Consider the following 57,671-nt stretch of genomic DNA (forward strand, 5'->3'; position numbering starts at 1 on the left):
TGATTAACAGACAGGAAGAACTCTACAAGCCAGCTATTCCAGTTCGAAAACAACTCTACCACCGCCATTCACCAGCGATCCTCAATGGCTCTTCCAGCTTGTTTGACTGAAGAAAGACCTTAATCTCCTCTTCTGTTTGCTTTGACACAGGCAATTTAGGCGTATTAGCTAATGCATAAGTTAGCATGACGCTGTATCTTACAGTATTCTTCATGCCTTCTTCGTCAACCAGTTTGAAGACATCTCCATCAGAGTGATAGAACCGTTCGGAATTGTTAGGTAAACGACCACCGGCGCCACTACCTGTAGGGATGCCCTGCAACATAAACGGCTGGTGGTCACTGTGCAAACCAGCACCAGCTGAGAAGATATTTTTGAACCCAGTATCAAGCTTGACAATTTGAGCACCCCAAGCGGTAAATAATTCTTTCATCTCCGCCCTGCTTGCAGAAAAACCTTTCGGGTCGTTGGTCATATCATAGTTGAGCATGAACTTCACATCCTCGAGCGACTTACTTTCTTCTGCATTGTCAACATAGGCTTTAGAGCCTAGCAGGCCTTGCTCCTCCCCCATAAACATCACGAACTCTACGGTTCTTTTAGTGTTCAGCCCAAGCTTCTTAAATGTCCGGGCCATATCTAGTATCGAGAAAGATCCAATGCCATTATCTATGGCTCCAGTTGCCAAGTCCCAGCTATCTAAATGGCCACCTACCACAATTTTTTCATTTGGTAATGAGCTGCCCTTTATAGTTGCGATTACATTTCTTGCCTTGATCATCCCAGAAAAGTTAGTCATGCTCAAACTGGCGAACTGTTTTTTCGCTTTTAGAATTTCCTTTACCGCCATTCCATCTTCCAGTCCAATGCAAACCGCTGGAATTGGAATAAGCTTTCCGGTAACAGACGCGGTGCCGGTGAGCAGCACGCCACCTTTTACTACGTTAATAATAATGATCCCTATTGCTCCATATTTTATGGCAATCGCTGTTTTTTCTGAGCGGTGAAGCGATGTTGTACCTTCAGGAGATCCCAGTAATACACCTAAATAGACCAGGGCGACTTTACCTTTCACTTTCCCTCCGTCTTTCAAATAATCCGTTTCTAAACCATTGCCCATATCAATCAATCCGGCAGTAACACTTGCTTTAACAGGTGAATGCGCAAGTGTCACCGTAGCATATTTAGCCATTTGATCCCCTGAATTTCCGATCTTGGTTTCATTTGTCAATCTGCTCCAGCTTTCTACTTCGAAAGGTTGATATTTTACATCGAGACCATAAGATTTTAGCAGGTCATAAGCATATGTCTCAGCTTTAGCCCCATTTACAGAACCAGTTAAACGGTGACCGATAGTTGTGGTCGCGTCTTTCAGAGTCGAGTATGCCCTCGAGTTGGTTACTACTTCCCTATTGATTTTCGAAAAGACAGCATTAAAGTCGTCTTGCGCGATTGCGTCTAAGCCAATGAGACATATTAAAGTAGAAAATAAGATTTTCATAAAGTAAATTTTGATCAAAATAAGGAATATGATCAGAATCTGGAAAGGAACTTAGCGAAATGTAGATTATAGCCTATTTTTTACGTTCAGTGGTATAGCGAACCAACTGCTCAAGACCCGTTCTAGCCTCGCTCGGCTCAAAAGTATAAAGAATATCAAATGCTTCCTGCTGATATTGAACCATTTGTTCGTTTGCATACTGAACACCTTGTTTTATATTCACAAAATCAATAATTTCCTGAATTTTCAGTGAATCCTCCTGATGATTTTTAACAAGGTTGATGATGCGTTTCTTCTCTGCTTTGTCTGACTTATTCAACGCATAGATCAAAGGAAGTGTAACTTTTTTCTCTTTGATGTCGATGCCCAAAGGTTTGCCAACATCATCCGTTCCAAAGTCGAACGTATCATCCTTGATTTGGAAAGCGATGCCTACTTTTTCGCCAAATAACCTCATTTTCTCCACCGTCTCCTCATCTGCTCCCGCAGAAGCAGCTCCACACGCGCAGCAGGATGCAATAAGTGAGGCTGTTTTCTGACGAATCACATCAAAGTATAATGATTCGCTGATATCCATACGTCGTACTTTCTCGATCTGCAAGAGTTCGCCCTCACTCATTTGCTTCACGGCTTCCGAAACAATCTGGAGTAGCCTGAATTCACCATTATTAATTGACAGAAGCAAGCCCTTAGCCAATAGATAATCTCCGACAAGTACTGCGATCTTATTTTTCCATAAGGCGTTGATAGAAAAGAAACCTCTTCTTTCATAGGCATTGTCTACCACATCATCATGCACCAACGTAGCTGTATGGAGCAGCTCGACGAGAGCGGCGCCGCGGTGCGTAGACTCTATAATCCCCCCACAAAGCTTTGCGGCGAAGAAAACGAACATGGGTCTGATCTGCTTGCCTTTTCGCTTTACAATATAGTGTGTTATCCTATCCAATAATGGGGCGTCACTGTGCATCGATGCTTTGAACTTTTCTTCAAATACATCAATGTCTGCTGCTATCGGTAGTTTTATCTGATTTATTCCTGGCATTCAGGTGAAAATATGTGTGCAAACATAGATTAATTTCCTTTAATATGGGCGATAATTTGCTCCGCATGAACGCGAGAATTTTCTATAAACCATTTGTGGGTATCCATACCTCCACATACCACACCAGCTAGGTAGAGCCCCTTTTCACTGGTCTCCATTGTATGTGGATTGTGAACTGGGCAATTGTTGTCTTCTAACCTTACTCCGAGGTTCTTGAGTAGGTCGAAATCAGGTTTATAACCAGTCATTGCCAGCACAAAATCATTCGCTATTGTTATTAGCCCTTCAGGAGTTTTGATTTGAACTTCCTGTTCAGCAATAGTAGCAATTTCACTGTTGAAATATGCCTTGATGTCTCCCTCTTTAATGCGATTTTCAATATCTGGCCTTACCCAGTATTTCACTTTTGAGCCAATCTCGCTTCCCCTAACCACTAGCGTAACCTGCGCTCCTTTTCTATAGGTCTCCAACGCAACATCAATCGCAGAATTATTTGCGCCAATGACCAGAATCTTGCTGAAAGCATACAAGTGAGGATCCTGGTAGTAGTGTCTAACCTTTGGTAATTCTTCCCCGGGGATATTCATCATCACCGGTACATCATAGAAGCCAGTTGATATGATCACCTTTTTTGATTTATAAGCTGCTTTATCCGTCTTTACTATGAAATTTCCATCTGCCTTTTTGATGACTGATTTAACTGCTTCAAACAAATTGATTTTCAATGCAAACTTTTCTGCAACCCTTCGATAATATTCTAAAGCCTCATTGCGATTGGGCTTATTGCTAATACTTACAAATGGGACACCGCCGATTTCAAGCTTCTGAGAAGTGGAAAAGAACGTCATGAATACGGGGTAATTATAAAGGCTATTAACCAATGCACCCTTTTCTATGATGATGTAGGTTAGCCCTGCATTTAATGCCTCAATGGCACAAGCCATACCAATCGGACCAGCCCCAATTATGAGAACATCGTAGTCGGTGTTGTTTTGTTCCTCTACCTTAATTGCAGAATAGCCGCCCTGAACATCAATAATCCGATCTACGCCTCTGGCTTTGAGGATTGAGGCGGCTATCATGGAACGATATCCTCCTTCACAGTGAATGTAGTAAGTTTTTTTAGGATCAATTTCTGCGGTCCAATCATTAATATAATCCAAGGGCCGGCTTAGGGAGATCTCAAGATGTTCCGACTCATATTCTCCAGGCTTTCTCACATCGAGGACAGTAAAATTTTCTTCTTTCCCAAATGCAGCGGCAAAATCAGCAGCAGAAATGGAATCAATGGTTTCTAAATCCTTACCAACTTTTTTCCAGGCATCGATGCCACCATCAAGATAACCAATTGTACTGTCATAACCTACTCTCAAAAGTCTGGTGATAGCTTCTTTCTCCTTTCCTTGTTCTGCCACCAATAATATGGGTTGCTCAAGATCAGTGATCAATGCTCCTACCCAAGGTGCAAACTGGCCATTCAATCCAATATTAACTGACGATGGAATAAATCCACTAGCGAAAGCCTGCGGATCGCGGGTATCGATTATGATAGCCCCCAATTGATTAACTATTGACTCAAACTCGTTGGCATCAAGCCCTGTGAGGCCTTTGTCATATACCTCATCAAACCGCTCATAGCCATTCCTGTTCATTGCCGCATTCTTGGCAAAATATTGTGGTGGTGGTAGAATTCCGTCCGTCACTTCTTTGATAAACTGCATTTTTGATGTTGCGTTCAAAGCGTAGTTGACTTCCTTTTGATGACCTAAAGTGTCAAAAGTTTCCTTACTCATGTGTTTACCGCAAGCAGAGCCGGCACCGTGTGCTGGGTAAACCAAAACGTCATCCGGAAGCGTCAAAATCTTTTCTTGAAGGGAATCGTAAAGCGTTGCCGCCATATCCTCCATAGTTAAAGTGCCCATTTGCGCTATATCCGGTCTGCCCACGTCTCCTATGAATAGGGTATCTCCAGTAAATATGCAATACGGTTTACCGCTTTCGTCGGCTAACAAGTAGGTTGTCGATTCCGGTGTATGGCCGGGAGTATGTAATGTTGTGATGGTCAATTTCCCTACCTGAAATTTTTCATGATCTTGTGCAATATGTGAAGGGAAAGAAGTTACAGCTGTTGGCCCAAAGACTATTGATGCTTTAGATTTTTCTGCCAGATCAATATGTCCTGAAACGAAATCTGCATGAAAATGAGTCTCAAAGATATATTTGATCACTGCATTGTCTTTAGCTGCACGCTTCAAATATGGAGCAGTTTCTCTTAAAGGATCAATGATTGCTACTTCGCCGTCACTTTCAATATAATAAGCAGCCTCTGCTAGACAACCGGTATAAATCTGCTCAATTTTCATAAGTGTATTATCGTAGATAAATGCCGAAAGCGCAGCAATGCAACAAAATTACCAATATAATGCCAGGAACTTTGAGTGTCGAAAAAGTTTTACCTTAGGAAGTCAATTCGCCGCGTAACGATCGCTCCATTAATTGGATACTGGTTTCTTGATCAAGATTCAACCCCAACACATACATGAGTTTAGTGCATGTAGCTTCAAAGGTCATATCGTGCCCGCTAATAATGCCCATCTGTTGCAGTTTTTTGCTGGTTTCATACATTCCCAACTCCACAGCACCCCGCTGACATTGCGTAATGTCAATGATCAGCTTACCTTTTGCCACTGCTTGTGCCAGGCATTGTAAAAACCATTCTGCAGTTGTTGTATTTCCCGAGCCAAAAGTCTCCATTATGATGGCATCGACATTGGCTTCAGTGATGGCGAGTACCGCTTGTTTAGAAATACCAGGATATAATTTAAGCACGCCAATATTTGGATTTAAATCCAGGTGTACAATAATTTTCTTCTCTGGGTGCGGCAGGATATAATTTCCGAAGAAGGATAGGTTAACTCCAGCTTCTGCTAAAACCGCATAGTTTGGAGAGCGAAAGGCTTCAAACTTTTCCGCATTATATTTTATAGCGCGATTGCCTCTGAATAATTGGTAGTCGAAATAAATACATACCTCAGGAATCATTGCTTTTCCGTTGTTCTTCGTTGCGGCGATCTCTAGCGCCGTAATTAAATTCTCTTTAGCATCTGTACGAATTTCCCCAATAGGAAGTTGTGAGCCCGTTAGGACTACCGGTTTGCTTAAGTTCTGTAACATAAAACTCAACGCTGACGCTGTAAAGGCCATAGTATCTGATCCATGAAGGATCACAAACCCATCAAACTCATCATATTTATCCCTGATCAATAATGCAAGCTCTACCCAAATCTCCGGGGTCATGTTAGAAGAATCTAATATCGGATCAAAGGAATGCACATCCAGCCGATAATTTAAACGAGCCAGTTCGGGCACATTTTGTCGGATCTGTTTAAAATTGAAGGGTATTAGTGTCCCTGTTTTGGGATCATGCACCATTCCAATCGTGCCTCCTGTGTAAATAATCAGTATACTTACCATTTTAAATGTTGAAAATTACTTTGGAGTTTGCGGTTGTAACTGTAGCCACTTCTTCTACGTTTACACCATATATTTCAGCCACTTTTTCTGCGATATATACCAAATAACTACTTTCATTGGTTTTACCTCTGAAAGGTACAGGAGCAAGATAGGGTGAATCGGTTTCGAGAACTAACTTATCCAATGGAATATCCTTCAAAACTACGTCTAGGCCACTATTCTTATAGGTTACGACTCCTCCTATCCCGAGATAAAACCCAAGGTCGATCGCTTGCTTAGCTTGCTCCAGATTACCTGTAAAGCAATGAAAAATGCCATGTAGTAACGGGTCTCTTTCCTCTTCCAATACTTCAAAAACTTCATCAAAAGCTTCTCTACAATGAATCACTATCGGCAGCTCCAAATCTTTAGCCCATTTGATTTGCTCTTTGAATGCGATACGTTGAAATTCAAGGGAAGTTTTGTCCCAATGCAGGTCAATCCCTATCTCACCAATAGCATAGATTTGCCTATCTATCATATTTTCGCAGATTGCATCCAAAACCAACTCATAATCTTCCTTTACATCACACGGATGGAGCCCGGTCATAGCAAAACAATTACCAGGATAACGATTTACGAGTTCATCGATCTGAGGTATAGAGGCCAAATCTACGTTTGGCAGAAACAGGCGGCTTACACCGACATCGAAACATCGTTGCATGAGCGACGCTTGCTTTTCGGTATCTGTCTCATAATATAAGTGGGTGTGGGTGTCTGTTAGAAGCATGGACGAAGTTACTAAAAAAACCCTGTCAGCGAGAGGCCAACAGGGTTTCTAAATATGGTTTAGCCTTTCAAGGCCTTCAAATCAACTTAACGGATAACAACCGGTGGTGCTGTTACCGCGGGAGCTCCAGCAACTGGTTTTTTAATGTTAACTATCTCAATTTCAAAAATTAGTGGGGCATAAGGACTGATTTTCGCTTGTGGCTGACCGCCTTCGCCATAACCCAATTTTGAAGGGATGATTAAAGTGATTTTTCCACCTTTACCGATCAATTGGTAGCCTTCGTCAAATCCCGGGATTGCATTACCAATACTGAACGGTCTTGGCTCATACTTAACCATTGGGTTACCAAGCTTTGCTTCTTTGGCGATTTTCTCATCCGTTGTATCGAAAACATGATATGTACCATCAGATTTCTTGGTTGCTAGTTTCCCAGTGTAATTAAGCATTACTGTGTCACCTAGTATTGGCTTTTGAGCTGATCCAGGGTTATTGATTACATATTGCAAGCCAGAAGCAGTAGTTTGAGTTTTAAGCTTGTTGTCTTCAATGTACGCTTTGATCTTTGCAGCTTCAGCACCTTTTAGTTTCCCCTGAGCAGCTAGGTAATCTTTTTGGAAAAACTCCTGTGCTCTTTTTTGGAAAGCTTGATCTGTCTCACCAGCACTTTTCTTAAATACTTTCTCCACTTTGATGTCGAAAATTAGATAAGTATCTTTTGCGTTTGTAGGTGGTTTTGGCTGACCAGTACGTTTAGCCATTGTGTCAAGGTTTAATTTGAATGAAGCACTGTCACCCTCTCCAAAAAGTGTCAATACATCGTTCATATCACCACCGTACATTTTTTTGGCAACAGGAAATACCTGTGGAGACTCAATATCATAAGTGCTGAAGATCACTGTGTCTCTTTCGTTTTTCTGAACAAAGTTCAACTTCACGATATCACCTTCTTTGATTTTCTCTTTACCCGCATCGGTGAAAATCTTGTACTCCAAGCCTCCTTTAGCTTTTTTGTAGTTGTTACATGCAGCTAACCCTATTGTAGCTGCGAAAAGAATTACTATACTTTTCTTCATTTTGGTTTTAAATTATTTTGTTTGTTTATATTTTGTTAAAGTCGTAATCGTTTGAGCGGCGTTCGTTTTCTGTACTGCTGTACAGACTATTTTACTGCAATAGCTGTGTTTTATATTCTTTAAGTATCTCTTTAAAATCAGCAACTGTTGTCAGCAAGTCCTTACTGGAAACACCCCCTGCCGCATTTCTATGACCACCACCATCAAAATACTTTTTACAGATTTCATTTGCCGGAAAATCACCGGTAGAGCGCAAAGATAATTTAACTTTATCAGTTCTTTCAATTATAAAAGCTGCAAGTTTGATCCCATTGACAGATAATGCGTAATTCACAATACCCTCGGTATCACCTGTTGCTATTTTGTATTCATTCAACTCCTGTTTAGTAACGGAGATAATTGCCGTATTGTACTCCCTCAGTATTTCCAACTTGTTGCTGATGCAGTGACCCAAAAAACGTAAACGGTTTTCTGTAGCATTATCGTATACCAGCTGGTGGATCCTCCAGTGTTCTGCTCCGGCATCGATCAAGTCTGCAGCGATCCTATAAACAGCGGCATTGGCAGACTCAAATCTGAAAGATCCTGAATCCGTCATGATTCCAGTATACAAGCATGTTGCGATGTCTTTATTAATCATCGCTCCATCCTTCAATTCATTTACTATAAAGTTGTAAACCAACTGAGCGGCGGCACAGGCATTAATACTCCAGTGACGATAATCGTCAAAATCTTCCGGCTCCAGGTGGTGATCGATCATCAACTTGTAAGCTTCAGAAGCACGAACCAATTCACCAAGCTCATTAATCCTGCTTAAGGTATTAAAATCTAAACAAAAGATAAGCGCTGCTTCGGATACAAATTTGGCAGCGCGCTCAGTTTCATCAGCATATATAATAACGTCAGAATTATTAGGAAGCCAATGCAAGAATTGAGGATAATCTGTTGGAGTAATCACTTTCACATGATGCCCCAACTGGATCAAATAAGCGTATAAACCTAAAGAGGAGCCCATGGCATCCCCATCCGGCTTATGATGGGTAGTGATCACTATTTTTTGCGGCGTGGCCAGCAATTCTTTTATTTCGGTAATGGACAACATATTTTCGGGGGCAAAGCTAATGATTTAATGATAATTTGGAGCCTAATAAAATTCAAGCTTTAATATTAACACTATAAAATGTAATTTTGTGAAAATTTTAAACAAAAAATGAGTACAAACAGAACATTTACAATGATTAAGCCGGATGCTGTTGCGAACGGACACACCGGTGCAATCATCAATGACATCACTACCGCAGGCTTCAAAATCATCGCATTAAAATACACCCATCTTACTACAGAAACTGCCGGTAAATTTTATGAAGTTCATAAAGACCGTCCTTTCTACAAAGACTTAGTAGCCTTTATGTCATCAGGACCAATCGTTGCTGCAATCTTAGAAAAAGAAAACGCGATTGAAGACTTTAGAAAACTGATTGGTGCTACTAATCCAGCTGATGCTGCTGAAGGAACTATTCGTAAGAAGTACGCAAAATCTATTGATGCAAATGCAGTTCATGGTTCAGATTCAGATGAAAATGCAGCGATCGAAGGAGACTTTTTCTTCACAGCTGATGAGCGCTTTTAATATGAAAAAGTTTCTTTTCACACTGTTGATTACTGCGTTTGCTGCTACCGTATCTGCGCAAACTGCAAAAAAAGCTTTTGCGGTAAAAAAAGCCACGACTGGAAAAACGGCTACCAAAACTGCTGTTCAGCCCTTGGCTATTACTAACACGTTGGATTCTGCCAGCTATGCTTTTGGCTTAGGAACTGCGAGTAACATGAAACAGGGCGGAATAACAGCCCTAAATTACGCACTGTTATTGCAGGGATTTAAAGATGCTTTTGCAGGCAAAACACCACTGATAGACAAAGCAAAAGCAGAAGTTGCTATCAATAATTTGGTAAATAGTTTGACAAGGGCAAAATATTCTATTCAGATAAATGAAGGTAAAAGCTTCCTTGAAAACAACAAAAAGTTGCCGGGTGTTCAAGTAACAACGAGCGGTTTACAGTACCAGGTGTTGATTAAAGGCACTGGTGTGAGTCCGAAAGTTATCGATACCGTTTTGGTTCATTACAAGGGTTCCTTATTAAACGGAGACGAGTTTGATAGTTCTTACAAGAGGAATGCGCCAATTTCCTTTCCCTTAAATGGCGTGATCCCAGGTTGGATAGAGGGAGTTCAATTGATGCAACAAGGTGCTAAATACAAATTTTTCATCCCATACCAATTGGCCTATGGCGAAAGTGGCGCAGGGAATAACATTCCGCCATTCAGCACCTTAATATTTGAAGTGGAACTTTTAAAAGTTACGGCAGGTAAATAATAAAACCATTACTATAAATTTTTGTTAAATAATACAAAACAAAAATTATAATGACTAAAAGATATTTTCCGCTAGCACTTATCGCATTAATTACTACAACACTTACGAGCTGTGCAGCGATTCAAGGGATATTCAAAGCCGGAATGATAACAGGGATAATAGTAGTTGTACTAGTGATATCACTGATCATCTGGATTGTAAGTAAAGTATTTTGATGACAGCAATATAGTTTACAAAAAAACTATGTCTGTAATGACTTCAGTACCGGCTCGTTCATTAATCTTTTGAATGATGCCGGTTCTGACCATCAAAAGTTCGTTCTTTATCACAGATGATTCCAGTCTGATAAACAATTTCTTTTGGGCTATATAAATTTGAGTGGTTCTGTTTGCTACTGCCTTACCCATTAGCTCTGGCCAGTATGCCACGACAGAAGTTTCATCAAATCTCCCTTTAAGCTTATATACGTTAAGCAACTTTCCAATTCCTTCTTTCAAGGTAATATCGTTCGGTTTACGCATGGCTTAAGGTTCCTTTGTTCACTTCAAATATTGTTAATGGTGTCGCTATCTTTTCAAAGATAGCTAATACCCTTTCTTTTCCTGTATCTGTGATGAAAATCTGTCCGAAGTCATGGTGTGAAACCATTTCCATCAACTTACTTACCCGGTTGTCATCTAATTTATCGAAGATGTCGTCAAGCAATAGTAGCGGTTTAAACCCCTTATGTTTTTGGAGGTAGGCGTATTGTGAAAGCTTTAGTGAAATTACGAAAGATTTCTGCTGACCCTGGGAACCAAATTTCTTGAGCGGCATATCAGAGATCGTAAATATTAATTCATCTTTGTGAATCCCGGTAGTCGTTCGCTCTAAAACTTTATCTTTTTCTACAGATTGAACCAATAACTGCTCAAAATTGGTGTCTGTTAGCTGGCTCTGATACTGCAACCCTACCTGCTCGTTGTCTTCCGTTAAAAACTGGTAATATTTGTTGAACAGCGGGATGAAATGAATCATAAACGCTTGTCTTTTTGCAAAGATTTTTAGTCCAGATGCAACAAGCTGATCATTAAATATCTCTAGCAAAGAAGGATCATAACTTTTAGATACAGAGATTTGTTTCAATAATGCATTCCTATTTAACAAATGCTTGTTATAGAGTATTAATTCATCAAGATAGTTGGAATCGGTCTGCGATATCACATTGTCCATAAACCTTCGTCGCTCCTCACTCCCTTCCATAATGATATTTGTATCATAAGGAGAGACCATGACTAATGGAAAAAGACCAATATGGTGAGCTAGCTTATCATACTCCTTCTTATTCCTTTTGAATTGTTTCTTTTGATTTCGTTTAACGCCGCAGGTGATTTTCTCATTCTTTTCCAATCGCTCGAAATCCCCCTGGATCATAAACAGATCTTCATTGGTCTTAATCTGTTGCGTATCGATTGGATTAAAATATCCTTTACAGAGGCATAAATAATGAATAGCATCCAGGAGGTTGGTTTTGCCGGCACCATTATCGCCTACGAACGCATTGACGGTCTTGGAGAAACTGACATTTGCATCAGAATAATTTTTGAAATTTAGAAGCGTAATGTTTTTTAACCACATATAATCTATTTCAAAGTTACCGTTTACCATTGTCAATTAAGATGGCTATTAATATGTTTTATTAAATACTTAAAAAAGAGGTTGATACTTTGATGTAAAAACGTATTTTTGCAATCCTTAATTTTTTTAAAACAAAATGTTGACAACAGAAAAAGAAACTACCCAGCCGGTTAGAAAGGGCTCATTTTTACAAGAAAACACGAAAAGCCTATTATTTATTGCTGGTGCGATTGTGCTGCTTATCGCTATCTATATATGGTATCAAAACTTTTACTTAAAAGGCAGGGCAGAAGAAGCTTCAGCAAAAATGTACAAAGCTGAACGATTTATCGGAGTTGATTCCTTATCGAATAAGGCTTTAAATGGTGAAGGTGGATATCCTGGTTTAGAGAAAATTGCTGATGAGTATGCGAACACTAAATCTGCAAACCTTGCTAACCTTTACTTAGGTGGTATATATTTACGTAAAGGCGAATACAAAAAAGCCGTTGAGTCGTTAGGCAGCTATTCTGAAACAGGAAGCACAGTTATTGACCCCCTTGCTCTTGGTCTTCTGGGTGACGCTTACAGTGAGCTGAAAGATTATAAACAAGCCGCTACTTACTACAAGAAAGCTGCAGATAAAGCTAGTAACAAGTTCACATCACCAATGTTCCTTAAAAAATTAGGATTAGTAAATGAAATGTTGAAAGATTTCAAAGGCGCTCAGGATGCCTACACTAAAATCAAGACTCAATATCCTGATAGCCAGGAAGCAGTATTGATTGATGAATACATCGGTCGCGCAGAAGCTCAGGTAAAGTAGTATTACTTACCCTTAAAAGGTATAACAGTACCCTGTTCGATTAACTTCGACAGGGTATTTTTGATTAAGGCAGGTCATAAATATATTTTTATCTAGCTTTGCAATATGGCAACACATCTTAAAAACCTATCTGATTTTTCGCATACTACGATACCAAGTGGAGAAAACTATAAAATTGCTATAGCAGTGGCAGAATGGAACGCTGAGATAACGGGAGCATTATACAAAGGAGCATTCGATACACTTTTAAAACATGGCGTTCTTGATGAGAATATTATGTCAGTTGTAGTACCAGGAAGTTTTGAACTAACAAGCACGGCAGATATTCTTCTGAACAAATACGCTGACCTTGACGCTGTGATTTGCTTAGGCTGTGTGATACAAGGAGACACCAAGCATTTCGACTTCATTTGTGAAGCGGTAGCGAATGGTATCACGCAAGTCAGCATAAAGCATGGTAAACCGGTAATATTTGGCGTACTCACCACTAATGATCAACAGCAAGCAATTGACCGTGCCGGAGGCAAACATGGAAACAAGGGAGACGAAGCAGCCATCACCGCAATAAAGATGGCAGATCTGTCTGCCAACCTGTAAAAGCTTTGAATGTTTATTCAAATTAGTTAGCTTAGTACAAGATTCTACCGTAAATAAAAACTGATGAAAAAAATTGCAGTACTACTGATTGGCGTATTTTTTGCAATCACTGTTTTGGAAGCATGCTCTAGCAGACTTTGCCCAGCATACAGTTCGTATCCGGAAGGCAAAAGAAGAAGAGGATAATTTAGACAACGAAAAAAATTACAGATGCAGTGGAAATACATTACTGATTTAGATCAGATCAATAACATTAAAAAACAAGAAGGATACAGCCTGATATTTAAACACAGTACCCGCTGCTCAGTCAGCATGATGGCAAAGCGCCGCTTCGAAATGGATTGGGAAGCAATTCCGGAAAATACTTCTTTATATTTTCTAGATCTGATCAAATACAGGCCGATTTCAGTCCAAATAGCAGAGACATTTCAGGTGCAACACGAATCTCCACAGATACTATTAATTAAAGATGGGAACTGCGTCCTTGATGCATCACATAGCGATATATCAGCAGAGGAAGTTGCGGAAGTGATTGGCAAATAAATACAAGGGAGATCCAATCCTGGCTCTCCCCGTACATTTAAACCAGCTATAGTTTTTATCTTTATCTAATAAATATTACATCGTCAAAATAAAATGCCTCATCTTGGGCATCAGGACCTTGAATAAAGAATCCAATTTGCTTGAAAGGACCGCCTTTTTTCCAAAGCTGCAAAGTCTCCATCGGTATTTTGAAGTACGTCCACACATTTGCAGGGATCTGAATTGGCACTGTGGTGTCTGAGTTTCCATAACCACCTTCTCTTTGATCTCCAGTTACATATAATGTGTAAGCTGCTGAAGCTCCCTTCACCCAAAATGACATAAATTTGAATCCAGGAGTATTGGCAATCCCAGTCCAATTGGCGAAGCCATTGGCGCTCCAGTTCCCTTTAATGTAGCCTGCTTTGAAAGAGGTTGCCCCTGTCTTCGCAAATGCAGTCGAAGTGGATGCTGGACCCCATGATGCATTCTCAAACCCGTTATTGTATCCTTCGGTAAAGATTTTATACGCCTTATCAAGGTTAACAAATACTTGGTTTGTAACGATCGGACCAGTGCTATTAGTAATTGTCAGGGCTGCACTGTTAACGTCAGTTGATGGCATTTTAATTACAAGGCTTCTCTTTTTCTGGGAAACGATAGTGGCAGTTGCAGAAGTACCAGTGACACCCACAGACACCACATCATTTAAGTTATTACCGGTGAGGGTGATCTCCGTATTCGTTTCAAAGTTGTAATTTGAAACCTCAGTTACCGTCGGCAATGCAATTACAGTATAAGGGATAGCTATTTGCTTATTTAATGAATTAGTTAGTATGATGTTCTGGTTACCGCCGGAAGCATCATCAGGAACCCTAAATACAACAGCGCTGTTATTGTTAAAAACGGGATTAAAATTCGCGAAAACGCTGTCTTTCTCAAACATAATTGTTTTCATTCCTCCAAGATCGCTTCCTGTTATAGATACTACTGTTCCGGCTGGTCCCTCCGACACTTCCAACGCATTCGCCTTAGGATTGTCTTTTGCTTCAGGCTTTTCAACTTCCTTAGTGCAGGAAGCAATGATGAATGCAACTCCAAAAAATAAAATTGATTTAATGTTGAACCTTTTCATAGTGATATTTTTTAATTGTAATAAGGAATAGCCGGCTTAGCTAGCTCGGGATTTGTTAAAATTTCAGTGGTAGGAATAGGTAGATACAAGTTTTCTGCGGCACGAAGTGTAGCTTTAATGCTTTCAATCACATGTTTTCCCGCAAAACCATAAATACCACGCTCCTGATTGTCTATAATTTGTTTGGCTTTGGCAAATCCTTGTCTCTGGATATCAAACCAATAATCCCCCTCGAAAGCAAATTCTACTCTCCGCTCATGAAGAATTACATCGGGTGTCAATACTGTTTTGTCTGCCGATACGCCAAATCCTGCACGATGTCTAACATCATTAAAGGCTTTCAATGCAGTCGCATCATTTGTTGATCCCGCGGTACCTAAAGTAGCCTCTGCATAGATCAGCAAAATATCAGCGTACCTCAATATATAGGTATTTATATCTGTTGAAGTGCCATTAACAACAACGTCTTTACTACCGGGACCAACTACGTATTTTAGTGAATTAGATCTTGTACCGGTTTTAATTTTTGTTTGCTGATCGGCTGAAGTAACATAAGTCGTATCGTAGACAAAACCAGATGGAAAATTAGTATTTACCCAATCTGTTCTGGTAAAACCTTGTTCCATAACAGACCAGCCCCTCCTTTTGTCGTTAGGCTCATAGCTATTTAACAAATCGATGGATGGTAAAATTGCAGAGTATCCTGCTCCGGTTGTTGGCAGTAATAGTGTCGATGGACCAACATAAGCCTGGATAGGATTTCCAATGGAATATCCACCAGCAGCAAGCCATTGGAAAGCAAATAGTACTTCTTGATTGTTATTCGCTGACGGATCCGTAAACATCCTGTAGTAGTCAGGATAAAGCGAATATTTACCAGAAGCAATAACTTGCCCGGCTTTTAATTTAGCATTATCAAAATCCTTTAAATAGAGATATACTTTAGCCATCATGCCCGTTGCTGATAGTTTTGTGACGCGGCCCTTTTCGTCTGTGGCTTGCAAATTTTCTTCAGCAAACTTCATATCTTCAATTGCAAACTTAAGCACGTCAGATTGGATGTAACGGGGAACATTGAATTTCCCAGTTTCCGCAAGTACAACAGGATCAGTAACGATTGGTACTGCCCCAAATACTCTAGCAAGGTAAAAATAGGCTACGCCACGCATAAATCTCGCCTCAGCAATACCTTGAATCAAAAAAGAAGCATCTGAAACCTTAGATTTTTTTTGCTCAAAAGTGTTTATCAGAACTGTGGCATTTCCAGCTTCTTTATAAAAGGCATACCATGATCTGGTCACCTGTTCATCAGTACCTGAAATTGAGAAGTTTAAAAATGTATTATATTTAGTATCTCCAGTATACATATTTCCACTCAATACCTCCCCGATCGCATGGAAAGCTTTATCCTGATATTCATACCATACACTATTATAAAGTAGTCCAGTAGCTCCCCTTACTTGCGCAGCGTTATCATAATACGTTTCAAGTGTTGGTTCATTTCTGGAAGGCTTCTCCAAAAAGTCTTTTTTACAGGAGAAGGTAATTGTCAACATCGCTATGGCGACTGCTGTATATATTATTCGTATTTTCAGTTTCATGTCAGTAGGTCTTAGAAAGTGATGTTTACACCAAATGTGAATGTGCGTGGATTGGGATAGTTTCCATTATCTATATTGAAGAAGGTAGCTCCACCATTGAATGCCCCAAGTTCTGGGTCATAACCAGTGTAATTAGTGAAAGTATACAGATTCTGACCAGATACAAAAAGCCTTGCGTTTGCCATTTTTGCCTTTTTTATAATATTTACAGGAAGGTTATATCCCAAAGTCACATTCTGAATTCTCAAATACGATCCATTTTCTACAAATCGGTCAGAAACCCTGAAGTTGTTGTTGTGCCATTGGTTATATCTTGGTAATTTTCCATCAGTATTGGTTGCAGAATACCTACCCATTACGGTCTCCAATTGGTTGTTATAAACATTGTTTAATGCTTCAGTGGTTCTCTTAGTATAATTTAGCACATCGTTTCCGTACGACCCTTGTAAGAACACTGATAAATCGAGCGTTTTGTACTTAAAGGTGTTGGTAATTCCGTAAGTAAAAGATGGATTAGGATCACCGATGAAAGTCAAATCATTTTGATCAATTTTACCATCAGCATTTAGGTCTTTATAACGAATATCGCCTAACCATGTACCCTTCGGACTAATACCTAATCCTTGATCAGGACCGCTATTCAATTCATCCATACTTCTGAAAAGACCGTCAGTAACAAAACCATAGAATCCTCCTACTGATCTGCCTGCAAGCGTTCTTGTTAACAATACAGCATTACCATACTCCACATACCTCGAAATGTCAGCAGTCTCGCTGTTTAAGGAGTTTAAAATATTCTTATAACGGGAGAAAATAAGGTTAGTTTTCCATTCAAAATTTGTACGAGTAATATTTGCTGAATTTATAGAGATATCAAATCCCGTGTTGACCATGTTACCGGCATTCACAACTGGTGCTTGTATATCGTTATATTGAATTCCAATTCCCGTAAACACAGGGAGTGAACTGGTTAGAATCATTTCTGATGTTTCCTTTTTATAAATATCCACGGTAAGTTCAAGCTTTCTGTCGAGAAAACCCATATCAATACCACCATTGTAAGTGATCACGGATTCCCATGCAAGTTTAGGATTACCTACATTCTGTGGAATACCACCTTGTCCGAATGGTGCGGTAGATATTAATCTGACCCTGGTAACATAGGCATTTTGCGTTGGGGAGTTTTGATTACCAACTGCTCCTGCTCCAGCTCTAAATTTCAAATAGTTTAGTACCTTAAGATCCTTAGCAAAGGTTTCATTCGTAACTGTCCAGCCTATTGAAGCTGCTGGGAAATAGCCGATTCTATTGTCAGGACCAAAAGCAGAGGAACCATCTCTTCTTAAAGAAACATTTAAAGCATATCTACTGTCATAGGTGTACCCTGCTCTACCAAAATAAGACTCCATAGCAAAATCACCCAGATATGACCCCAAAGACTGACCTGCTTCACCACCTGCACCAATTGCAGGAATATTTTGGGTAAGGTTTTGCCTTGCAGCTTCTAATTGATCGTATTCTCCTTCTTGAATTTCATGACCAAGTAAAGCCGTTACATTATGCTTGCCAAATGTTTGATTATAGTTTAAAAGGTTTCTCAAGCCATAGTAAACATTTGAAGATCTCTGCTCAACCAACCTGCTTGGCGTTAAAATATTATCTATGTATGGTTGAAATGCACTGTTGTCTCCAACCGTATAATCAAAGTTTGCTTCAGTTCTAAATGAAAGGCTTTTAGTAAATGATAGTTCTCCATAAAGGTTACCATATCCTTTGGTCTGAATATTTCTTACCTCACGGGCTAGAGCAAGTGCGATCGGGTTTCTAACATTACCGAAATTATAACCACCAACAGCAACAGTAGTAGCATACCCCCCACCCTCATTGTAAACTGGGGCGGCAGGACTGTTTGCTGTAGCAATGGTAACTATAGCATCAGAACCGTTTGTTAACGAGATTCGTTGGTTACTTCTTGTCAAATTGGTACTTAACCCGACTTTAAACCAGCTTTTTACCTGCTGATCAATATTGAACCTTAATGATAAGCGATTGAAGTCAGACCCTATAATTGTTCCTTCCTGGCTAAAATAATTGAAGGAGGTATAGTAGTTGGTTTTATCCTGTCCTCCAGAAAAACTGACCTGATGATTTTGCATCACACCACTTCTAAATACCTCATCCTGCCAATCAGTTCCTTTACCCAGTATAGATGGATTTTGGAACTCACCAACGGTAGTGAAAGTTGTATTACCATCAACCGCCGCAATCTCCCCTAAAACTTCATTGTTATATTGGGCAAACTGACTAAGATCCATGATTTTCAATTTCTTTTGAACTTCCTGTAAGCCATAATAACCTTCGTAAGTGATCTTTCCTTCTCCGGCCTTCCCTCTTTTTGTAGTTACGATAACCACCCCGTTCGCAGCTAATGATCCATAGATAGCTTGCGCTGAGGCATCTTTCAAAATGTCAACACTTAAAATATCTGATGGGTTAAGTGATGCTAAAGGACTTTGGCTAGTCTGTCCGCCCATACCTCCAAGTTGATCTTGAGAGATACTATTGCGGTTGCTTTGCAATGGAACCCCATCTACAACATAGAGTGGTTCGTTTCCATTTACGGAGGTAACGCCCCTAACCCGAACCGAAACTCCACCACCTGGTTGACCGCCGTTGGTGGTTACGCTTACGCCTGCAACTTTACCTTGCAGGACTTGATCCACACCTGAAACTGGAAGATCTTTAATGTCCTTTTCGCTGATTGATGAAATTGCAGAGGTTACATTAGACCGTTTGGCCGTACCGTAACCGATTACTACAACATCTGACAATATAGATACTGATGATTTCAAAGTGATGTTTAAGACCACTGTTGTTCCAACAATGGCTTCTGTAGATGTTGCACCTACATAGGAGAAAACAAGTACGCTTTCATCTGATGGAACAGAGATTGAATATTTACCATCTACGTTCGTAGAAGTGGAAGTTTTTGTGCCTTTTACTAATACTGCAGCGCCGGGTAAAGTTGTTCCGTCTTCATCGGTAACAATTCCGGTAATAATCCTGGTAGTGGTTTGGGCATAAATGGAATTGGAAATTCCGATTAGCGTAATGATGATGAATAGGCAATAAATCCACCTATTAAAACTTTTTCTTTTACTTTTCATTTTAATCAACATATTTGGTTTAGCTGGGAAACACGGGGAGTGTTTCCAAGGATAAACGTATGAAGAACAGGAATCTCGATTGCTAAAAAAGGGGGACTCAAATGTTAACCCCCTTGAAACGTTATTAAAAGACGGTTACATTTCTGCTTTTGTATATTTGGAAGGCAAAACATCAAATTCATCCTTGAACGACTTCACAAAGTTCTTGGTAGTTTTGAAGCCAACTTTATAGCAAACCTGAGAAACGGTGAGCTTTCCTTGTTCAAGGAGCTGAGTAGCTCTCTTTAAACGGTATGACTTGATAAATTCTAAAGGAGTTTTACCAGTAAGCGCCACGATGCGTTTGTAAAGTGTAACCCTGCTCACAAGCATTAAACCGCTCAGGATATCTACCGAGAAATTGCTGTTTGAAATGTTCCTTTCAATTTCTTGTAGCACTTGCTGAAGAAAGTCGTCATCCGGACTCTCAGATTCGACTTTCGCAGGCCGAACTTCAACCTGTTTTTGATAGACTCTTCTGAATGACTCTTGTTGAGCAAGGATATTTCTAATTTTTGAATGAAGGATCTCAAAGCTGAAAGGCTTTGTCATGTAATCATTCGCCCCGGTTTCAAGACCCGTAAGTTCTTGCTCTTCGCCAATAAGTGCAGTCAAAAGTATCACAGGAATCTGAGTGGTCCTGGAATCTAATCTGATTTTTTTACAAAGTTCAATACCAGTCATTTGAGGCATGGATATGTCGCTGACGATAATGTTGGGATGGTGAAACAGTGCTTTCTGCCAGCCGTCCTTTCCATTGACTGCCTCTATAACGTTGAAGTCTTCTTTCAGGTTATCCTTCAGGTAAAAACGTAGATCTGTATCATCTTCAACCAACAGCACTGTAGTTTTCTTCGACAAAGAAGGTCGAACAAGATCTCTTCGTTCAGGACTCTCATCTGCTATTAAGGCATCAACGAAATTATCGGTTGCAAAGCGCTGTTCTCTCAGCTCGTCAAAGGGAATAAGAATAATAAAACAACTGCCCTCGTCTTCGGCACTTTCCAGGAAAATTTCCCCACCGTGTAGCTTGACGAATTCTTTCGTAATGGCTAATCCTATGCCACTTCCCTGGTTGATAATTGCATCCGGGATTTCATTTTGGAAAAAGCTGTCGAATATTTTTTCCTGTTTTTCTTTAGCTATTCCTATTCCAGAATCCCTTACTCTGATCTCTACCATGTACTGATCCATCATAATGCAGTCCATAGAAACATTGACTTTACCATTACTAAATGTGAATTTGAAGCTGTTAGAAAGCAGATTAAATAGGATTCTTTCAATCTTATCTTGGTCAAAGTTTAGCTTCAATGTTTCATAGGTGGTGTTGAAAGTAAGCTGTATGTTTTTTTGCTCCGCTATGTCCTTGAAGGAATAGGTGATTTCTTTCACAAACAAAATAAGATCACCTGGCTGTTTCTGCAACTTTATTTCCTTAAGCTCCATCTTCCTAAAATCAAGCAATTGGTTTACGAGATTAAGCAGTCTTTTAGCATTCTTCTGAATCATGGAGACTTGTTCTTTGAGTTGATCGTCATCTAAAGCCTTCCTCAACTTATCAATTGGTGCCAGGATAAGCGACAAAGGAGTTCTGAATTCATGACTAACGTTCGTAAGAAATTTAATCTTCATTGCATCCATTTCTCTAATTCTTACAGCCTCCAGGCGTTCGCTATTAATAATCCGCTTTGTTTCTTTTTTATCCTGTTCCGTAGCGAACTGTGCTTTAAGTTTCCGGATGCCTCGGTGGCGCAAGTAATACAGCGCAGCTGCTACCAGCAGCACGGAGAGTATTTTAGCTAAAGTTGAATTATACCATGGATTTAGGATTTTGATCTTAAGAACCACAGGTTCAATATCTGATACCTCATCAGTGCTTATTGTACGAACTTTAAAAGTATAATTCCCTGGATCAAGGTTTGTATAGGTGGCTTTTCTAGATGTATTATCTGTAGCTATCCAGGTCTGATCAAATCCATCCAACATGTATTCCAGTTTTACCTTATGCGGACCTACATAATTTACCGAGGCAAATTCTATGGAGAAGACATTCTGATCATGGCTGAGGGTAATTTCTTTCGTGTTAAAGATAGAACGCTTGAGAATGGTACGACCGTCAACGCCCGTGTTAACAGTGACAGTTTTATTAAACAATTGAAAATCGGTAATAAAAAGTCTGGAAGTCTGATGATAAGGCTTTATGTTTGCTGGTTGAAAGATATTAATCCCATCGGGCCCACCGAATGCCAGTTCGCCAGTTTTGAGCTTAACAGAAGCGATCCTATTAAATTCTTTTCCTTGCAAACCATCATTTTCGTCGAAATTCTCGAACTTAACTTTGAAACCTTTTTTCTCGTCAACAGTAATTTTTGACAGACCGTTGGAAGTGCTCACCCAGAAGTTTCCGCTATCGTCTTGTTGAATGTCCATGACATTATTGTCAGCGAGACCTTCCTCAGTTGTATAATTATAGAAGCGGTTAGCTTTGGGACTATAAATGCTAAGTCCATCTCTGGTGCCTATCCAAAGCTTACCACTTCTATCAATGATAAAACTATTTATGTTGTCATTTACTAAACTATTATCATTGTTTGGGTTGTTGACTATCTTTACAAAGCGATCGCTGCCATTCATCAAAACATTCATTCCATAAGACGTACCTATCCAAATATTTTGCTGAGAATCTTCCAGCACTTTAAACACATAGTCTGAGCTTACCTTACCATTTTGCTGCCTGAATCGCTTAAACTTCCCTGTCTGTCTATTAAAAAGGTTCAATCCTCCGCCCATTGTGGCAATCCAGAATCTGTTTGACGAATCCTCCAGGAAGTCGGACACCTTATTGTCACTTAAACTTTCCAGATCATTGGGGATCCGCTTATAATGTTTAAAAACCCCCTTTTCGAAAATATCAAATCCCCCGGTATAGGTTCCCACCCATATTTTTTCAAACTGGTCGATATAGATCGCAACAATCGCATCATGGGAAAGGCTCTTAGGATTTCTTAAATCATGGCGATAGGAAATAAACTTCCCCGAAGATCTTTTATAATAGACTAGCCCCTTTCCATTGGTGCCAATCCAGATATTACCTGCCTTATCCTCAACCATTCTATTTACATCACTGTAGATCAGGCTGCCTGGATCAGAAGAGTGTTTTATAAGATTAAACTTGATGATCCCGGGATGGTAAAAGTTAATACCCTTTCTGAATGTGCCGATCCATACGATACCCTGGTCATCATAATAAATACTCGAAATACTATTTTGACTAAGACTCTTGCTGTCGTTTTCATTGTTTAGGACATATTTGATCGCAGAAATCCTTTTATTAATAACATTAATGCCGCCATGGTCTGTCCCGATCCATATGTTATCATCTTTGTCCTGCACTACTCCGGTAACGATATCAGAATTTAACTTCAGGTAGGCGGAAGCTTTGCTAATTTTTCTGAGAACTTTTGTGCCAGGATCAAATGAAGTTACTCCGGTAGAGGTTGAAATATCATAAACCCATACCAATCCCTGACGGTCGACGAAGATTTTATAAGTATCACTTTCAGGATTATAAAATTTATTTGCCAGACTGATCCGCTGTTCTACACGCCGGGTTGTCTTAGAAAGCATTTCCAACAGGCCATCAGCATGAATAATCCAAGCATTGCCATTTTTGTCCTCCGCAAGATCGATAACCGGACTTACACCTACTGTATTTTCAACGCGCAGGTGATGAGAAACATGTGCGCTCTTTTGTGTTTTTGAATCATATTTATATAGCCCGGTAACTGTGGATACAAACCAAAAAACCCCATCATGTCCCTTTCTAACCATACGAACATTGCTGTCCGGAATTCCGTACTTTTCCAGCTCAGGCTTAATATTATGGTCGAATTGTTCGGTTTCGGGATCATAGATATCCAGCCCTGCCCTTGTTTCTATCCACAACTTCTGATTTGGGCCTTCATTGATCGTTCGGACATCACTGTCGCTTATTGTCGAGCTATTCTTCCCCCTGTGTTTATATACCTTAAAACTGTAACCGTCAAAGCGGGCGAGCCCAGCCATGGTTCCTAACCAAAGAAATCCTTTGTTATCCTTATAAAAGCAGTTAACATCGTTATGGGGCAACCCGTTATCAATGTTAAGATGAGAAAACTGATATTGATCGTATTGCGCTTTTATATCGTTATTAAAAAAGATGAGCAATGCGATACAAACCGACGATTTTATGCTTTTATACATTAACTCAAGATCTCAACTATTTATAAATGTTCATCAAGTCTTTTTCAAAGAGGGTATAAGGGTCATTATAGAACTTTTTGAAGTCTGCTATGTTAGGGTGCCCGGGATATGGTGCGTAAAAATGAGTAGGACTGCTGGAGTCATTTCTCCAAACCAATACATAGGACATTCTTATTCCTTTACTTTTCATCACTTTTAACAAGACATCGTTCCACCAATTCGGATTGGGTAAAGATTCTAATCCTGTTTCTGTAAACGCTGCTAATTTTGCATTTTTTAAAGCAAACGTAGATACCACTCTGAGTTTTCGAATTGCAAAATCTACGTTGTATTTATCGTATCTACCCATATCTCCGTAATTATCCATTCCCACCATATCTACCCATTCATTCCCTGGATACCTTTCCAGATACTGTTGTTCAGTTGTAAACGTATTATCAGGAGAGAACGCATATATAAAGTTGTGCACGCCGGCGCTGTCTCTTAAGTAGCTTACTGTCGACTTCCATAACGCTTTAAATTCGTCAGGCGTACAATGCGATTTCCCCCACCAAAACCAATCTCCATCAAACTCATGATAGGGTCGGAAAATAACAGGGATGAGCTCACCATTTTTACCTTTTATGTTTTTCGCCACATCTGCAATGCCATCAAGTATCTTCAGGTATTTAGCGTGTGCTTCTCCTCCCGGGATAATATACTTTACTGCTGGCAAAGATACCGAATCTTTCCAGTAGAAGTCGCCGGCAGATACCGGGTTTGAAAAGTGCCATGCTACAGTGGTAACTCCCCCCCTATTGTAAGTATCAGTAATGAGTTTGACCAACCTTTCTTTCGTGGTTTTAATATAAGCGTCTGGTCTGCCGGATAATCCTGAGAAATCTACCCCAATTACAGCAGGGTGGCTACCTACTACAGACTTCACATCTGACCGGTTGTCATCTCCAGACCATCCATGTCCATATTCTGTAGCATGTTGGTGCCCAAATAACGTGTGTTTGTCAGAAAGACGAAATAGGTTTTCAAACAGGGCTTTCGTTTCTTTTGTTGCTTTCTGGTCTATAGGCGCCATCATTTGCGCAAAAACTGAATTGCCACATAATAAGCCTACTACGATATATAAGTGTTTCATTTTCATCTCTAATTTTTTAAAGACGGCATTTCGTCTAGTGTGATTACATAATTACTTGCAAAAGCTTTCTTCCAAATACCAAGTGAATTTTGGGTACTATTTCTGGTAAAGTCTCCATACCAGGGCATAAACCATGACCAGCCCGCAGCATCCTTTACCACATCATCTACATCGGGCATGGAACCACACTCGCTAAGGGTAATCATCTTCTTATTCCCATACAAAGTTGCTAATGTATTAAATTCACTAATTCTAGAACTATGGTCTCCTTGATTATAATGATCTCTACCCACGATATCTACCACATCATCCCCAGGATACCATACATCATCTTTAGGCTCGCGCGTCCAAACCCATATCAGGTTATTTAACTTATGATAGTTAACCATTCGATCATACATGACCTGATAAAGCATTTTACACGCTGCCGGTCCTTTTGAACCCCACCAAAACCATTTACCAGCAGCTTCATGAAGGGGCCTCCAAATAATAGGCACATGATCTGCCTGTAACTTTTTGAGCATGCCGCTCACATAATCAATATCGGATATCATTGCCTTGTATTCAGAAGATGAGGGATCTGTGATCTTAGACACGTCAAAATTCGTTTTATTGGAGTAAAACTCTTCTGTTAATCTGGAAGGATCACGCCAATGCCACACGAAAACAGGTATTCCATTCCTTGACCAATAAACTTTTGCATCCTTTATAGGGGCTTCGTCGTCATACCAGTTGTATCCCCTTCCACTGTGCATGAAATCAAGGCCAATAATAGCAGGTTCTTTACCTGTATTTTCTTTAAGCCAGGAAGTTTCATCGAAACTGTTTAATGTCATAACGCCTGAGAGCATCTTTTTCCCATAGTTATCTCGTAAGAAATTATAAACTTTGTTGGCTTCGACACTTGCATTAGGAGTTACTAGTGTTGCATTGATACTGGACTTTGCAGGAACAACTTCAATGGGCAAGAGTTCTGTAATAGGCCGCTCTTCATTTGAGACTGTATTTTTACAAGCATATAAACCCATTGCTAAAAAAACGAATGCCACGACATTGCCGCCTAGAAAGATCTTCTTCATGTTTCTATCGATTAATAATATTTGTAAAAGTACCTGCAGTGAAAGTCTTTAATGCTAAAATAAGGGGTATCAAATGTTAAACTCGTTTATTTCGCTAAATTTTAAAAAAAGTCAAGATTACACAGCGCTAACATTACGTTATTCTTCCAATTGAAAGCTATTGCTTAACTTTGTATCATGATCGCACTTCCGGTTGTTTCAGAAAACCCAGTACAACGCAAACCAGATTGGCTTAGAGTTAAACTTCCGGTTGGTAAAGAATATGCACAGGTAAGAAGCCTGGTCGATACGCACAAGCTACATACCATTTGTGAAAGTGGCAATTGTCCGAATATGGGCGAATGCTGGGGTGCTGGTACTGCGACCTTCATGATTCTTGGAAACATTTGCACTCGCTCCTGTTCTTTTTGTGCGGTCGCTACCGGTAGACCATTAGCTGTTGATACTGATGAACCAAACCGTGTTGCGAATTCGGTAAAACTGATGCAGGTGAAGCACTGTGTGATCACTTCTGTAGATAGGGATGACCTTAAAGACGGAGGTTCCATCATTTGGGCAAAAACATTGCAGGCAATCAGAAGAGAAAGTCCGGAAACCACATTAGAAACCTTAATTCCTGATTTTAGAGGGATGTGGGACAATCTCTACCGAGTATTAGAAGAACGCCCGGAGGTGATGTCTCACAATGTTGAAACCGTAAGACGCTTGACGAAACAAGTGCGCATTCAAGCTAAATATGAAAGAAGTTTGGAAGCCTTAAAAAGGATTTCGGAGTTTGGACTGAGAACCAAAACTGGGATTATGCTCGGCCTGGGCGAAACTGAAGACGATGTTTTGGAGGCAATAGATGATCTTTTAGCCAATGGCGTTCATATCTTAACATTGGGTCAATACCTGCAGCCAACCCGTAATCACCATCCTGTTGTAGATTGGATTCATCCTGATCAATTTGCTAAATACAAAGAAATAGGTTTAGCCAGGGGTCTAAAATACGTAGAAAGCGGACCATTAGTTCGTTCTTCTTATCACGCCGAAAAGCATTTATTTGACTTCTAAGTTTGATCTAGGTGCACTGTCCTTACAGGTGCATAAAAAACAAATTACATTTTGATCCTGTTGTACTTTCTGTATATTAGCGATTCATTGGAAGCAACTAAAAAAATATCACTCTCCGAGGAAGAACTCGTAAGCAAGCTGAAAAGTCAGGACACATTGGCTATCCAGGCGTTATACGATATGTACTCTGGCGCACTTCTCGGAGTGATCTCAAGGGTAATACAGCATACTGAGGTTGCTGAGGATTTACTACAGGAAACTTTCATTAAAATATGGAACTCGGCAGGAAGCTACGATAACTCAAAAGGTCGTTTATTTACCTGGATGATGAACATTGCGCGTAACTTGTCAATAGATAAAGTCCGTTCGAAAGATTTTAAGAATTCCAATAAAAACCAAGACATTGAAAATAACGTAGATTTTATAGACGCGCAGAAAGAAGTCACTTTCAATGAAGATGTTCTCGGTGTTAGGGATCTTGTCACATCGCTTAAACCAGAATTTAAAATTGTGTTGGATCTAGTATATTTTAAAGGATATACACATGTTGAAGCGGCGGAAGAGTTAAACTTACCATTAGGCACGGTCAAAACCCGGATTAGAATGGGTATTTTGGAATTAAGAAAGAATTTTAATTAGAGTGGAAGAAGGAAAAGCATATATAGAATCCGGCATACTTGAGCTTTTTGTTCTTGGGCAACTAACCGCCCAGGAACAAAAAGAGGTTCAGGCTATGGCTTCTTCATGTCCTGAAATTAGGCAGGAGATAGTGGCTATAGAAATTGCCCTGGAGAAATATGCGATGCAGAACGCTGTGAAACCTACTGTAGGTTTAGAAAACAGAATATTCGAACGCATTGGGCTAATAGCTACGGCTTCTCATCCAGAAGCGAAAGTCATCCCATTAAACGCCGCGGAAGTAAAAATCAATTATCAGTCTAAAATACGCGGTTTACGACTTGCTCTGGTAGCGTGCATCGCATTATTAGTCGTTAGCGTAGCTGCACTGTATTCTGCGCATTCGGATTTAGGAAATGCGAGAGATCAAATTGCTAGTCTAAGTTTGGACAGAGAGAAGTTTACCAGTACAGTGAACTACATGAAGTCAAATAACTCCGATCTTAATAAGCTTGTAGCGATGTCTGATAGTCCCGATTGGAAGAAAATCAAGCTAGCTGGCCAAAAAAATCCAAATGACAACATGGTTGTGTATTGGCATCCTGCAGGTAAACATGTGATGATAAACACTACTAAAATGGTCTTGCCGGCAAATGACAAAACGCACCAATATCAGTTATGGGCACTGGTGGATGGAAAACCAGTTGATTTGGGTGTATTCGATGTGAATCCCGATACTGCTCACATTCTTGTGAACATGAAAGAGATTGGTGAAGCTCAGGCTTTTGCAGTAACTCTTGAACGACGTGGTGGTAGTCCAACCCCAACAATGGAGAAGATGATGGCTATGGGTGGTGTTTAATTGTTTTAGACAATTGTAAAATCACCTCTGAAGCAGTCAATGAATTGTGGTCAGCAGATAAATCATCCCCAGACTTTCCGTGGAAATAAACACCTAGAATTGCTGCAGTTTTTTCATTAAATCCTTGTGCGATAAATGCCGTGATTATTCCTGTTAACGCATCGCCCATTCCCCCCTGAGCCATCGTTGGATTACCTGTTGGATTGATTGATACAGTACCATTCTGACCAATGATGAAAGTCCGTTCATTCTTTAATACAATTACAATTTCATATTCTTTTGCCTTTGAAATGGCAGTTTGCAACCTACCCCACCAAGTTTTGTGCGTTCCGAAAAGAGTGTCGAACTCCTTCATGTGTGGAGTCAAAATAGAATTCTTTGGAAGCTTGTTCAGGAGTTTAGGATCTTCAGCAAGTATATTTAGGGCATCTGCATCTATAACTATTGACATTCCTACACCTAAAATATGATTGAGGAGCTGCTTCTGATCTTTCCCTAATCCCGGACCAATAGCAATAGCCTGATATTTTTTAAAATCATTTCCGGCAATTTTCTGTAGACTTTTACGATCAAGAAACATTACCTCGGGCATTGCGGTATTCAAAGCTGTTAAACCTGAGGAAGGTATACTTAAAGATGTTAGACCGGCGCCTGCATGCAAACATGCTTTTGCCGAAATCAAGGCAGCTCCCATCGTCTCCTCTGCACCTGCGATAATCAAAGCATGACCATAGGTACCCTTGTGACTAAAAGGCTGTCTAGGCTTGAAAAGGCGACTAATATCATCACTTTCAATCAATTGAAAAGGTTGGGGCCTTTTTCCTCCTTTATCTATTCCCCTGGCAACAATTTGTCGCAAACTATCGTCATCCGTATCGGGTAAATAATCGCTTAAATAAATTGCCATATTTTGTGGTTATAAATTCATTTCCTTCTTTAAAAACTTACCAGTTAAACTTATTGGATTCTGAATAAGGCCCTCAGGGGTACCTTCAAAAATAATCCTTCCACCCCCCGCGCCACCTTCTTCACCTAGATCAATAACCCAGTCAGCAACTTTCACCACGTCAAGGTTATGTTCGATCACCAGAACAGTATTTCCTTTTTCTACCAACTCGTTTAGTACACCCAAAAGCACATTAATGTCTTCAAAATGCAAACCAGTAGTGGGCTCATCGAGAATGTAGAATGTCCTCCCGGTATCTTTTTTAGATAGCTCTGTCGCCAATTTCACCCGCTGCGCTTCTCCACCAGATAACGTTGTTGAGGATTGGCCTAGAGTAATGTACCCAAGACCAACGTCCTTCAAGGTTTTTATCTTCCGATATATCGAAGGCATGTTTTCAAAGAAGTAAACGGCTTCCTCGATGCTCATATCGAGCACATCACTAATTGATTTGCTTCGGTATCTTACTTCCAACGTTTCTCTGTTGTATCGCTTTCCGCCACATTCCTCGCAAGGAACCTGAACATCGGGAAGAAAGTTCATCTCAATAACCTTCATTCCACCACCCTGACAAGTTTCACACCGTCCACCTTTTACATTGAACGAGAAACGGCCAGGCTTATAACCTCTTATTTTTGCTTCAGGCAGTTGTACGTAGAGATTTCTGATATCAGAGAACACACCTGTATAAGTTGAAGGATTAGATCTCGGCGTACGGCCTATTGGCGCTTGGTCAATCTCGATTACTTTGTCAATTTCCTTCAACCCATTTACCTTTTCATAAGGCAAAGGATGCTTTTTAGCTCTAAAAAAGTGATGGTTCAAGATAGGATACAAGGTCTCTGTAATTAAGCTGGATTTCCCACTGCCTGAAACCCCCGTTACCGCAATGAATTTACCTAAGGGGAAATCAACAGAAACATCCTTTAAATTATGCCCGCTTGCCTTTATTATAGAAAGCTTATGTCCATTCCCTTTTCTTCTTTTTTTAGGTACAGCTATCTCCTTCTTACCATTTAGATAGGCAGCAGTTAGGGTATTAGATGCAAGGACATCAGCCGGCGTGCCCTGAGCCACAATTTGTCCGCCATGCACACCAGCCGCCGGACCAACGTCTATTACGTAATCTGCTTCCAGAATCATTTCTTTATCATGCTCAACAACCAGGACGGTATTTCCAAGGTCTCTTAAATTCTTTAGCGCACCAATTAAACGTTCATTGTCGCGTTGATGCAAACCGATGCTTGGTTCATCCAAAATGTACATCACATTCATCAATTGCGATCCGATTTGAGTTGCCAAACGGATTCTTTGAGCCTCACCTCCGGATAAGGTTCGTGCTGTTCTATCCAGTGACAAATAATTCAATCCCACATCAGTAAGAAAGTCTAACCGCGTTCTAATCTCCTTTAATACCTCTTTTGCAATCGTATTTTGTCGTTCATTCAAACGATCTTCTATTCCTCCATACCAGTTTTTCAAAGAATTGATATCCATATCTGCAAGCTCAAAGATGTTTTTACCATCTATTTTAAAATGCAAACTTTCCCTTTTCAATCTCGCACCGTTACACACAGGACAGGTTTTCAGCTTTCTGAAAGCCTCCATATCATCCACCGCACCCTCGCCTTTTTTCTCCTGCTGCTCTTCGAGCAATTTGATAATCCCGTCGAAGGAGATTTGATAATTCTGGACATTCCATTTATTGTATTCAACTGCAACACTCAGAAGCTCTGGTGTTCCATTAAGTATCAATTCTAGGTGTTCCTGACTTAGTTTTTCAATCGGAGTAGATAGAGAGAAGCTATATTTCTTTGCCAATGCTTTCAGTACCTGAAACATCCAGATATCCCTATATTCACCTAATGGCGCTAATCCGCCGTTTATAATACTGAGCTTAGGGTTGGGAATCACGGAGTCCTTATCAATCACCAAAATATATCCAAGACCATCACAGTTCTCACACGCACCATACGGTGAATTAAAGGAGAAGCTATTCGGCTGTGGCTCATCATAAGAAATACCGGTGGTAGGGCACATTAAAAATCTACTAAAGTGGGACACATTGTTATCCTTATCGCTAATCTTAATGATTCCCTTACCCAGCTTCATTGCTGATTGCAGCGAGTCTTGTAAACGCCTTACATCTTTGCGGTCTATAATTAATCGGTCTACAACGATCTCAATATCATGGATTTTGTAGCGGTCTACCTGCATTTTAGCGGTAATATCCTGAATAGCTCCGTCTATTCTGACTTTTACATATCCTTGTTTACGAATTTGCTCGAAAAGTTCACGATAGTGTCCTTTTCGACCTTTAACAACAGGAGCCAGAATATTTACGGGAATGTCGCTATACTTTCTAAAAATATTTTCAAGAATCTGGTCTTCGCTCATGCGCTCCATCTTTTCTCCTGTATTGTAAGAGAAAGCATCTGCTGTACGCGCGAACAGCAAGCGCATAAAATCATAGATTTCAGTGATTGTACCGACAGTAGACCGAGGATTCTTGCTTGTCGTTTTTTGTTCAATTGCAATTACAGGACTTAGTCCGGAAACCTTGTCGACATCAGGGCGCTCCATTCCTCCCATAAACTGTCTGGAATAGGCACTAAAAGTCTCCATATATCGCCTTTGGCCTTCTGCGTAAATGGTGTCAAAAGCAAGAGAAGATTTTCCGCTGCCGCTCAATCCGGTAATCACTACAAGCTTGTTACGGGGAAAAGAAACATCTATATTTTTAAGATTATGTACCCGGGCACCGTACACTTCTACATCTTTTTGTTCACCTAGGTCAACGGTGGTGTTTCTCATATTTACAAAGATAATTATTAAAGTCTTCTACCACACAATGGTGGTGTCATTTTCAGTTGGGTGACCTGTGCAAACCAGCACCCTTCCGGCAGCAATCTCATCCTCCACTAACACCTCGTTATAATCCATTCTAACATTTCCGCTAGTACATGTTGCGGTACAGGTACTGCAAATACCGGCACGACAACTATAAGGTATATCAATGTTGTTCAACAACGCTTCCTGAAGAATTGTTCTATTATATGGAACAGCGATTCGATTGACAACTCCCCTATTATTAAGGGTAACAGTGTAGGTATTGGTGTCGCCCGTTTCCTTCTCAGTCATGTCATCATCGTCGGCTTCATCTTCGGGCAACACAAAAGTTTCCCTTTTTATCTGAGTGATTGCGAATCCAAGTTCGAGAAGCTTTATGCGACAGGTAACCATATAGTCTATTGGTCCACAGGTATAGAATAAGGCATCTTTAGAATCGAACTCCATATACTCATTGACCAATTTTTCAATGAGGAAAACATTTAGTCTGGCGTACAAGAGGTTTTTGGAATGACTGGAGACAAAGATAATCTTAAAACGAAAAAAATATTGCTCTTCCAGCTCGTTAAGCTCAGCATAAAACAACGTTTCTGCAATAGACCTGCTGCTGTAAATAAGAACAATTTTACTACTATTTTCCTTTGATAATGCTGTTTTTATGATGGAAAATATGGGTGTAATACCAACACCTGCGGCAAATAGAAATACTGTTCTTTTAAGGCCTCGCTCCGGACTGTATGTGAAAATTCCATTGGGCTCAAGGGCATTTACCACATCTCCTACTGCGATCTTGTGGTGTAAAAACCTAGAAATTTCTCCATTTTCGACCCGCTTGATAGCTATAGAAAGCGGCTCATCTAAAACAGGGGAGCTGCATAAGGAATAAGACCGCCTAAGCTCGCGACTATTGACTTGGAACTGCAGCGTTATAAATTGCCCCGCAAGATAGGCAGGCTTGATTCCATTTATGACTTCAAAAGTAAGGACCAAGGAATCCCCTGGTCCGTATTTCATTTCATCTATTCTTAATTTCAACATTCCCATTGGGGAGTAAAATAAAAACCTGTTGTTACTCTACGTTCGTAGTACTAAATGGCTTGTGGTAAGCCAATAATGACTTGGGCAGATCAAAACCATAACGTTCAGGATCTTCTACAATTTCCTTCATAGAAATCAACTTATAAACATAACCTCCTGTTTCAGAGTTCAATCGCATCTTGAAATAATTGTCTTGATTCTGGCGATCAATCTGTTTTCTCATGTGGTTATCGCCAACATTATAAGCCGCTGCAGCAAGAGTCCAACTGTCGAAGATGCTATAGAGCTCCTTTATATATTTACATGCAGCAATAGTTGATTTGCGTAAGTTTTTACGTTCATCAATTTTTGAGTTTACTTTTAAACCATAGTCCCTAGCGGTTCCAGGCATAAACTGCCAGAAACCAGTTGCTCCTTTAGATGAAACTCCGGCTTTCAAGCCAGATTCGACAAGAGGAACGTATTTGAAGTCTTCAGGAATTCCATAGGCAGCAAGAATAGGCTCAATAATTGGAAACCATTCCGCAGCTTTCGCATGTAAACGATTGGTTTGAATTTTACGGTGATTGAAGGTAGCAAGAACTTTCTTCATTTTCCGTTCCACTTTGGCGTCGCCAAGCGGAAGTGTTTCTTCTGCAAAATTCAATTTAGCCATCTGAGATAATGGCGGTATCACTTTTTGTGGTGGTGTGGTAGTCTTTGTATATTTTGTTGCTTTACCTTCCATTTTTGGAAGACTTTCAGTTGCTTGGGACATGTTGTAAGCAAACACTTTTGCCATAACCAGTAATGCAATTATCACCGTACATAGTATTACGTGTTTCTTTATCATTTTCCTCCTTTTTTTGGTTAACAATATTAAACGGCTGCAAATGTAATATATATTTATCTAATTATCAAGCGATTACAAGTATTGCTTTGAAAATCAAGGTCTAACGCCATTTAAACATCGATTTTTTAGGCTGTATTTTAGCTCGATAGTAACTATATTGAGCTACTGGAAAATTACCGTCATTGGTAATCTATTTTGGGAACTCGAAGAGAAATAAACCCCTGGCAGGTCCGAGGTCCCGAAATAATGCGGGGTCCCGGTTATAGAAGACAAGCTGTCATTAATAATTTATTTCGGGGCTTCTGAATAAACAATGCTTAGGTCTGGGCCCTGAAATAAAACTAGGACGGTCAATACATAACAGGTAAAGCAAGTAAAGAAATAACTACTACTTTCAAACACCCTAAATAACAATATTTTAACTCGAACCTGACAGTCCCAAAAGCACTTAAAATTGTGGAATTGAGCAATTTTGCCTAAGTTTGTGGCCGCATATTTCATGCGGTTAATAGCGTATCATGACAAAAGACAATAGTAGGAACAGTCGGGATGACAAGTCCAAACCGGGAAACCGAAGCACAACTGGCAGAAGACCAAGTGGAACTGAGAGTTCATACAGGGGCAAAAGCAAGTTTGAGGATAAAGACGGAAGAGATAATAAAGAATATAAACCAAGAGAAGGCGACAGAAAAGACTTCAAGCCAAGAGCCGATAAAGATTCAAAAGATAACTTTAGACCCAGAAGTACAGGTGGCGAATTTAAACCAAGAAACAGTAGCGATAGAGATTTCAAACCAAGAAGTGGTGAACGTAAAGAGTTTAACCAAAGGGATGGCGAGAAAAGAGAGTTCAAACCACGTGATGGCGAGAGAAGAGAGTTCAAGCCGCGTGATGGCGAGAAAAGAGATTTCAAGCCGAGAGAAGGAGAAAGAAAAGACTTCAAGCCAAGAGCATTTAAAGAAGGTAGTTCAAGAGAAACTTCTCTGGGAGAAAAACGCAGTTACATAAAGAAAGATAACTTTAGAACAGCTGATAAGCCGTTCAGGAAGCTTGACGATACTAGAGAATCAACTTCCAGAAGTACGGACAGCAGACCATTCAGAAAAAGAGATATCGAAGGTGGAAAACCTTCATTTAAGGATCGCGGAGAAAGAGTAGAAAGTACTCCATCTATGCGCAATAGAAAAGATACTCCTGCAAAAGACGATGGTCTAATCCGTTTAAATAGATACATTGCCAATTCAGGAATCTGTTCCAGACGTAAAGCGGATGAACTTATCGCTGCAGGAGTTGTATCTGTTAATGGTGAGGTAGTTTCTGAACTAGGACAGAAAGTAGATCCTTACAAAGATGAGATTCGTTATAATGGGGAGTTGTTAAAACGTGAAAAGCGTGTTTACGTAATATTAAACAAACCGAAAGATTACATCACTACCACGGATGATCCTCAGGAGCGTAGAACAGTAATGCAGTTGGTTGAAAAAGCCAGTAAAGAGCGTATCTATCCTGTTGGAAGATTAGATAGAAATACAACAGGTCTCCTTCTGATGACCAATGACGGTGATCTTGCTGATAAACTATCTCATCCAAAAAATGGAATAACTAAAATTTATCATGTTGAATTGAGCAAAAGCTTAAGTCAGGGTGATTTTAACAAAATCCAGTTTGGTTTAGAGCTAGAAGACGGATTGATCAAGCCAGACAATATTTCCTATGTTGCTGGCGCTACCAAAAAAGAAATTGGCATCCAAATTCACAGCGGTAAAAACAGGATTGTTAGAAGAATATTTGAACACCTGGGTTATGAAGTTGTAAAACTGGACCGCGTTGTATACGGCAACCTGACCAAAAAAGACCTTCCACGTGGAAAATGGCGCTTTTTGGAAGAGCATGAGCTCATTCAAATCAAACACCTAATAAAGTAATATGAAACGATTCACTTTCCTTGCCACTATGCTTTTGGGAACTCAACTGCATGCTCAGACTTATAACTTGTTAATTGGAACCTACACGAATAGCGGCAAGAGCGAGGGAATCTATGTATATAATTTCAATTACCTTAACGGGGAATTTAAAGCTAAGTCGATCGCGAAAGGAATTGAAAATCCTAGTTATATTAATCTTTCCCCAGACCAAAAAGTCCTCTACGCAGTTAATGAATCGGGAGCGGCAAGCACTGTCAGTGCCTTAAGCTTCGACTCAGCCTCTGGCCAACTTTTATTCCTGAATAAAAAGAGTAGTGAAGGTAAAGATCCTTGCTATGTCACATCAGATGCCACCAATGTTATTATCGCAAACTACAGTAGCGGGAGCATTGCAGTATATGGAAAAAAATTAGATGGTTCATTAACGAACCCCAAACAGGTAATACAGCATACCGGTAAAAGTATTGACCCTGGCAGGCAAGCAAGCGCCCACGCACACATGGTGCAATTTACACCGGATAAAAAGTATCTGGTGTGCACAGATTTGGGAGAAGATCTTATTTACATTTATAATTATAACGCATCGGGAAAAGAGAATATTTTGAATGTCAAAACAGTCTTAAGATCAACGCCTGGGACTGGGCCAAGGCATCTAACCTTTAGTTCTGATGGTAAGTTCGCTTATCTGGCTCACGAATTCAATGGCAGTATTACTGCTTATTCTTATAAAAATGGAAACTTTCAAAAGATTCAGGAAATTTCTTCGGTAGAAGAGGATTTTAAAGGCAGAATTGATGCCGCAGATATACATGTCTCTGCAGATGGGAAATTTTTATATGAAAGCAACCGTGGCGATGCAAACACCATTAACGTATTTACAATCCTGCCAACAGGCAGGTTAGCTTTTGCGTCAAGAAACAGTAGTTTGGGAAAAGGACCTAGGAACTTCGCAATAGCCCCCAGTGGGAGATACCTGCTCGTAGCAAATCAAAATAGTAATGAAATAGTTATCTTCAAACGAGATAGAATTACTGGTGCACTAACGGATTTAGAGAAAAGAATCAGCGTTGGCAGCCCAGTAAGTTTAATATTTGCACCGATTCAACAGCCTAAGAAAAAGTAACGGAGGTTGATATCAACATGTCAAGAGGCCAAAATTGTGTTCCGGCCTCTTTTGATATTCATTATTTTACTGTAACTGCATCATTACAAGCTTGTTATTTGCCATTAAGTTTTTCATCATCTTTGAATTTTAAGACAATTTTTGTCTCAACTAGCTAATTGCATTCTTGATATAGACAACGTTTTTTAAAGCTTTTAGTCCTTTCATTACACTGGCACTTTCAATCTCTTCAGGTAAGGTAACAAGGTCTTTGGATGACCTTTGATAATCATATCGCTCCAGTATGTTTTTCTATAGACTACACTTTCGCTAGCTTACCTTGCTTTTCAATAACTTGGTTGTAAAAATCAGTGTATTGAGGGAGGATTTTCTTCAGATCAAAATCCTTAGCCCTACTAAATGCATTTTCCTTGAACCTGTTCAAAACTTCGTCATCCTGAAGGATTAGAATCGCTTTTTCAGCCATGTCGTCTACATCACCTACGTTGCTCATAAACCCACAAAATCCATCCACGTTAAGTTCAGGTAGCCCACCTGCATTTGAGGTAATTGCAGGCACTTTACAGGCCATTGCTTCCAAAGCTGCAAGCCCAAAACTTTCTGATTCAGAAGGCATTAGGAACAGGTCAGAAACCGAAAGAATCTCTTCAATAGCATCTTGTTTGCCTAAAAAACGCACGTGTTCCCCAATGCCAAGGCTACGGCATAGCTGCTCATCATAGGCGCGCTCTGGTCCGTCACCCACCATCAATAACTTGGAAGGGATTTTATGCTGTATCTTCTCAAACATCCTGATAACGTCGGCAGTTCGCTTAACCGACCTGAAGTTAGAAGTATGAATGAGTATGCGTTCGTTGTTTGGTGCGATAGCTTTTTTAAAGTGATCCTTAGGTTTTAGACTGAATCTGCTGAAATCAATAAAATTAGGAATCACTTTGATCTCATTTGTGATCTCAAAATGGTTCTCAGTGTCATTTTTAAGGCTTTCTGAAACTGTAGTTACCCCGTCAGATTTGTTTATTGAAAATGTAACGACTGGTTTATAGGTGGGGTCTTTACCTACCAAAGTGATATCTGTACCATGCAAAGTGGTAACGAAAGGAATGTGTATACCGTAAGTCTCCAGTATTTGTTTTGCCATGAAAGCGGCGGATGCATGAGGTATTGCATAATGGACATGCAATATATCCAATTGCTCAAATCTAACAACGTCGACCAGCTTGCTGGCTAATGCTGATTCATAAGGCGCATAATCAAAAAGAGGATAATCCCTTACTGAAACTTCATGATAGAAGAGATTTTCTGAAAAAAAGTCGAGACGGGCGGGCTGACTATAAGTGATAAAATGAACCTGATGGCCTTCATCAGCAAGTGCTTTTCCGAGCTCAGTTGCAACAACTCCGCTACCACCAAAAGTGGGGTAACAAACAATACCTATCTTCATTATTATGATTTACCCTACAAAGTACAGTACTTAAAATGAGCTTTGTGTTAAAGTATTGCAATTATTACGTAGCTTTCATCTCAGAACGTATCACTAGGTACATTTCATTTGGTCGTTGCGTGCCAATGTAATATTCAAAACCATCTGTGTCTGTTAGGACAACCGCATCTTTCCCTGAGGAATAAAATCTAATGCTGCCTTTCCTATGCAGATTGTAGACAGGATTATTGAACAGATAGTTACTATAAGTATCTTTACGTACTTTAACTATAGAATTCAGGTCAATCACTACCTTCTTCGCCGACCAAAGTCCGTCAATTATGATCTTTTTGCTGTCTATTACCGTTTTATATTGAATTAAGAATAACAAGGCGATTGAAACTCCTATGATTCCAAAGCCAACTACTAAAAATAGATCTTGAGTATTGTCACGGTCACGCTCATAGACATAGGCACCGAAACAAAATGCCGCCATTACCAGCCTTATACAAATCCTGATGTAATCACGACCGATGTACTGTTTCTCCAGATATGCGTGACGGTTTCCCATTGTATTTATTTGTTAGATGTAAATAGTAATCCTAGGTTACACTGACAGCGTAACTTCAGGTGAGAACGAAAAAATAAAGTTAGTGGTTTTTTATGGCGAAAAGTGTTACTTTTTTTAAGCTGATGTTAACCTTTCATTAATTCGAACACAGCTACACCCGTAGTACTTCCCGTTACTTTAAACCTATCATCCTGGCGATAACCGCCTATCCATATAATTTCACCATTACCATTTACTAAAATTGGTGCAAGCTCCTTTTCGTTTAAAGGAACCTTCTTATCGACAAAGAAATTGCTCAATTTCTTGTAGGTAGTCATGCCCAAAGGAATGAATTTGTCCCCTTCTTGCCTAGACCTAAAAATCAATGGGTAGATCAACTTTCTTACATCGATAAAAGCCCTATTCGGTTCGTTATCGAAGTGAGCGACATGGCTGTAAGAGACTGATATTTTTTGATCCAGAAAGGTCACATGGTCATCATGAGGATGGATGAAACAAATTTCCTCTTCTTGTTTGCCTGAAATTTTGACGATGATAACATCCTTTCTGTCAACAATTAGCTGATGCGTGGTGCTATAAAATACGGCACCACTTTGTCCATCAACACTTAAAATTAAATTATCCAATACCGTCTCGGTAAATCCATATGGCTTAAGTAGCTCGAATAGCAATAACTTCTGAGGATGAAGGCGTTTTATAATTTTTATAGAAAGATGTATTGCCGTGTTTTTCTCTACAAGCAAGTCCTTAGTCAGAGATGCTACAACCTGTTGCAAAACTATCTCTGTTTCTCTAAAACGACATATATTTTGCATAAAGGTGTGCTCCAGATTTGGGTTAAGCTCCTTAAGCAATGGCAGCACCTGACGTCTAATTTTATTACGGGCATAGCTTGAGGTTAAGTTCGAACTATCCTCAACGTAATCAATCGCATTTTCCTTTATAACCAAATCTATTTGTGCTCTGGACAAAAATAGCAAAGGCCGTATTAGGTGATCTCTTTTAGGCAATATGCCATGCAAACCTGCAATCCCTGTTCCTCTGGTAAGGTTTAGTATCACAGTCTCAATAGCATCATCCTGATGTTGTGCCAGTGAAATCAGGTCAAATTCATGCTGGATTCTCAACTCTTCGAACCATTCGTAGCGTAGGTCTCTGGCAGCCATCTGTGTAGAAATTTTCTCCTTATTCGCGTAGGATATAGTGTCAAATTGCTTGACATAAAAGGGAACCTCAACAATGCTTGTCAGCATGCGAACAAAATTCTCATCTCTTTGAGATTCATCTCCTCTCAAATTGAAGTTACAATGCGCGACAGAAAAAGTATAACCAGCTTCTTTAAAAAGATGCACCATTAAAACAGAATCTTTACCGCCGCTAACTGCGAGCAAAATATTGCCTTCTTTAGAAAAAAGGTTGTTTTGTAAAATGAAATCGTTAAAGTTTTGAAGCGGCAGCATGAGTTCAAATATAATTTAATTTAAGTTATTACAATTATTCTGCAAATGACTTTCCATAGACAATCTGATAACACATTAACCACGTTAATACCGATAATAAAAAAAATTGCTTTCAAAAACTTAACTTTGTAATGTGCAAAGAATTCAGCTCTTAATCCTGGCCTTAATCCTTCCGTTATCCTTGCTTGCGCAACAGAAAACGAAGATAAAATTGGAAGACAATAAAACCGGTAAATTGCAGGGGGAAATAACTTATTTGAAATTTCCCGTTTTCAGACATGAAAATGCAACCTTAACGGCTGATAGTGCAGTTTTTTACGAGAATAGGAACGTTTTTGAGGCCTTTAGAAATGTACATATCAACCAGGGAGACACCATTAATATTTATTCAGATTTTCTTACTTACGACGGAAATACAAAAGTAGCACACCTTACTAGTAACGTTCGGATGGTTGACAAAGAGAACGTACTAACAACCAACACACTTGACTACAACATGGGCAGTAAAGTAGGTACATATGTTGAGGGCGGAAAGATTGTCAACAAGGATGTGACCCTAACCAGTAAAAACGGATATTACTTTTCGAATAGTCGTGATGCCTATTTTAGATATAATGTTCTGGTAGTTTCGCCACAGAGCAGAATTACCTCTGACACACTGCGGTACAACACCTTATCAAACTGGGCATATTTTTATGGGCCGACCAATATAAAGGGCAAGGACGACAATCTTTACACCGAGAACGGTGCTTACAATACCAAGACTGAATACGCTTATTTTGGAAAGAAAAATCTTTACACCAATGCCAGCAAATCTTTAAAAGGAGACAGCCTTTATTACGATGGCAAGGCAGGGTACGGCAAGGCGGTTAAAAATATTGTTTTTAAAGATACTTCTGATAAAACTGTGCTTTACGGACAACTTGGGTATTACTATAAGCTTGGTGAGAAGGCCGTCGTCACTAAGAATGCATATGTGGGAATGGGCACAAAGGATTCTATTAAAGTAAAAAACAACCTGCAGCCAGATAGCCTTTGGATGGGTGCAGACACATTAGAAACACAAATGGTGCTCCGAAAAACACTAAGACTCATATCTTCTCCTACGCTTCAGAAAGACAACGAACTTGGTGAAGCGGAAGAAAACTCCCAAAGTAGAAAATCTGCAACGCGGCCAAAATCAATAACTGGAAAAGCACCCAATATTCCTCCTGCAATTAAAAAACCTTTAAAAGCGGAACAAAAGGCAGCAAAAGAAGTGGTTCCTGATACTTCTAAAAATGAGATCCCAAAGGATAGCTTACTGAAAGACAGCATTCCCATCAAGACTGTAGCAGTAGTAGCTGCAAAAGACTCGCTCAAAACCAAAACCGCACCAAGCTTGAAAATTACGAAGCCCATAGATACTACGTTAGCAAAACCCAGTATTAAAGGAGCTGCCGTTGCTAAAGCGACAGCCAACCTCAAACGAAATGATACCATCTCAACAAATCCTTTAGATACAGTAAAGACTCGTGTTATCAAGGCCTATCACAATGTGAGAGTGTATAAAACCAATATGCAGGCCGTTGCAGACTCACTTTTCTACACTGCTGCAGATTCCACTCTGAGGTGGTACGGAAAGCCAATACTATGGTCCCAGGGTTCTCAACAAACCGGCGATACTATTTTCTTAAGGCTAAAAAACAACAAGCTCAAAACGCTACAAGTTATTCAAAATGCATTCGTGGTAAATGTGAATTCCGATTCTGCTAAGTTGTTTAATCAGGTTAAAGGGAAAGTGATCACCGGATTCTTTACAAATGGTGAATTGAGTAATTTATTTGTTGATGGAAATGCCGAGAGTGTATACTATAACCGGAATAAGGATAGTGTCTATATTGAAATGAACCAGACGGTCAGCAGCAGGATCAAGGTTTTATTCAAAAATAAAGAGGTTAGTAGAATTTTGGCAATTAGAGATCCTGAAGGTGTTAGAACCCCAATTGCTGAATTAAAAGAAGATGTGAAACTTACGGGATTTACGTGGCAGCCTAAATTGAGAATTCTTTCTAAAAAAGAGGCCATTAATGGAAAATTAACATCCAAAACATCACCCAAAACCAGCAAACTGACGACAGCTACTAAGGTAGCCCCCGCGAAAAAGCCGATCATTACCAAAAAGAATGTGACCTCAACGATTAAGTCTGTCATTGGTAAAAACCCTATTCCGATCCCTGCTGCCAAAGACCTCAGGCAAGTAGATAGCTTGATTAAGAAAACGGATACTTTACTTAGGAAGAAGGTTGACCCTTTAAAAAAGTAATAAGCTTTTTCATAGCAATTGCGCGATGGCTGATTTGGTTCTTCTGTTCAGTGGTCATCTCTGCGAAGGTAATTGCATATCCATTTGGTTGAAATATAGGATCGTAACCAAAGCCTTTATCCCCCACCGGAACAGCTCTGATTGTACCCTCCACACTTCCCTCAAAGAAATAGTTTTGACCGCCTTGATAGAGACATATTACCGTCGTAAACCTTGCATTCCTATTGCTAACTCCGAGCATTTTCTGCAGTACAAAATCGAGGTTTTCTTTATCATTACGGGATCCTGAATATCTTGCAGAAAAGATTCCTGGCTCATCATTTAAAGCATCGATCTGCAACCCGCTGTCGTCACCAAAGCAATTTAAACTGAAGTGCTCAAATACATATTTGCTCTTCAAAGCGGCATTCTCTGCAAAGGTGCTCCCCGTTTCAGGTATATCTTCATCGCAGCCAATAGCTTTAAGACTTAATACTTTATACTGACCAGATAGCAGGTTACCAACCTCCTCTGCCTTGTATTGATTATTCGTCGCAAATACTAGTTCTCTCATTAAATTGTCAGCTTTTGAATAACTCCCCAAAGTGCTTTCTTAACCAGAAGATCGGCATCAAGTTTTCGAAGCTCCTTTGAAAAAATCAATCTGACGGCGCCTTCCAAAACAACTGTGTTTGAAGGATGATAAGTCAGGCCGAGATGGGAAGGTTCTACTCCGAATGAAAATATCAACGAACTCTTGAAAAAGTCGCGGAGGTCGTGAAAGCTTGCCCCTTTGTACTTTGCGTAATTAATTAGTGCGAAATCAACAGTTACCAGATTAATTGACTTGACAATCTTTCTTAAGAGCTCCCGTCCCAATTCATCACTCACATCATTATCTTCATCATTTACAAGAATTAGAATATTACGTTTATTACCCCCTAAAAAATTAAAATCAGGATTGGGTTTAGGTTTTGCTGATGCGGAAAGCGGCAATACAATAAGCTCCTGTTCTACTGGAGGTAATGTGGAAGGCTCTGGTGGGAGGCCCCAGGTGATACTTGGTTCATTTATAAGGTAAACGTCTTCAGTAAAGAATAATCGCAACGCATCACCGTTTGTTGTAAGTTGACCAGGCATTTATAGGAATTTCTTTTTCTGTTAAAATTAGTTAAATATCTCCTAATAGTGCCTTTATTTGTTACTTTTATGCCTTAAATTTTATACCATAAATCTCTTGTGAGAAAAATTTACTGTGTAGCTATTCTTTGCCTTTTTGGTACTGTTGGTTTTGCTCAAAATGTAGCAATTGTAAATGGAAAAGCAATACAGAGCAAAGAGTTTATTTGGACGTATAAAAAGAACCATAGGGGCATTGCCAACGTCTCTTACGAAGATTTGATAGCTTACTTGCACCTTTATATCAATTTCAAATTAAAGGTATTAGATGCAATGGAATTGAAGCTGGACAAGGATACCTCTTATTTGGCTGAAGTAAAGAAGTATGAGACTGCATTACAGGCGCAGAGAAGACTTTCGGAAAAAAGTGCAGAATACACTTTTGTGATGAACGAGTATAAGGAGGCTGTTTTGATGTTCAATATTTCAGAACTGAAGATTTGGAATAAAGCACAGGATGGAGAAGCTCAGCTTAAGCTTGAACAGGAATGGATAAATGCACTTAGAAATAAGTACACGATTAAAGTAAACCAGCAACAAATAAAGAAAATGGCTAAGCCATAGAACATTTTTGATAATTTTGCAACACAGAATACAATTGAAGACTCCAATAATGAAGAAATTTTTAGCAATCGCAAGTGTACTTACCTGCTTGTTTTTTAATGTAAAATCACAACAGTTACCAAAGAAAAATCTGGACAAAGTAGTTGCAGTACTAGGTAGCAATATCATATTATTATCTGAACTCAATCAGCAATACGCCCAGCATTTGAATCAAGGCAATCCGGCAAATGAAAGCTTTAAATGCTTAATCTTGAGAGATATGTTGGGAAACAAATTATTAAAGCTACAGGCTGAAATAGATTCAGTTTATGTGGAAGAGGCCCAGGTCGATGATGAAGTTGATAAGAGAATGCGCATGCAAATCCAACGTGCGGGAGGACAAGAACGTTTGGAGCAATTTTTAAATCGTTCAGTACTTCAGTACAAAGACGAGATCAGACCTGAAATTAAAGAGCAGATGATTTCTCAGAAGATGCAGGCAAAAATCACCCAGGATGTAAGTATCACTCCTCTTGAGGTTAAAAAATACTTTGATTCGTATCCAAAAGATAGCTTACCTGATATCCCAACTGAATTTGAGGTAGGCGAAATTGTGCTACATCCTAAACTTACAAAGGCGGAGAAACAAAGATTTTACGATAAGATTGATGCTTTTAGATTGAGGGTTAAAAGTGGAGAAGATTTTGGATTCCTGGCTAAATCTTACTCAGAAGATCCAGGCTCAGCACCTGATGGTGGAGACCTTGGTTTCTTTGACCGCACTAAAATGTTTAAAGAATTTACGGCTTGGGCCTTTAAATTAAAACCAGGGGAGATATCACCTGTATTTGAAACTGAAGCAGGGTATCACATTCTTCAGGTAATTGAACGCAGGGGTGAACAAGTCCAGGCACGTCATATATTGGTAAGACCTAAAAATACCCCAGAAAGCCTGGAACGCATAAAGTTACAGGCTGATACCATATACAAAAATCTGATGGACAAGAAAATTCCTTTCGCCTTTGCTGCATCGCAATACTCGGATAACAAGGACTCTCAATACAACGGCGGGATGATATTATATGCGGATAGGGTTACCGCAAGAACGACCTTTATCCCAGCTGACAAACTTGATCCAGCTGTGTTCCTTGTCGCTGATACCATGAAAGTAGGCGGATTCTCTAAACCAGTTGCATTCACTAGTCCTGATGATGGAAAAGAAGGCTACAAAATTCTTTATCTAAAATCTAAAGTTGCTCCTCATAAAGGAAGTTTAGAACAGGATTATGCCAAATTTAAAGAAAGAGCTCAGGAAGATAAGGTAAATAGAATCATGAGCGAATGGTTTGAAAAGAGAAGAGAAAATACTTACATTAGGATCGATAGCGAATACGGTACTTGTAACGAACTTAAGGTTTGGCAAAAGGAAGCTACCGCTAAAAACTAATCCATGTATGCAATTTGAGAATGATATTAAAGCAGTAGACGCCCTTCATGAGGCGTTCAAAAACATCAGTTCTGAAATAGGCAAAATTGTTATTGGACAGGATGGAGTTATCAAATCTGTACTAATATCTATTTTCAGTAACGGGCATTGCTTATTGGTAGGCGTACCAGGACTCGCAAAAACCTTACTGGTTCAGACAGTAGCAGGTGTAATGGATTTGAACTTCAATAGAATCCAATTCACGCCTGATTTGATGCCAAGCGATATTATAGGAGCAGAAATCCTGGCGGAAGATAGAAGTTTCAAGTTCATCCCAGGCCCTATATTTTCTAATATTATCTTAGCAGACGAGATCAATAGGACACCTCCAAAAACTCAGGCAGCCCTACTTGAAGCGATGCAGGAGAAGGCTATTACCGCTGCCGGCTTGCGCCACGTACTTCCCAACCCATTCTTTGTGCTTGCCACGCAAAATCCTATTGAACAAGAAGGAACCTATCCCCTGCCTGAAGCACAATTGGACCGGTTCATGTTTAACATCCATTTGGGGTATCCATCTTTCGAAGATGAGCTGACCATCGTGAAAAATACAACCAGTAACAGAACTGTCGAGTTGAAAAAAATCATTAATGCCGCTCAGATTCAATACTTTCAAAAACTGATCAGAAATATCCCTATTACAGATAATGTAGTCGAATATGCGGTTAAGTTAGTTGGTAAAACCAGACCTAATTCAACTCTAGCTACAGAAGACGTGAACAAATATATAAGTTGGGGAGCAGGTCCAAGAGCGTCACAATTTCTTGTTGTAGGGGCTAAATGTCATGCGGCGATTACTGGAAAATATTCACCCGACATAGAAGATGTTCAGGCTGTTGCAGCGTCAATTCTGCGCCATCGTATAGTTCGTAATTACAGAGCTGAAGCAGAAGGTTTATCGATTGAGCACATTATCAAAAAGCTATTTTAGCGTTATTCTTCCTTTATTTTCTGATAAATATTTGGATAGTCAGTTACGACTCCATCTACGCCTAAAAAGATCAAATCTTTCATATCCTTGACCGTATTTACGGTCCAGGGAATAATCTTAACTCCTGCCTTATGGCAACGATCCACTAAACCCTTACCTACTAAAGCTGCTGTTGGACTATAAACTGTTGGCTTAAAACCCAATTCTTCAATATTCTGCACGAAATCAACCTTTTCATCGACCATCAAAGAGGTCTTAATTTTCGGATAGTGCTCGTGAAGATATTGGAGCGTCCTTCTATCGATGGACTGTATAGTTACCCGTTTTGCTAGCTTATGCTTATTGACTACCGCCATAATGAGCTCTACGAATTCCTCAGCTTCTGGTTGGAATATATTATCTCCCTTTGGAATCGTCTTTGTTTCAATGCTGTATTCTGGCTTCGGAAGCTTGTTTGTCTTTACATAATCTTCCACAGCAACGATCGTCTCTTCTAATAAAGGTTTATAAGCAGGGTATTTCTGCTGATAAGGAAACCTGTTGTGAACCTTCAGACCAACATCGAACTTTTTAACTTCTTCATAATCCATTTTATAAATATTGAAAGTCTTTTGATTCTTCAATGTGATTGGCTTACCATTTGGCTGTGTGCTAAACTCATGGTTAAAGTATGGTTCTTGAGATAACACCACCATCTTATCTTTAGAAATAACAGCATTCATTGTTAATGTGGTCACCCCGAGCTCCAATGCCCTTAACATTCCGGTAATGGTGTTTTCAGGCATGATTCCTCTTGCACCGCGATTCCCTTGCAGATCAAACTTCTGAGCAGACGCTGTAAACGAGCCCAAGAGCATCAATACAAGAAACACATAACTTCTCATACTAGCGTTCTGCTGGCGCAAATACTATGGATATCAGGTTCCACATCGCATCAGGCTGACGCTCGTAAACAAATACATAATGAAAGCTTTCTCTTAAATCTGCTTTATAATCGATTGCTGCAACACCGTAAGTATATGCCAAATCACCTCCATCAGCCTTAACAACCTTTGTTCTTTTTAAAGAAACTTTTGCAAACATACTATTGAAAAAGGCAACAGCCTTGTCTTTACCGATAATCGGTTCATAGCCGGGGAACAGAACCCTCACATCATGGTTAGCAAAACCTGCAAATGCAGAAACACCATGCGTCTTTAGCAATGTATTCAACGTCTCTTCAGTAGTCCCGATGATCTCAGCTCCTGTTTGTCTCTGTTTATCATTAAGAAACTTAGGCTTATAGAAGTCATTCGGCTCGATGAATTGAGTTCTAACTTTATTTAATGGCTTATTGTGTGAAACGCCAAGATCAAGAGCCAGTTCCCATTTACCATTTACTACCTTCCAAATAGAAAAATATTGGCCGTATTCTTTAACAGCTACCGTGAAGGGCCCAGTAGTAAATCCAAAGTCACCACTTCTTGATACTTTTGCATATACCGGAATCCATACTACATCAGTAGATTCTGGCTGTGCCCCATAGAAAGTCTTTGCATTGACCGGATTAGGCCTAAACACCAAGGCATCATTAGCAGCAAATGTAGTGTATGCAGTTTTTGAACCGTTCTTAGCCAGGCTTTCTGCAAACTCCAGCTCAGCTTTAACTAATGATTTTGTTGTTCCGTCAGATTTCTGAGCATAAGCACCTAGAGTAATTAAAGAAGCAATAACGGTATAAAGGAATTTTGTTGTCATAATTGTGTTGATTAACAAGACAAATATAGGGTTTTAAGGATTAGATTTTGTTCCAGGTAGTACCTTCCTTACTATCTTTAAGCAGGATACCCATCTCATGTAAGCCGACTCTAATTTTATCAGAAGTTGCGTAATCTTTGTTTTCTTTGGCAGATTTACGAATATCAATTACCAAATCTAGAACTGAGTTAAGTTCAGTATTTGCGCTATCTTCATCTTTAAGCCCAAAGATATCAAACACGAAATCATTAATTAACTTCTTGAGCTTAACCAATTCTTCTGCAGAGATCTTTGCTTTGCCATCATGAACAGTATTAATGATACGGACCGCCTCAAACAACTCAGCAATAACCACCGGACTATTAAAATCATCATTCATAGCCTTAAGACAGTTATCTGCTAGCGATTGAATTTCAAAATCACTGGTATCAGATGGAATTAGTCTTCCCAACAAATTGACTGCATTCATCAATCTTCTGAAACCTTTTTCTGAGGCATCCAATGCCTCATTTGAAAAATCCAAGGTACTGCGATAGTGTGCCTGCAACATGAAGAACTTCACCGTCATCGGACTAAATCCTTTCTTCAGCATGGAATGGTCACCCGTAAAAAGCTCGCCAGGCAGGAATCCATTGCCCAAGGACTTCGACATTCTTGAGCCATTTACGGTAAGCATGTTGGTATGCATCCAGTATTTAGCGGGCTGTTTATGACTGTAAGCTTCAGACTGCGCAATTTCATTGGTATGGTGTGTTGCTGCAAGATCCATTCCTCCACCATGAATATCGAACTCATCACCTAAGTACTTTGCACTCATCGCTGAACATTCAATGTGCCATCCGGGAAATCCTACGCCCCACGGAGAAGGCCAACGCATAATAGTTTCAGGCTTTGCCATTATCCATAATGCAAAATCTAACCTCCCACGTTTATCGTCCTGACCACCAAGCTCACGGGTATTGGCAAGCATATCTTCCAAATTTCTGTTGGTAAGTATGGTGTAGTTATATTCTTTACTATACTTTTCTACATCAAAATAAATGGTCCCGTTAACCTCATATGCATACCCATTATTGATGATCTCTTTGATCATCTCTATCTGCTCCATGATGTGACCGGTCGCTGTTGGCTCAATGCTTGGTGGCAACGTATTGAAAACCCTTAAAACATCATGGAAACCTAGCGTATATTTCTGCACGACTTCCATTGGTTCCAATTGCTCAAGCTTCGCCCTTTTGGCAAATTTATCATCACCTTCATCACGATCCCCTTCTAAGTGACCGGCATCAGTAATGTTTCTTACATATCTAACTTTGAACCCGCTGTACTTCAGGTACCTGAATATTAAATCAAATGAAATAAAAGTACGACAGTTACCTAAATGCACGTCACTGTAAACAGTAGGGCCACATACATACATTCCAACGTTCGGCGCATGCAGGGGTTCAAATGGTTCTTTCTTACGTGTGAGGGTATTATATAGCTGTAAGCTTGTATTCATGCTGCAAATGTAAATATTTTAGGGCTTTAATTTAAGATCGCTGCGAACAGGAAAATGATCTGACAATTTGGCCTCAATAACATTATGGTTTAGGATATCAATATTTTGTGTTGTGGAGATATAGTCAATTTGAAAATTAGGGAATTTTCCATTGTAGGTACGTCCAAAACCTGTACCCTCTTTCACAAAGCTATTGTTTAAATAGGAAGTGAGTTTTGTAACCGCGTAGGAAGCAGGGGTATCATTGAAATCGCCCGCTATAATATAGGGAATTCTGCAATTCCGCATACTCGCTTGCATATAATCTACCTGTTCACTTCGTTTGCGGAAGGCAAGTTTAAGCATCGATAAAATACGTTTGGAGGAAGAGAGTTCTGGATCCATTTTATTTTTAATTTTATCGAGGTAATTATAGTCCTGTTTATCGAATGCGATCGATTGTAGATGTACGTTGTAAACACGGATAACTTTTGTTGGCGTCTGGATATCTACCCAGATACAGGTATTGCCATTCCTATGTTCCCTGAAGTCGATCTGACCTTTGTTAATAATGGGATATCTGGAGAAAATAGCAAGGCCATTTGCCTCATACTCATTCTGTGAAATTGGCACAAAGAAAACGTTCCTGATCTTCAAAGATTGCTTAAGGCTATCGGTGATATTGTATGGGCCTTTATAACGGGTAAAAAACTCCTGAAAACATATAATATCGGGATGCTCCCCTTCTATCAGATCAAGCATCTGTTCCTTCACAGTTTCTATCACTTCTTCGCCGTAAGGTCTGAAACTATGAACGTTATAGGTCATCATTCTAATCGCACCAGTATCAGTTTTTGGACCGATGCCTTTGTTGCCAAAAAAACCAAAGGAGGCGTTGAAAGCTTGCCAGCCAATCAATATAACCAAAAGGGAAGTGCAAGCCATATACCATTTCTTCGTGAAGAGCCACCATACGATCATTGCTGCATTTATCATGAGCAAATAAGGGTAAGCAAGGCCGAAAAATGGAATGTACTTAGAATCCCTGGGATCAATTTTACCTGCTACACACGCTAGAATCAATGCAAAAGAAAAAATCACCCCTATTATGCGCGTAAAGTGGTCAAGAAAACTAGTACGCTGAGCTTTCTTCATTAATGTTTGCTTGCTTTAAATAACGTTTCTTTCTCTTCCTTACTCAGCTTATCATATCCTGTCCTTGAAATCTTATCAAGAATCGCATCAATTTCCCTTTGATCAACATAACCTTCATTTTTACGAACCGATGGTCTCTTACTGTCTTCATTTCGAGAGGGTCGTTGATCTTTCTTAACTACCTTCAATTTAGGTTTTTTCTTAAATATAGCACTCCAATCACTTCCATTCTGAAGTGATTTAATGTAGACAAATCCGAACAGTGCGCCTCCAAGATGGGCAAAGCTTCCTCCGGCATTAGCCGATGTGCTTCCAATCAAATCCAATACCACGTACGCGAGCGCAAGATATTTCAATTTGACTTCGCCAAATAAAAGTAGGTTAATGGAAAAATTAGGAACTAAAGTAGCCGTAGCCACTACAATGGCCATAACCGCAGCCGAAGAACCAATAACAGTAGCTCCCGAGACCTCTCTGAAAACAGGAAAAATATTAAAGGCCCCGGCAAATACTACAGCACCTAAAAGACCACCAACAAGGTATACAAAATGAAATTGTCTGGGTTTTAAGAAATCAAGGAAAATCCGTCCCATCCAATACAGCCAAAGCATATTGAACAGCACATGGAAAAATCCATCATGAAAAAACTGATAAGTTAGAATGGTGTAAAAGTGGAGGGGCTGAGAAAGGATGTTTCCGGGAAAGGCAAAATATTCCCGGATAAAGTCATCATAAATAAGCCCTCCATTTCCTGAAAGGAAGAATGGCACGTTGATGAGCGCGACCACAACAAATATCAGCGTATTGATTCCTATGTAGAAAAAGGAAGGATCGCCGGATTGAAATATTTTAACTTTTAAATCACTAAAAACATTGTTATTCATAGTATTTATAGAATCGGTTATTGTCCTTATCTTTCCAAAGTTTTACCAATATAAAACCTAGCAATGCGCCCCCAAGATGCGCATAATGTGCAACTGAATCGCCAGGTACCTGAGCCACCCCTAAAGATAATTCGAAAATTATATAGATCGGTATGATAAATTTAGCTTTTACAGGCACAGGGATAAACATGATATATAATTCTGAGTTGGGATAAAGCATGCCAAATGCAACCAGCAATCCAAATATAGCTCCAGATGCCCCAACCATCGGAAATCCATAAATACCTATTAAAGTATCTCGTTGTTCTTGAGTTATGTTCGGAATATTTACAGTAGCCATATTTTGTGCAATATCCACGGTAACGGGATTATGCATAATAGAACCGGTGATCTGGTAAACTTCATAAGCCTGAACACCCATTTGCAGTGCAACGGCACCAAAACCAGTAATTAGATAAAAGTTTATAAATCGCTTAGTTCCCCATCTGTTCTCAATCACTCCCCCAAAGGTAAATAGGGCAAACATATTGAACAATATGTGCATAAAGTTACCATGCATGAACATATAAGTTAGCAACTGCCATACTCTGAAAAATTGTGAGTCAAAGTAAAAGGCTCCCAAAATATAGTCGAGATTAATGGCTGTAAGAATGTATTTAGCCGCAAAGAAGATCACATTAATGATCAGCAGATTCTTTACTACTGGTGGTATCTGTATATTATTAAGCATAGTTTATCTCTCAAATTTCTTATCCAGCTCAAGCAATGCAATGGTCTGAATTACGGGCTTTCCGCTGATGCTAAAGTTAGGTGTTTTGCAGGCGAAAAGTTGCTCTATCAAAGTATTCATTTCCTCTTGACCCAAAACTGTACCACTCTTAATAGCGCTGTTTCTGGCCATACTTCTCGCTAACGCATCCCGCTTGTCCAACTTCAGATCCTGCTGGGAGTTTTTAAAGCCTTCAATCAAATGCTCAAACAGCTGCGTCTCGTTAAAGTTTGCACTACCCAGATCAACAGGAATTCCCTCAATGACTAACGTATTTTTCCCGAATTCACGTACTTCGAAGCCTAAACTTTTAATGTCATCAAGAAGGCTCTTCGCCAACTCATAATCATTCGGACTTAAAGTCACAGTTTGTGGAAACAAACTTTGTTGTGAAGCCCCTTTCCTATCCTCCAAATGAAGTAGAAATCGCTCATAAAGTACGCGTTCATGAGCCGCTTGCTGATCAATCAACATTAAGCCAGATTTTATTTGCGAAATGATGTATCGGTTATGCAATTGCATCAGCTGCTTCTGAGCCGGAATCTGTTGCTCATCTTCATTTAACTTAAGGCTGTGCTGCTCAAGTGTCTGATCCTTCGAAATCTCATACAGCGAACCCCAATTCTTTGTGCTAGGTGTTATCCCGCCGCCACCACCATAGCTCTTACTAAAACTAGCGTAAGCCTTTTCTCTAAAAGGCCTTTCCTCTGCAAATGGATTGAAATCCGGATTAAAACTGATGCTCGGCGGAACGATTTCTTCTGGTGATTTATGCGTGATCATCGCGCTGAAACCTATTTCCTGATCAAAGTCGATGGTCGGACTAATATTAAACCTTCCTAGCGAGCGTTTAACCGCGGAATGCAGGATTGCATAAATTGACTTCTCCTCCAGATACTTTATTTCCGTTTTCGTAGGATGTACATTGACATCAATCTTCGCCGGATCTATGTCGATAAACAACACATACAGCGGAAAGTTGTCGTCTGGCAGCAGCTCTTCGTAGGCCCTGTTCACAGCGTGGTTCAGGTATGGATCTTTAATAAAACGGTTGTTTACAAAGAAAAATTGCTCGCCCCGGGTACGCTTAGCAAACTCAGGCTTACCAATAAAGCCTTTCAGATTTATGATGCTTGTTTCTTCCTCAACGGGAATCAGCCGTTCATTGTAATTGTTACCAAAAAGATGCACAATGCGTTGCTTTAATGCAGAGGCGGGCAATCTATAGATCTCAACCCCATCATGGTGTAAGCTAAAAGCTACCCCTGGATGTGCCATAGCTACTCGCTGAAACTCATCGATGATATGGCGCATTTCTGCCGGATTACTTTTTAGAAAATTCCTGCGCGCCGGGGTGTTATAAAAAAGGTTTTTAATGCAAATACTGGTTCCCTGCGAGGTAGCTACAGGCTCCTGTTTGATAAATACAGAGCCCTCAATCTCTATAAGAGTTCCCAATTCTTCGTCATGGCGACGGGTTTTCATATCCACCTGAGCAATTGCAGCAATGGAAGCCATTGCTTCTCCACGGAAACCCATGGTGCGAATTGCAAACAAATCTTCTGCCTTTCTTACTTTTGATGTTGCGTGCCGTTCGAAACACATACGCGCATCCGTAACACTCATTCCGCAACCGTTATCTATCACCTGTATCAATGCTTTGCCGGCATCTTTAACAATCAATTGTATTTTGTTCGCCCCAGCGTCAATAGCATTTTCCAGAAGTTCCTTTACTGCCGATGCCGGTCGCTGAACAACCTCACCGGCTGCAATTTGATTGGCGACACTATCGGGTAAAAGCTGTATAATATCTGACATGTATATTCTTTGGTAAAAGCTGCTAATTTACGCAAAATAAGATGCATCTCTAGCCATCTTTTTGACATAATTGGGTTACAAAGCCCCCAATTGGTATGCTTTTTATATATTTAACCATATGAACAAAATCATCTTCGGCCTGCTCATTTTATGCTCGTTTAATGCCTGTGCACAAAAAAATAAAGATAATATGGAGAGGCTGGCCGGCCTAAACAATATATCGGCCAATCTGGTCTTATTCAATAACAACGAAAATATAATTCCTGTAAAACAACTTGAAAAACTAACGATTGCATCAGTGAGTATTGGTTTTCCATACGCGTCAGCTTTCGATAGTCTACTCAACAAATACACAAAAATTAGTTCTTTCAACTCCAATAACTATCAAAATTTAACCACGCTTAACGATCTGGAAGATGATTTGAAATATTTTAATACAATCATAGTTCCGCTAACATCCGCAGCGAGCAATGATGCAAGAAACATTAATTTCATCGTTAGTCTGGCGAAAAGTAAGCAGGTGATCATCGCATTATTTGGAGACGGCCGCGGCCTTACAGCTTTTGATGCCCTACACGTCCCTATAATCTGGACCGAGCAGAACAACGCTATGTCTGCCGAAATTATCCCACAAGCAATTTTTGGCGGAATCGGTGTTAACAAACGTCTGATAACCGCATTGTCGCCAAAATATACTGCAGGATCTGGCTATACAACAACCCCAATACGATTGAAATACACCTTGCCCGAAGATGCCAATGTGAATTCGGATGACCTTGAGGGAATCGATGCCATTGCAAATGAAGCGATCAACGCCAAAGCCACGCCGGGAGCAGTAGTACTTGTAGTGAAAGATGGCAAAGTAATATTCAATAAGGCTTATGGAAGCCATACCTATGACAGCAATCTTCCAGATAAGGTCACTGATATTTTTGACCTTGCATCGCTAACAAAAACTACTGCAACGACGCCTACTGTAATGCGGTTGTATGAGGAAGGAAAATTAAACCTTGACACCAACATCGGGGCATATATTCCGAAAGCGCGCGAAAGTCCAATGAATCCAATATTGGTTCGTGAGGTAATGCTACATCAGGCAGGATTTATTCCTTACATCCCATTTCATAATGCATTGACGACAAGCGACTACAGTAGAGATTCAAGCGCCGCTTTTCCAACAAAAGTGGCCGACAACTATTATGTCCGCAAAAATTACTTTAAAGATGTTATGTGGCCTAAAATGCTTACTGCGCCAATAAGAACCAGGGGAAAGTACGTATATAGCGACATTAGCATGTACGTGATGAAAGATGTTGTGGAACGCCTTAGTGGAGTTCCGCTAAACCAATATGTAATAGATAACTTCTACAAGCCACTCGGTATGCAAACCGCAGGCTTTTTACCAAGAAACAGATTTACCAGAGAGCAGATCATTCCTACCGAACAGGATATATATTTTAGAAAAACATTGTTAGTAGGATATGTACATGATCAAGGCGCCGCTTTGGTTGGGGGAGTTTCTGGTCATGCTGGACTATTCTCCAGTGCTAATGACCTGGCGATCATCTATCAAATGTTATTAAATAAAGGTACGTATGGCGGAACGCAGTATTTTAAACCCGCTACTGTAGATATGTTCACCCAAAAGCAATCACCTGTAAGTAGAAGAGGATTGGGATTCGACCGTTGGGATCCAGACTTGAGCAAAACCTACCCTTCAGAACTGGCATCTCCCCAAACCTATGGTCATACTGGATATACCGGGACATGCGTATGGGTGGATCCTTCAAGAGGATTGGTGTATGTTTTTCTGTCGAACAGGGTAAATCCTAGTGTATCAGATAAACTGGGAAATATGAAAATTAGGGGAAGGATTGAGGATGTGATCAATAGAGCCATTGACAAGGGTGCTAAATGATGTCATTTTGGGGTCAGGTGGTTAAGGCCAAGAGTCGGCTTAATTTTTCAAGCCGATCTCTCTCAACCTTTCATCAAGATACTCCCCAGCAGTCATATCCGTATAAACTTTAGGGTGCTCCTCGTCAATGCAAGATTTTAAACTGGCAAGGCTCATATTAGATCGTGGATGCAGGAAGAAAGGAACAGAATACCTGGAAGTTTTCATCAGCTCAAGAGGCGGATTAACTACACGGTGAGTAGTGGATCTTAGCTTATTATTTGTTAATCTTTGTAACATATCACCAACATTTACCACAATATCAGTATGTTGTGCCTTTATAGGCAGCCACTCATCGCTGCGCGTTAATACTTCCAGCCCATCGGCACTCGCACCAATCAATAGTGTAATTAAATTAATGTCCTCATGGGCACCAGCACGTACAGCATCGTCTGGCAAAGCATCAGGATCAGGAATTGGGAAGTAATGAATACCTCTTAATATGGAATTACCATTATGAACATGCTGATCAAAATAGTCAAACGGTAACTCCAGATAGGTTGATATCGCACGGAGAAGGTGTTTACCATTGCTTTCCAATCTCTGATAGATCTCTCTCGTGACCTCA

General features: G+C 39.9%; 50 protein-coding genes and 1 pseudogene (2 of these 51 cut by a window edge). 18 read left to right on the forward strand and 33 right to left on the reverse strand.

All coding sequences use genetic code 11. The features are described from left to right. Nucleotides 1–7: the final stretch of a cupin domain-containing protein gene (locus ACHFIZ_RS08720; protein WP_410884879.1), read on the forward strand. 560 nt of this gene lie to the left of the window's left edge; only the last 7 of its 567 coding nucleotides appear in the window; its start codon lies off the left edge, out of view; the stop codon is at nt 5–7. Nucleotides 8–55: 48 nt separating this feature from the next. On the opposite strand, the gene ACHFIZ_RS08725 is transcribed toward ACHFIZ_RS08720, so the two are convergent. From ACHFIZ_RS08725 to ACHFIZ_RS08760, 8 genes and pseudogenes are all read right to left on the reverse strand, one after another. Further along, the gene (locus ACHFIZ_RS08725; protein WP_410884881.1) at nt 56–1,501 is read right to left on the reverse strand and encodes a M28 family peptidase; all 1,446 of its coding nucleotides are present in this window, start codon (nt 1,499–1,501) and stop codon (nt 56–58) included. Nucleotides 1,502–1,574: 73 nt separating this feature from the next. Then, entirely contained in the window at nt 1,575–2,546 is a 972-nt protein-coding gene (locus tag ACHFIZ_RS08730) for a polyprenyl synthetase family protein (RefSeq protein ID WP_410884883.1), read from the reverse strand. Between the two features lie 29 nt (nt 2,547–2,575). Then, nucleotides 2,576–3,556 (reverse strand): YpdA family putative bacillithiol disulfide reductase, encoded by a 981-nt coding sequence (locus ACHFIZ_RS08735; RefSeq protein ID WP_410885038.1) that lies wholly within the window; start codon nt 3,554–3,556, stop codon nt 2,576–2,578. 6 nt (nt 3,557–3,562) lie between these two features. Continuing rightward, nucleotides 3,563–4,909: pseudogene (locus ACHFIZ_RS08740) on the reverse strand (MBL fold metallo-hydrolase); the annotation flags it as partial. A 94-nt stretch (nt 4,910–5,003) separates the two neighbouring features. Next, nucleotides 5,004–6,020, reverse strand: a complete 1,017-nt coding sequence (locus ACHFIZ_RS08745; RefSeq protein WP_410884885.1) for an asparaginase — start codon at nt 6,018–6,020, stop codon at nt 5,004–5,006. Nucleotide 6,021: 1 nt separating this feature from the next. Continuing rightward, nucleotides 6,022–6,789, reverse strand: a complete 768-nt coding sequence (locus ACHFIZ_RS08750) for a TatD family hydrolase (RefSeq protein ID WP_410884886.1) — start codon at nt 6,787–6,789, stop codon at nt 6,022–6,024. An 86-nt stretch (nt 6,790–6,875) separates the two neighbouring features. Beyond that, nucleotides 6,876–7,865, reverse strand: coding sequence for an FKBP-type peptidyl-prolyl cis-trans isomerase (locus tag ACHFIZ_RS08755; RefSeq protein ID WP_410884888.1), 990 nt, complete (start codon nt 7,863–7,865; stop codon nt 6,876–6,878). A 91-nt stretch (nt 7,866–7,956) separates the two neighbouring features. Next, nucleotides 7,957–8,967, reverse strand: coding sequence for a DHH family phosphoesterase (locus tag ACHFIZ_RS08760; protein ID WP_410884889.1), 1,011 nt, complete (start codon nt 8,965–8,967; stop codon nt 7,957–7,959). A 108-nt stretch (nt 8,968–9,075) separates the two neighbouring features. On the opposite strand from ACHFIZ_RS08760, the gene ACHFIZ_RS08765 reads away from it, so the two are divergent. From ACHFIZ_RS08765 to ACHFIZ_RS08775, 3 genes are read left to right on the forward strand one after another with little or no spacing between them, the layout of a single operon-like run. Then, entirely contained in the window at nt 9,076–9,495 is a 420-nt protein-coding gene (locus tag ACHFIZ_RS08765) for a nucleoside-diphosphate kinase (RefSeq protein ID WP_410884892.1), read from the forward strand. Nucleotide 9,496: 1 nt separating this feature from the next. Beyond that, nucleotides 9,497–10,240, forward strand: a complete 744-nt coding sequence (locus ACHFIZ_RS08770; protein ID WP_410884894.1) for an FKBP-type peptidyl-prolyl cis-trans isomerase — start codon at nt 9,497–9,499, stop codon at nt 10,238–10,240. A 50-nt stretch (nt 10,241–10,290) separates the two neighbouring features. Further along, nucleotides 10,291–10,455, forward strand: coding sequence for a hypothetical protein (locus tag ACHFIZ_RS08775; RefSeq protein ID WP_410884896.1), 165 nt, complete (start codon nt 10,291–10,293; stop codon nt 10,453–10,455). A 15-nt stretch (nt 10,456–10,470) separates the two neighbouring features. On the opposite strand, the gene ACHFIZ_RS08780 is transcribed toward ACHFIZ_RS08775, so the two are convergent. Beyond that, nucleotides 10,471–10,761 (reverse strand): DUF721 domain-containing protein, encoded by a 291-nt coding sequence (locus ACHFIZ_RS08780; protein ID WP_410884898.1) that lies wholly within the window; start codon nt 10,759–10,761, stop codon nt 10,471–10,473. Beyond that, nucleotides 10,754–11,857 carry a DNA replication/repair protein RecF gene (gene recF / locus ACHFIZ_RS08785; protein WP_410885040.1) on the reverse strand — a complete coding sequence of 368 codons (1,104 nt, stop codon included), beginning with the start codon at nt 11,855–11,857 and terminating at the stop codon, nt 10,754–10,756. Before recF ends, ACHFIZ_RS08780 begins: the two co-directional genes overlap by 8 nt. Nucleotides 11,858–11,993: 136 nt before the next feature. Here recF and ACHFIZ_RS08790 point away from each other — a divergent pair, with 136 nt between their 5' ends. The 4 genes from ACHFIZ_RS08790 to ytxJ all read left to right on the forward strand — a co-directional run bounded on the left by ACHFIZ_RS08790 (nt 11,994) and on the right by ytxJ (nt 13,802). Then, a complete protein-coding gene (locus ACHFIZ_RS08790) occupies nt 11,994–12,662 on the forward strand; it encodes a tetratricopeptide repeat protein (RefSeq protein WP_410884900.1) in 669 nt (222 codons plus the stop codon). Between the two features lie 105 nt (nt 12,663–12,767). Beyond that, nucleotides 12,768–13,259, forward strand: a complete 492-nt coding sequence (gene ribH, locus ACHFIZ_RS08795) for a 6,7-dimethyl-8-ribityllumazine synthase (protein ID WP_410884902.1) — start codon at nt 12,768–12,770, stop codon at nt 13,257–13,259. 63 nt (nt 13,260–13,322) lie between these two features. Beyond that, nucleotides 13,323–13,445 carry a hypothetical protein gene (locus ACHFIZ_RS08800; protein WP_410884904.1) on the forward strand — a complete coding sequence of 41 codons (123 nt, stop codon included), beginning with the start codon at nt 13,323–13,325 and terminating at the stop codon, nt 13,443–13,445. A gap of 24 nt (nt 13,446–13,469) precedes the next feature. Next, entirely contained in the window at nt 13,470–13,802 is a 333-nt protein-coding gene (gene ytxJ, locus ACHFIZ_RS08805) for a bacillithiol system redox-active protein YtxJ (protein ID WP_410884905.1), read from the forward strand. A gap of 61 nt (nt 13,803–13,863) precedes the next feature. Here the strand turns inward: ytxJ and ACHFIZ_RS08810 are convergent, their stop codons facing one another. The 6 genes from ACHFIZ_RS08810 to ACHFIZ_RS08835 all read right to left on the reverse strand — a co-directional run bounded on the left by ACHFIZ_RS08810 (nt 13,864) and on the right by ACHFIZ_RS08835 (nt 26,176). Then, nucleotides 13,864–14,916 carry a cell shape determination protein CcmA gene (locus ACHFIZ_RS08810; protein ID WP_410884907.1) on the reverse strand — a complete coding sequence of 351 codons (1,053 nt, stop codon included), beginning with the start codon at nt 14,914–14,916 and terminating at the stop codon, nt 13,864–13,866. 11 nt (nt 14,917–14,927) lie between these two features. Beyond that, entirely contained in the window at nt 14,928–16,517 is a 1,590-nt protein-coding gene (locus ACHFIZ_RS08815; protein ID WP_410884909.1) for a RagB/SusD family nutrient uptake outer membrane protein, read from the reverse strand. An 11-nt stretch (nt 16,518–16,528) separates the two neighbouring features. After that, nucleotides 16,529–19,684 carry a SusC/RagA family TonB-linked outer membrane protein gene (locus ACHFIZ_RS08820; protein WP_410884911.1) on the reverse strand — a complete coding sequence of 1,052 codons (3,156 nt, stop codon included), beginning with the start codon at nt 19,682–19,684 and terminating at the stop codon, nt 16,529–16,531. Nucleotides 19,685–19,819: 135 nt separating this feature from the next. After that, complete coding sequence (locus tag ACHFIZ_RS08825) at nt 19,820–23,965, reverse strand: two-component regulator propeller domain-containing protein (protein ID WP_410884913.1); 4,146 nt, start codon at nt 23,963–23,965, stop codon at nt 19,820–19,822. A gap of 16 nt (nt 23,966–23,981) precedes the next feature. Next, the gene (locus ACHFIZ_RS08830) at nt 23,982–25,097 is read right to left on the reverse strand and encodes a glycoside hydrolase family 26 protein (RefSeq protein ID WP_410884915.1); all 1,116 of its coding nucleotides are present in this window, start codon (nt 25,095–25,097) and stop codon (nt 23,982–23,984) included. An 8-nt stretch (nt 25,098–25,105) separates the two neighbouring features. Beyond that, nucleotides 25,106–26,176, reverse strand: a complete 1,071-nt coding sequence (locus ACHFIZ_RS08835) for a glycosyl hydrolase (RefSeq protein WP_410884917.1) — start codon at nt 26,174–26,176, stop codon at nt 25,106–25,108. Between the two features lie 177 nt (nt 26,177–26,353). Here ACHFIZ_RS08835 and lipA point away from each other — a divergent pair, with 177 nt between their 5' ends. The 3 genes from lipA to ACHFIZ_RS08850 all read left to right on the forward strand — a co-directional run bounded on the left by lipA (nt 26,354) and on the right by ACHFIZ_RS08850 (nt 28,712). Continuing rightward, on the forward strand, nt 26,354–27,232 hold the full coding sequence (gene lipA, locus ACHFIZ_RS08840; RefSeq protein ID WP_410884919.1) for a lipoyl synthase: 879 nt from the start codon (nt 26,354–26,356) through the stop codon (nt 27,230–27,232). A gap of 87 nt (nt 27,233–27,319) precedes the next feature. Beyond that, a complete protein-coding gene (locus ACHFIZ_RS08845) occupies nt 27,320–27,871 on the forward strand; it encodes an RNA polymerase sigma factor (protein WP_410884921.1) in 552 nt (183 codons plus the stop codon). Between the two features lies 1 nt (nt 27,872). Beyond that, entirely contained in the window at nt 27,873–28,712 is an 840-nt protein-coding gene (locus ACHFIZ_RS08850; protein WP_410884923.1) for an anti-sigma factor domain-containing protein, read from the forward strand. On the opposite strand, the gene ACHFIZ_RS08855 is transcribed toward ACHFIZ_RS08850, so the two are convergent. From ACHFIZ_RS08855 to ACHFIZ_RS08870, 4 genes are read right to left on the reverse strand one after another with little or no spacing between them, the layout of a single operon-like run. Beyond that, nucleotides 28,696–29,619: an NAD(P)H-hydrate dehydratase gene (locus ACHFIZ_RS08855; RefSeq protein WP_410884925.1), complete on the reverse strand. Its 924-nt coding sequence runs from the start codon at nt 29,617–29,619 to the stop codon at nt 28,696–28,698. The genes ACHFIZ_RS08850 and ACHFIZ_RS08855 overlap by 17 nt on opposite strands. A gap of 9 nt (nt 29,620–29,628) precedes the next feature. Further along, nucleotides 29,629–32,472 carry an excinuclease ABC subunit UvrA gene (uvrA, locus tag ACHFIZ_RS08860; protein WP_410884927.1) on the reverse strand — a complete coding sequence of 948 codons (2,844 nt, stop codon included), beginning with the start codon at nt 32,470–32,472 and terminating at the stop codon, nt 29,629–29,631. 27 nt (nt 32,473–32,499) lie between these two features. Further along, nucleotides 32,500–33,522 (reverse strand): 2Fe-2S iron-sulfur cluster-binding protein, encoded by a 1,023-nt coding sequence (locus ACHFIZ_RS08865; RefSeq protein ID WP_410884929.1) that lies wholly within the window; start codon nt 33,520–33,522, stop codon nt 32,500–32,502. Nucleotides 33,523–33,577: 55 nt separating this feature from the next. Next, nucleotides 33,578–34,378 carry a lytic transglycosylase domain-containing protein gene (locus tag ACHFIZ_RS08870; RefSeq protein ID WP_410884931.1) on the reverse strand — a complete coding sequence of 267 codons (801 nt, stop codon included), beginning with the start codon at nt 34,376–34,378 and terminating at the stop codon, nt 33,578–33,580. A gap of 518 nt (nt 34,379–34,896) precedes the next feature. Here ACHFIZ_RS08870 and ACHFIZ_RS08875 point away from each other — a divergent pair. Then, nucleotides 34,897–36,303, forward strand: coding sequence for a pseudouridine synthase (locus ACHFIZ_RS08875; protein ID WP_410884933.1), 1,407 nt, complete (start codon nt 34,897–34,899; stop codon nt 36,301–36,303). A 1-nt stretch (nt 36,304) separates the two neighbouring features. Then, nucleotides 36,305–37,426, forward strand: a complete 1,122-nt coding sequence (locus ACHFIZ_RS08880) for a lactonase family protein (RefSeq protein ID WP_410884935.1) — start codon at nt 36,305–36,307, stop codon at nt 37,424–37,426. A 298-nt stretch (nt 37,427–37,724) separates the two neighbouring features. Here ACHFIZ_RS08880 and bshA read toward each other — a convergent pair whose 3' ends face one another. The 3 genes from bshA to tilS all read right to left on the reverse strand — a co-directional run bounded on the left by bshA (nt 37,725) and on the right by tilS (nt 40,880). Continuing rightward, nucleotides 37,725–38,870, reverse strand: a complete 1,146-nt coding sequence (gene bshA / locus ACHFIZ_RS08885; protein ID WP_410884937.1) for an N-acetyl-alpha-D-glucosaminyl L-malate synthase BshA — start codon at nt 38,868–38,870, stop codon at nt 37,725–37,727. Between the two features lie 64 nt (nt 38,871–38,934). Further along, on the reverse strand, nt 38,935–39,420 hold the full coding sequence (locus ACHFIZ_RS08890; RefSeq protein WP_410884939.1) for a hypothetical protein: 486 nt from the start codon (nt 39,418–39,420) through the stop codon (nt 38,935–38,937). 125 nt (nt 39,421–39,545) lie between these two features. Beyond that, a complete protein-coding gene (tilS, locus tag ACHFIZ_RS08895; protein ID WP_410884941.1) occupies nt 39,546–40,880 on the reverse strand; it encodes a tRNA lysidine(34) synthetase TilS in 1,335 nt (444 codons plus the stop codon). A gap of 133 nt (nt 40,881–41,013) precedes the next feature. On the opposite strand from tilS, the gene ACHFIZ_RS08900 reads away from it, so the two are divergent. Continuing rightward, entirely contained in the window at nt 41,014–43,185 is a 2,172-nt protein-coding gene (locus ACHFIZ_RS08900; protein ID WP_410884943.1) for an OstA-like protein, read from the forward strand. Here ACHFIZ_RS08900 and rdgB read toward each other — a convergent pair. After that, nucleotides 43,154–43,738: an RdgB/HAM1 family non-canonical purine NTP pyrophosphatase gene (rdgB, locus tag ACHFIZ_RS08905; protein WP_410884945.1), complete on the reverse strand. Its 585-nt coding sequence runs from the start codon at nt 43,736–43,738 to the stop codon at nt 43,154–43,156. The genes ACHFIZ_RS08900 and rdgB overlap by 32 nt on opposite strands. Beyond that, nucleotides 43,738–44,304 (reverse strand): hypothetical protein, encoded by a 567-nt coding sequence (locus ACHFIZ_RS08910; RefSeq protein ID WP_410884947.1) that lies wholly within the window; start codon nt 44,302–44,304, stop codon nt 43,738–43,740. Before ACHFIZ_RS08910 ends, rdgB begins: the two co-directional genes overlap by 1 nt. 99 nt (nt 44,305–44,403) lie before the next feature. Here ACHFIZ_RS08910 and ACHFIZ_RS08915 point away from each other — a divergent pair, with 99 nt between their 5' ends. The 3 genes from ACHFIZ_RS08915 to ACHFIZ_RS08925 are packed head-to-tail and all read left to right on the forward strand — an operon-like array spanning nt 44,404 to nt 47,303. Next, nucleotides 44,404–44,907, forward strand: a complete 504-nt coding sequence (locus ACHFIZ_RS08915) for a hypothetical protein (protein ID WP_410884949.1) — start codon at nt 44,404–44,406, stop codon at nt 44,905–44,907. Between the two features lie 49 nt (nt 44,908–44,956). Further along, the gene (locus tag ACHFIZ_RS08920) at nt 44,957–46,333 is read left to right on the forward strand and encodes a peptidylprolyl isomerase (RefSeq protein ID WP_410884951.1); all 1,377 of its coding nucleotides are present in this window, start codon (nt 44,957–44,959) and stop codon (nt 46,331–46,333) included. Nucleotides 46,334–46,340: 7 nt separating this feature from the next. Next, entirely contained in the window at nt 46,341–47,303 is a 963-nt protein-coding gene (locus tag ACHFIZ_RS08925) for an AAA family ATPase (protein WP_410884953.1), read from the forward strand. 2 nt (nt 47,304–47,305) lie between these two features. Here the strand turns inward: ACHFIZ_RS08925 and ACHFIZ_RS08930 are convergent, their stop codons facing one another. The 7 genes from ACHFIZ_RS08930 to mutL are packed head-to-tail and all read right to left on the reverse strand — an operon-like array spanning nt 47,306 to nt 55,146. Then, nucleotides 47,306–48,187 (reverse strand): glycerophosphodiester phosphodiesterase family protein, encoded by an 882-nt coding sequence (locus ACHFIZ_RS08930; protein WP_410884955.1) that lies wholly within the window; start codon nt 48,185–48,187, stop codon nt 47,306–47,308. Between the two features lies 1 nt (nt 48,188). Next, nucleotides 48,189–49,040: a nuclear transport factor 2 family protein gene (locus ACHFIZ_RS08935; protein ID WP_410884957.1), complete on the reverse strand. Its 852-nt coding sequence runs from the start codon at nt 49,038–49,040 to the stop codon at nt 48,189–48,191. A 40-nt stretch (nt 49,041–49,080) separates the two neighbouring features. Further along, nucleotides 49,081–50,541: a cysteine--tRNA ligase gene (gene cysS, locus ACHFIZ_RS08940; RefSeq protein WP_410884959.1), complete on the reverse strand. Its 1,461-nt coding sequence runs from the start codon at nt 50,539–50,541 to the stop codon at nt 49,081–49,083. 18 nt (nt 50,542–50,559) lie between these two features. Continuing rightward, nucleotides 50,560–51,675: an endonuclease/exonuclease/phosphatase family protein gene (locus ACHFIZ_RS08945; RefSeq protein WP_410884961.1), complete on the reverse strand. Its 1,116-nt coding sequence runs from the start codon at nt 51,673–51,675 to the stop codon at nt 50,560–50,562. Next, a complete protein-coding gene (locus tag ACHFIZ_RS08950; RefSeq protein WP_410884963.1) occupies nt 51,675–52,559 on the reverse strand; it encodes a rhomboid family intramembrane serine protease in 885 nt (294 codons plus the stop codon). Before ACHFIZ_RS08950 ends, ACHFIZ_RS08945 begins: the two co-directional genes overlap by 1 nt. After that, entirely contained in the window at nt 52,552–53,289 is a 738-nt protein-coding gene (locus ACHFIZ_RS08955; protein ID WP_410884965.1) for a rhomboid family intramembrane serine protease, read from the reverse strand. Before ACHFIZ_RS08955 ends, ACHFIZ_RS08950 begins: the two co-directional genes overlap by 8 nt. Nucleotides 53,290–53,292: 3 nt before the next feature. Beyond that, the gene (mutL, locus tag ACHFIZ_RS08960) at nt 53,293–55,146 is read right to left on the reverse strand and encodes a DNA mismatch repair endonuclease MutL (protein ID WP_410884967.1); all 1,854 of its coding nucleotides are present in this window, start codon (nt 55,144–55,146) and stop codon (nt 53,293–53,295) included. Between the two features lie 118 nt (nt 55,147–55,264). On the opposite strand from mutL, the gene ACHFIZ_RS08965 reads away from it, so the two are divergent. Continuing rightward, complete coding sequence (locus tag ACHFIZ_RS08965; protein WP_410884969.1) at nt 55,265–57,064, forward strand: serine hydrolase domain-containing protein; 1,800 nt, start codon at nt 55,265–55,267, stop codon at nt 57,062–57,064. Nucleotides 57,065–57,103: 39 nt separating this feature from the next. Here ACHFIZ_RS08965 and ACHFIZ_RS08970 read toward each other — a convergent pair whose 3' ends face one another. Next, on the reverse strand, nt 57,104–57,671 hold the 3' portion of the coding sequence (locus ACHFIZ_RS08970; RefSeq protein WP_410884971.1) for an isopenicillin N synthase family dioxygenase. Its footprint extends 395 nt past the window's final position; the window shows 568 of its 963 coding nt (coding positions 396–963); its start codon lies beyond the right edge, outside the window; it ends in the stop codon at nt 57,104–57,106.

It is taken from the genome of Pedobacter sp. JCM 36344 (assembly GCF_046546555.1).
In the GTDB taxonomy this organism is placed as follows: domain Bacteria; phylum Bacteroidota; class Bacteroidia; order Sphingobacteriales; family Sphingobacteriaceae; genus Pedobacter.

What these genes read in the sequence shown, in the direction of transcription:
- ACHFIZ_RS08725 (WP_410884881.1), bottom strand. Translation starts at nt 1,501, where the DNA reads ATGAAAATCTTATTTTCTACTTTAATATGTCTCATTGGCTTAGACGCA.
- ACHFIZ_RS08730 (WP_410884883.1), bottom strand. Translation starts at nt 2,546, where the DNA reads ATGCCAGGAATAAATCAGATAAAACTACCGATAGCAGCAGACATTGAT.
- ACHFIZ_RS08745 (WP_410884885.1), bottom strand. Translation starts at nt 6,020, where the DNA reads ATGGTAAGTATACTGATTATTTACACAGGAGGCACGATTGGAATGGTG.
- ACHFIZ_RS08750 (WP_410884886.1), bottom strand. Translation starts at nt 6,789, where the DNA reads ATGCTTCTAACAGACACCCACACCCACTTATATTATGAGACAGATACC.
- ACHFIZ_RS08755 (WP_410884888.1), bottom strand. Translation starts at nt 7,865, where the DNA reads ATGAAGAAAAGTATAGTAATTCTTTTCGCAGCTACAATAGGGTTAGCT.
- ACHFIZ_RS08760 (WP_410884889.1), bottom strand. Translation starts at nt 8,967, where the DNA reads ATGTTGTCCATTACCGAAATAAAAGAATTGCTGGCCACGCCGCAAAAA.
- ACHFIZ_RS08765 (WP_410884892.1), top strand. Translation starts at nt 9,076, where the DNA reads ATGAGTACAAACAGAACATTTACAATGATTAAGCCGGATGCTGTTGCG.
- ACHFIZ_RS08770 (WP_410884894.1), top strand. Translation starts at nt 9,497, where the DNA reads ATGAAAAAGTTTCTTTTCACACTGTTGATTACTGCGTTTGCTGCTACC.
- ACHFIZ_RS08775 (WP_410884896.1), top strand. Translation starts at nt 10,291, where the DNA reads ATGACTAAAAGATATTTTCCGCTAGCACTTATCGCATTAATTACTACA.
- ACHFIZ_RS08780 (WP_410884898.1), bottom strand. Translation starts at nt 10,761, where the DNA reads ATGCGTAAACCGAACGATATTACCTTGAAAGAAGGAATTGGAAAGTTG.
- recF (WP_410885040.1), bottom strand. Translation starts at nt 11,857, where the DNA reads ATGTGGTTAAAAAACATTACGCTTCTAAATTTCAAAAATTATTCTGAT.
- ACHFIZ_RS08790 (WP_410884900.1), top strand. Translation starts at nt 11,994, where the DNA reads ATGTTGACAACAGAAAAAGAAACTACCCAGCCGGTTAGAAAGGGCTCA.
- ribH (WP_410884902.1), top strand. Translation starts at nt 12,768, where the DNA reads ATGGCAACACATCTTAAAAACCTATCTGATTTTTCGCATACTACGATA.
- ACHFIZ_RS08800 (WP_410884904.1), top strand. Translation starts at nt 13,323, where the DNA reads ATGAAAAAAATTGCAGTACTACTGATTGGCGTATTTTTTGCAATCACT.
- ytxJ (WP_410884905.1), top strand. Translation starts at nt 13,470, where the DNA reads ATGCAGTGGAAATACATTACTGATTTAGATCAGATCAATAACATTAAA.
- ACHFIZ_RS08810 (WP_410884907.1), bottom strand. Translation starts at nt 14,916, where the DNA reads ATGAAAAGGTTCAACATTAAATCAATTTTATTTTTTGGAGTTGCATTC.
- ACHFIZ_RS08815 (WP_410884909.1), bottom strand. Translation starts at nt 16,517, where the DNA reads ATGAAACTGAAAATACGAATAATATATACAGCAGTCGCCATAGCGATG.
- ACHFIZ_RS08820 (WP_410884911.1), bottom strand. Translation starts at nt 19,684, where the DNA reads ATGAAAAGTAAAAGAAAAAGTTTTAATAGGTGGATTTATTGCCTATTC.
- ACHFIZ_RS08825 (WP_410884913.1), bottom strand. Translation starts at nt 23,965, where the DNA reads ATGTATAAAAGCATAAAATCGTCGGTTTGTATCGCATTGCTCATCTTT.
- ACHFIZ_RS08830 (WP_410884915.1), bottom strand. Translation starts at nt 25,097, where the DNA reads ATGAAACACTTATATATCGTAGTAGGCTTATTATGTGGCAATTCAGTT.
- ACHFIZ_RS08835 (WP_410884917.1), bottom strand. Translation starts at nt 26,176, where the DNA reads ATGAAGAAGATCTTTCTAGGCGGCAATGTCGTGGCATTCGTTTTTTTA.
- lipA (WP_410884919.1), top strand. Translation starts at nt 26,354, where the DNA reads ATGATCGCACTTCCGGTTGTTTCAGAAAACCCAGTACAACGCAAACCA.
- ACHFIZ_RS08855 (WP_410884925.1), bottom strand. Translation starts at nt 29,619, where the DNA reads ATGGCAATTTATTTAAGCGATTATTTACCCGATACGGATGACGATAGT.
- uvrA (WP_410884927.1), bottom strand. Translation starts at nt 32,472, where the DNA reads ATGAGAAACACCACCGTTGACCTAGGTGAACAAAAAGATGTAGAAGTG.
- ACHFIZ_RS08865 (WP_410884929.1), bottom strand. Translation starts at nt 33,522, where the DNA reads ATGAAATACGGACCAGGGGATTCCTTGGTCCTTACTTTTGAAGTCATA.
- ACHFIZ_RS08870 (WP_410884931.1), bottom strand. Translation starts at nt 34,378, where the DNA reads ATGATAAAGAAACACGTAATACTATGTACGGTGATAATTGCATTACTG.
- ACHFIZ_RS08875 (WP_410884933.1), top strand. Translation starts at nt 34,897, where the DNA reads ATGACAAAAGACAATAGTAGGAACAGTCGGGATGACAAGTCCAAACCG.
- ACHFIZ_RS08880 (WP_410884935.1), top strand. Translation starts at nt 36,305, where the DNA reads ATGAAACGATTCACTTTCCTTGCCACTATGCTTTTGGGAACTCAACTG.
- bshA (WP_410884937.1), bottom strand. Translation starts at nt 38,870, where the DNA reads ATGAAGATAGGTATTGTTTGTTACCCCACTTTTGGTGGTAGCGGAGTT.
- ACHFIZ_RS08890 (WP_410884939.1), bottom strand. Translation starts at nt 39,420, where the DNA reads ATGGGAAACCGTCACGCATATCTGGAGAAACAGTACATCGGTCGTGAT.
- tilS (WP_410884941.1), bottom strand. Translation starts at nt 40,880, where the DNA reads ATGCTGCCGCTTCAAAACTTTAACGATTTCATTTTACAAAACAACCTT.
- rdgB (WP_410884945.1), bottom strand. Translation starts at nt 43,738, where the DNA reads ATGAGAGAACTAGTATTTGCGACGAATAATCAATACAAGGCAGAGGAG.
- ACHFIZ_RS08910 (WP_410884947.1), bottom strand. Translation starts at nt 44,304, where the DNA reads ATGCCTGGTCAACTTACAACAAACGGTGATGCGTTGCGATTATTCTTT.
- ACHFIZ_RS08920 (WP_410884951.1), top strand. Translation starts at nt 44,957, where the DNA reads ATGAAGAAATTTTTAGCAATCGCAAGTGTACTTACCTGCTTGTTTTTT.
- ACHFIZ_RS08925 (WP_410884953.1), top strand. Translation starts at nt 46,341, where the DNA reads ATGCAATTTGAGAATGATATTAAAGCAGTAGACGCCCTTCATGAGGCG.
- ACHFIZ_RS08930 (WP_410884955.1), bottom strand. Translation starts at nt 48,187, where the DNA reads ATGAGAAGTTATGTGTTTCTTGTATTGATGCTCTTGGGCTCGTTTACA.
- ACHFIZ_RS08935 (WP_410884957.1), bottom strand. Translation starts at nt 49,040, where the DNA reads ATGACAACAAAATTCCTTTATACCGTTATTGCTTCTTTAATTACTCTA.
- cysS (WP_410884959.1), bottom strand. Translation starts at nt 50,541, where the DNA reads ATGAATACAAGCTTACAGCTATATAATACCCTCACACGTAAGAAAGAA.
- ACHFIZ_RS08945 (WP_410884961.1), bottom strand. Translation starts at nt 51,675, where the DNA reads ATGAAGAAAGCTCAGCGTACTAGTTTTCTTGACCACTTTACGCGCATA.
- ACHFIZ_RS08950 (WP_410884963.1), bottom strand. Translation starts at nt 52,559, where the DNA reads ATGAATAACAATGTTTTTAGTGATTTAAAAGTTAAAATATTTCAATCC.
- ACHFIZ_RS08955 (WP_410884965.1), bottom strand. Translation starts at nt 53,289, where the DNA reads ATGCTTAATAATATACAGATACCACCAGTAGTAAAGAATCTGCTGATC.
- mutL (WP_410884967.1), bottom strand. Translation starts at nt 55,146, where the DNA reads ATGTCAGATATTATACAGCTTTTACCCGATAGTGTCGCCAATCAAATT.
- ACHFIZ_RS08965 (WP_410884969.1), top strand. Translation starts at nt 55,265, where the DNA reads ATGAACAAAATCATCTTCGGCCTGCTCATTTTATGCTCGTTTAATGCC.